This is a genomic window from Colwellia sp. BRX8-5 (assembly GCF_014077325.1).
GTDB lineage: Bacteria > Pseudomonadota > Gammaproteobacteria > Enterobacterales > Alteromonadaceae > Colwellia_A.
Genome location: NZ_JACGVR010000035.1, coordinates 1 through 43,178, shown reverse-complemented (window position 1 = coordinate 43,178; position 43,178 = coordinate 1). Strand labels below are relative to the sequence as shown.

The 43,178-nt window shown below is 38.4% G+C and carries 38 protein-coding genes; 24 read left to right on the top strand and 14 right to left on the bottom strand.

What is annotated here, in order from left to right; translation table 11 throughout:
- Positions 1-245: 245 nt before the first annotated feature.
- Positions 246-2,993 carry an XrtA/PEP-CTERM system TPR-repeat protein PrsT gene (prsT, locus tag H4J62_RS17160; RefSeq protein ID WP_182216026.1) on the top strand — a complete coding sequence of 916 codons (2,748 nt, stop codon included), beginning with the start codon at positions 246-248 and terminating at the stop codon, positions 2,991-2,993.
- 113 nt (positions 2,994-3,106) lie between these two features.
- On the opposite strand, the gene H4J62_RS17155 is transcribed toward prsT, so the two are convergent.
- Positions 3,107-3,913, bottom strand: coding sequence for a PEP-CTERM/exosortase system-associated acyltransferase (locus H4J62_RS17155; protein ID WP_182216028.1), 807 nt, complete (start codon positions 3,911-3,913; stop codon positions 3,107-3,109).
- A gap of 112 nt (positions 3,914-4,025) precedes the next feature.
- Positions 4,026-4,850 carry a patatin-like phospholipase family protein gene (locus H4J62_RS17150; RefSeq protein WP_182216030.1) on the bottom strand — a complete coding sequence of 275 codons (825 nt, stop codon included), beginning with the start codon at positions 4,848-4,850 and terminating at the stop codon, positions 4,026-4,028.
- 152 nt (positions 4,851-5,002) lie between these two features.
- Between H4J62_RS17150 and H4J62_RS17145 the strand changes: the two genes are divergently transcribed.
- Positions 5,003-5,782, top strand: a complete 780-nt coding sequence (locus H4J62_RS17145) for a serine protease (protein WP_182216032.1) — start codon at positions 5,003-5,005, stop codon at positions 5,780-5,782.
- A 3-nt stretch (positions 5,783-5,785) separates the two neighbouring features.
- On the opposite strand, the gene H4J62_RS17140 is transcribed toward H4J62_RS17145, so the two are convergent.
- The 3 genes from H4J62_RS17140 to gpmI form a co-directional block, all read right to left on the bottom strand.
- Positions 5,786-6,550 (bottom strand): divergent polysaccharide deacetylase family protein, encoded by a 765-nt coding sequence (locus tag H4J62_RS17140; RefSeq protein WP_259364996.1) that lies wholly within the window; start codon positions 6,548-6,550, stop codon positions 5,786-5,788.
- A 209-nt stretch (positions 6,551-6,759) separates the two neighbouring features.
- On the bottom strand, positions 6,760-7,911 hold the full coding sequence (locus tag H4J62_RS17135) for a peptidoglycan DD-metalloendopeptidase family protein (RefSeq protein WP_182216034.1): 1,152 nt from the start codon (positions 7,909-7,911) through the stop codon (positions 6,760-6,762).
- A gap of 28 nt (positions 7,912-7,939) precedes the next feature.
- Positions 7,940-9,481, bottom strand: coding sequence for a 2,3-bisphosphoglycerate-independent phosphoglycerate mutase (gene gpmI / locus H4J62_RS17130; protein WP_182216036.1), 1,542 nt, complete (start codon positions 9,479-9,481; stop codon positions 7,940-7,942).
- A gap of 251 nt (positions 9,482-9,732) precedes the next feature.
- Between gpmI and H4J62_RS17125 the strand changes: the two genes are divergently transcribed.
- Genes H4J62_RS17125 through gpsA form a run of 4 tightly spaced genes read left to right on the top strand, consistent with a single transcriptional unit; the run spans position 9,733 to position 12,067 of the window.
- The gene (locus H4J62_RS17125) at positions 9,733-10,161 is read left to right on the top strand and encodes a rhodanese-like domain-containing protein (protein ID WP_182174070.1); all 429 of its coding nucleotides are present in this window, start codon (positions 9,733-9,735) and stop codon (positions 10,159-10,161) included.
- A 26-nt stretch (positions 10,162-10,187) separates the two neighbouring features.
- Positions 10,188-10,442, top strand: a complete 255-nt coding sequence (gene grxC, locus H4J62_RS17120) for a glutaredoxin 3 (RefSeq protein ID WP_182216038.1) — start codon at positions 10,188-10,190, stop codon at positions 10,440-10,442.
- 43 nt (positions 10,443-10,485) lie between these two features.
- Positions 10,486-11,004, top strand: coding sequence for a protein-export chaperone SecB (secB, locus tag H4J62_RS17115; protein WP_182216040.1), 519 nt, complete (start codon positions 10,486-10,488; stop codon positions 11,002-11,004).
- Positions 11,005-11,059: 55 nt separating this feature from the next.
- Positions 11,060-12,067 (top strand): NAD(P)H-dependent glycerol-3-phosphate dehydrogenase, encoded by a 1,008-nt coding sequence (gpsA, locus tag H4J62_RS17110; RefSeq protein WP_182216042.1) that lies wholly within the window; start codon positions 11,060-11,062, stop codon positions 12,065-12,067.
- A 43-nt stretch (positions 12,068-12,110) separates the two neighbouring features.
- Here gpsA and trmL read toward each other — a convergent pair whose 3' ends face one another.
- Positions 12,111-12,575, bottom strand: coding sequence for a tRNA (uridine(34)/cytosine(34)/5-carboxymethylaminomethyluridine(34)-2'-O)-methyltransferase TrmL (gene trmL / locus H4J62_RS17105; protein WP_070375112.1), 465 nt, complete (start codon positions 12,573-12,575; stop codon positions 12,111-12,113).
- A gap of 95 nt (positions 12,576-12,670) precedes the next feature.
- Between trmL and H4J62_RS17100 the strand changes: the two genes are divergently transcribed.
- Positions 12,671-13,603: a cation diffusion facilitator family transporter gene (locus tag H4J62_RS17100; RefSeq protein WP_259364923.1), complete on the top strand. Its 933-nt coding sequence runs from the start codon at positions 12,671-12,673 to the stop codon at positions 13,601-13,603.
- Between the two features lie 8 nt (positions 13,604-13,611).
- Here H4J62_RS17100 and H4J62_RS17095 read toward each other — a convergent pair whose 3' ends face one another.
- The 3 genes from H4J62_RS17095 to H4J62_RS17085 are packed head-to-tail and all read right to left on the bottom strand — an operon-like array spanning position 13,612 to position 16,829.
- A complete protein-coding gene (locus H4J62_RS17095) occupies positions 13,612-14,652 on the bottom strand; it encodes an alpha/beta fold hydrolase (RefSeq protein ID WP_182216044.1) in 1,041 nt (346 codons plus the stop codon).
- Positions 14,653-14,712: 60 nt separating this feature from the next.
- Positions 14,713-16,116: an ATP-binding protein gene (locus tag H4J62_RS17090; protein ID WP_182216046.1), complete on the bottom strand. Its 1,404-nt coding sequence runs from the start codon at positions 16,114-16,116 to the stop codon at positions 14,713-14,715.
- Positions 16,116-16,829, bottom strand: coding sequence for a response regulator transcription factor (locus tag H4J62_RS17085; RefSeq protein WP_182216048.1), 714 nt, complete (start codon positions 16,827-16,829; stop codon positions 16,116-16,118). Before H4J62_RS17085 ends, H4J62_RS17090 begins: the two co-directional genes overlap by 1 nt.
- Before the next feature lie 241 nt (positions 16,830-17,070).
- On the opposite strand from H4J62_RS17085, the gene H4J62_RS17080 reads away from it, so the two are divergent.
- A complete protein-coding gene (locus H4J62_RS17080) occupies positions 17,071-17,568 on the top strand; it encodes a Spy/CpxP family protein refolding chaperone (protein WP_182216050.1) in 498 nt (165 codons plus the stop codon).
- Between the two features lie 5 nt (positions 17,569-17,573).
- Here the strand turns inward: H4J62_RS17080 and H4J62_RS17075 are convergent, their stop codons facing one another.
- The 4 genes from H4J62_RS17075 to rsgA all read right to left on the bottom strand — a co-directional run bounded on the left by H4J62_RS17075 (position 17,574) and on the right by rsgA (position 22,456).
- Complete coding sequence (locus H4J62_RS17075) at positions 17,574-19,556, bottom strand: M56 family metallopeptidase (protein WP_182216052.1); 1,983 nt, start codon at positions 19,554-19,556, stop codon at positions 17,574-17,576.
- 71 nt (positions 19,557-19,627) lie between these two features.
- The gene (locus tag H4J62_RS17070) at positions 19,628-20,008 is read right to left on the bottom strand and encodes a BlaI/MecI/CopY family transcriptional regulator (protein ID WP_070375106.1); all 381 of its coding nucleotides are present in this window, start codon (positions 20,006-20,008) and stop codon (positions 19,628-19,630) included.
- 508 nt (positions 20,009-20,516) lie between these two features.
- Positions 20,517-21,350, bottom strand: a complete 834-nt coding sequence (asd, locus tag H4J62_RS17065) for an archaetidylserine decarboxylase (RefSeq protein WP_182216110.1) — start codon at positions 21,348-21,350, stop codon at positions 20,517-20,519.
- A 68-nt stretch (positions 21,351-21,418) separates the two neighbouring features.
- Positions 21,419-22,456, bottom strand: coding sequence for a small ribosomal subunit biogenesis GTPase RsgA (rsgA, locus tag H4J62_RS17060; RefSeq protein WP_182216054.1), 1,038 nt, complete (start codon positions 22,454-22,456; stop codon positions 21,419-21,421).
- A gap of 325 nt (positions 22,457-22,781) precedes the next feature.
- Between rsgA and orn the strand changes: the two genes are divergently transcribed.
- From orn to H4J62_RS17035, 5 genes are all read left to right on the top strand, one after another.
- The gene (gene orn / locus H4J62_RS17055) at positions 22,782-23,327 is read left to right on the top strand and encodes an oligoribonuclease (protein ID WP_182216055.1); all 546 of its coding nucleotides are present in this window, start codon (positions 22,782-22,784) and stop codon (positions 23,325-23,327) included.
- A gap of 194 nt (positions 23,328-23,521) precedes the next feature.
- Positions 23,522-24,007, top strand: a complete 486-nt coding sequence (locus tag H4J62_RS17050; protein WP_182216057.1) for a DUF4442 domain-containing protein — start codon at positions 23,522-23,524, stop codon at positions 24,005-24,007.
- Between the two features lie 176 nt (positions 24,008-24,183).
- Positions 24,184-27,537, top strand: a complete 3,354-nt coding sequence (locus H4J62_RS17045; protein WP_182216059.1) for a hypothetical protein — start codon at positions 24,184-24,186, stop codon at positions 27,535-27,537.
- A gap of 221 nt (positions 27,538-27,758) precedes the next feature.
- A complete protein-coding gene (locus H4J62_RS17040) occupies positions 27,759-27,962 on the top strand; it encodes a DUF1289 domain-containing protein (RefSeq protein ID WP_182216061.1) in 204 nt (67 codons plus the stop codon).
- 12 nt (positions 27,963-27,974) lie between these two features.
- A complete protein-coding gene (locus H4J62_RS17035) occupies positions 27,975-29,639 on the top strand; it encodes a response regulator (RefSeq protein ID WP_182216063.1) in 1,665 nt (554 codons plus the stop codon).
- On the opposite strand, the gene queG is transcribed toward H4J62_RS17035, so the two are convergent.
- Positions 29,626-30,786: a tRNA epoxyqueuosine(34) reductase QueG gene (gene queG / locus H4J62_RS17030; protein WP_182216077.1), complete on the bottom strand. Its 1,161-nt coding sequence runs from the start codon at positions 30,784-30,786 to the stop codon at positions 29,626-29,628. The two genes, H4J62_RS17035 and queG, sit on opposite strands and share 14 nt — an antisense overlap.
- Before the next feature lie 44 nt (positions 30,787-30,830).
- Here queG and H4J62_RS17025 point away from each other — a divergent pair, with 44 nt between their 5' ends.
- The 11 genes from H4J62_RS17025 to H4J62_RS16975 all read left to right on the top strand — a co-directional run bounded on the left by H4J62_RS17025 (position 30,831) and on the right by H4J62_RS16975 (position 43,000).
- Positions 30,831-32,453, top strand: a complete 1,623-nt coding sequence (locus H4J62_RS17025) for an NAD(P)H-hydrate dehydratase (protein ID WP_182216079.1) — start codon at positions 30,831-30,833, stop codon at positions 32,451-32,453.
- A 19-nt stretch (positions 32,454-32,472) separates the two neighbouring features.
- On the top strand, positions 32,473-32,946 hold the full coding sequence (tsaE, locus tag H4J62_RS17020; protein WP_404842409.1) for a tRNA (adenosine(37)-N6)-threonylcarbamoyltransferase complex ATPase subunit type 1 TsaE: 474 nt from the start codon (positions 32,473-32,475) through the stop codon (positions 32,944-32,946).
- A gap of 38 nt (positions 32,947-32,984) precedes the next feature.
- Positions 32,985-34,289 (top strand): N-acetylmuramoyl-L-alanine amidase, encoded by a 1,305-nt coding sequence (locus H4J62_RS17015; protein WP_182216088.1) that lies wholly within the window; start codon positions 32,985-32,987, stop codon positions 34,287-34,289.
- A gap of 31 nt (positions 34,290-34,320) precedes the next feature.
- A complete protein-coding gene (mutL, locus tag H4J62_RS17010; protein WP_182216090.1) occupies positions 34,321-36,228 on the top strand; it encodes a DNA mismatch repair endonuclease MutL in 1,908 nt (635 codons plus the stop codon).
- A gap of 4 nt (positions 36,229-36,232) precedes the next feature.
- Positions 36,233-37,198, top strand: coding sequence for a tRNA (adenosine(37)-N6)-dimethylallyltransferase MiaA (miaA, locus tag H4J62_RS17005; RefSeq protein WP_182216112.1), 966 nt, complete (start codon positions 36,233-36,235; stop codon positions 37,196-37,198).
- Positions 37,199-37,300: 102 nt separating this feature from the next.
- Positions 37,301-37,558: an RNA chaperone Hfq gene (gene hfq / locus H4J62_RS17000; RefSeq protein WP_070375096.1), complete on the top strand. Its 258-nt coding sequence runs from the start codon at positions 37,301-37,303 to the stop codon at positions 37,556-37,558.
- 88 nt (positions 37,559-37,646) lie between these two features.
- Positions 37,647-38,954 (top strand): ribosome rescue GTPase HflX, encoded by a 1,308-nt coding sequence (hflX, locus tag H4J62_RS16995; RefSeq protein WP_182216096.1) that lies wholly within the window; start codon positions 37,647-37,649, stop codon positions 38,952-38,954.
- 54 nt (positions 38,955-39,008) lie between these two features.
- A complete protein-coding gene (gene hflK / locus H4J62_RS16990) occupies positions 39,009-40,154 on the top strand; it encodes an FtsH protease activity modulator HflK (protein WP_182216098.1) in 1,146 nt (381 codons plus the stop codon).
- A gap of 3 nt (positions 40,155-40,157) precedes the next feature.
- A complete protein-coding gene (hflC, locus tag H4J62_RS16985; protein ID WP_182216100.1) occupies positions 40,158-41,045 on the top strand; it encodes a protease modulator HflC in 888 nt (295 codons plus the stop codon).
- A gap of 323 nt (positions 41,046-41,368) precedes the next feature.
- A complete protein-coding gene (locus H4J62_RS16980) occupies positions 41,369-41,557 on the top strand; it encodes a DUF2065 domain-containing protein (protein ID WP_182203168.1) in 189 nt (62 codons plus the stop codon).
- Positions 41,558-41,701: 144 nt separating this feature from the next.
- Entirely contained in the window at positions 41,702-43,000 is a 1,299-nt protein-coding gene (locus H4J62_RS16975; protein WP_182216102.1) for an adenylosuccinate synthase, read from the top strand.
- The last annotated feature ends 178 nt before the right edge of the window (positions 43,001-43,178 follow it).

The following is a 43,178-nucleotide window of genomic DNA, read 5'->3' as shown; positions in this document are numbered from 1 at the left end:
TCTGTCGGCAATGCTTCCGCTGATACAATTCGCAAATACATTAAAGAACAAGGATAGTTTATCGATTCATCCCCGCGACTTTCGCTTCGCTCGGATCACGGGGTTTTCTCGACAGGTTCGATAAAAGCATTTGTCATATATATTTACACTGAAGTGTGATTATTTATATTTGATATAAAAAGATGACTTAATGCTTTAGTATCATATGTAAGTATTTAATCCAGCAAAAAGATACAGGAAGTTTAATGAAATTTTTAAAGTCGATAATATGTTTAAGTGTTGTTATGGTTTTATCTGCATGTTCTGACAATGAGTCGGCACAAACCTATATTACCAAAGCAGAGAGCTCAATTTTAGAAAAGCAAAACAACGCGGCAATTATTTCATTAAAAAATGCCCTTAAAATTGATGGTGAAAATTCACATGCGCGATTCTTACTAGGCCGGTTATATTTAAGTGATGGTGATGCCGAAAACGCGGTGAAGGAGTTAGAACGCGCTAATAAATTAAAATATGATATTGATAAAGTTCTCCCTTTACTCGCTCGAGCCTATATATTGACAGAATCTGATGACGATGTTTTAGCGCTTGAAATACACGAAAAGTCTTTATCAATGCCAAATACTCAATACCTCGCCTATAAAACTTTAGCATCATTGAGATCTGGAAAAAATGAGCTTGCCCAGGCAATAGTTGATGAAGCACTTTCTCTATTCGGATCAGATGGCTACAGCCAGTTAGCGAATGCCTATTTAGCCTTCTCAACACAAAATATTGATCATGCAAGTTCACTTGTGAAGCAAATTTTAACGACAACGCCAAACAATGCTGATGCACTTATGTTACAAGGTCAGATTGCGACGGTTGAAAATAACTATGCTTTAGCTGTTGATAGCTTTAAGCAATATCAAGTATTACAACCTAACTCAGGTAAAGTGCAATTTTTTATCGCTGATTCACTCATCAAAAATGGCCAATATGATGAGGCTGAAGCCATTGCCGATGTTATTTTAGCAAGAATTCCGACTCAACCTTTTTTACAATATATTAAGGCGATGGCACGCTTTGAAAATAAAGACTACAAAGCGGCAAACGTTCTTGCTAATCAATCATTAAGTTCAGGGTTTAATTCTTTTAGTTTGAAATTAGTTGCCGGGGCAAGTGCTTTTTATTTGCAAAACTTTGAGCAAAGCCATCTTCATCTGAAAGATTTGATTTCATATTTACCCGCAGAACATCCGGTCAAAAGAATGCTTGCGTTAAGTCAATTACAGTTAGGTTTGATTGATGATATTAGCGAAACACTAAATGGTTACGATTCAATGAATAAAGAAAATGCACAGTTTTTATCTACATTAAGTTATGGGTTATTAGAAGTAGGGGCTTACGAAAAAGCACAAGAAATGGCTAATTATGCCTCTAGTGCAGAGAATATGACGGCTGAAGAAGTTGCAAGAGCCGGTATTTTAAAACTGATGATGAATGATCCTTCTGGCATTGAAAAATTAGAATTAGCTTTACAGCAAGACCCTGAATTGATTTCAGCAGAGCTTGCACTGGCTTTTGCTTCAATTCAGTCTGGAAACTTGGCTAGAGCTACTAAAATTGCAGACAAGTGGTTGGAGTTATACCCAAATAAAGCAGGGGGACATAATCTACAGGCGAGAATCTTATTCAAAAACAATAAATTTGAGGAAGGAAAGGCTGCATTAGAGAAAAGCCTAGCATTAGAGCCTAATAATGTGTACGCATTAACTGAAATTGTAAAGTTGGCTGCTTATCAAAAAGATACCGAGCAAGCTACGTTATTGACAGAGCAGGCACTTAAAGCACATCCGAATAATATTGAAGTACTTCGCCTATACTTTGAGTTTCACAAAAATGAAGAAGGCTTAGAGGTGATTGCTCAGGCTCAAAAAAGTAATGCTGATAATGTAAAACATGGAATGCTATTAGCCGAAGCTCTTATACAGTTAGATCAATTTAGGCAAGCTAGTACGATATTGAATGGTTATCAATTAAGTGGAAGAACGCCAAAACGTTATTGGCAGTTAGTGCTTATGGCTAATGCTAAACAGCCAGATGCTAAAGATGTCTTTTCAATCTTAGATAAGTGGTTTAAGAATAATCCTTATCATATTGAACCTGCTTTTTTATTAGCAAATTATTGGACGAGTAAAAAATTTCCTGACAGAGCATTGGGTGTATTAGATGAAGCCTCTAAAAAGCATCCTAACAATCTAATGATTAATTTGGTGAAAATGCAGGTTTTATTAGATAGTGGTGGAATAGCAGATGCGAAAGATTTGTTTAAATCATTAGAAAAATTTGATGTTAATGAAGATTTAAAAGCAGGAATAGAAGGTAGGATTTTCTTACTGGAAAGAAATTTTATTGATGCAATACCTAAACTTGAGCAGCAGTATAAGGCCAGGCCTACTAGTAATAATGCGACGTTTTTAGCTTTTGCTTTGGAAGGAAATAATCAAAAATCGCAAGCTATTGAGTTGTTAGAGCAGTTTTCTGATAAGGAAAGCATAGACAATAAAATTGATCCTCGCGTTAGCCTGAGTTTAGCAAATATGTATTTAGCTGAACATAAAGACAAAGCTATTATTGAATATGAACGACTTATTAAAGCTAGCCCGAAAAATATTGTGGCCTTAAACAATTTATCATGGCTGTATATGGAAGATAAAAAACATTCACAAGCCCTGAAATATTCGAAACAAGCCTATGCTATTAATTCGACAATACCGAATGTCGTTGATACTTTCGCTCAGGTCTTATTAAAGTTAGATAATAAAGTCGAAGCATTAGCAAAAGCAAAAGAAGCTTATGATTTGTCTAAAGGGAAAGATACTGATATTGCTTTAAACTATGTAGAAACGTTATTAGCAAATAATAATAGAGTAGAAGCCCAACGTATATTGAGCAAAATAACGGTGGTATCAGCGGAGCAAATAGAGAAAAAAAGGAAATTGTCTGAATAGTTGAAGGTTTGTTGTATTAGTAGCGAAAAGAGAAAAAGTACATTTTATTTTCGCTACTTTTACCAGTATTTTCTATGATGTTATTATGAAAAGTAGATATTCGAAATAGTTAATTAAAACTGACTACGGATATCTTTTTGTATTTCTTTATACAAGCTCTTAAAGCCACTTGTTAGGTTTTCTAAAAATATTTCAGCATTAATATAATAAGGAGCGCGTAAGCCATGATATTCAATGGGCTCACCAATTTGTACAAATTTAATGCCAACAAACTTCATACTACGGGCTAAACGTGGCTCCATCATTACATAGGCATGTTTTATACCGGTATCGATAGCTAAAGTGCCAGCAACCATATATAAACCAATCGCAATAAATGGAAAGCAGCGCAGTTCTGATTCAGAATATGAACTTTCACTAATGGCACCGATGGCAGAACCCTTAAAACGATCTGATTTACGACGTCTGAAGTCAGCTTTTACGGCCAAGCGAGAAATCTCACCAATTTCTTCACGTTTGAATCTTTTAGGATCGTAGTCTTTGTTTTGAATCGCGTCATAACAAAACTTTTCAATCGGTAACAATTCATCTTCATTGCTTGAGCGAACTATACGTACGCAACTGGTGTAATTATTGGTTGGTTTGTGCTGAATTAAAGCAAAAATAGAGTGAGAATCAAAATCATCCATTTCCATGCCATCGTCTTTTTGATTTTCGAAGGCTAATTCTTCACAATAAACATTATGACGAATTTTAAATACTTCGTTACGTAGGCTATTAGTAGAGGCGTATTGTGGCTTGAGAAACTTGGTAAAATGCTCAGCAATATTTCCGGCATCATGATTGACCTTAAACGACGCCACTTTTTTTGCGACATCGCCAATGATAGGGGAATTTAATATTAATTTGCTTAGACTCATTTTCTCATCCATTTGTCTTCATGTTATTTCGTGATAGAAGTCATTGCGTCACGAGACATACTATTAATATAACCTAATACCGGAGAAATATTACTATTAACTGTTAAAAAATTTATTTTTTTCCCAGTTTTATCGGTAATACTTCCTCTGCTGTTTTAAAGCCAATATCAAATAAGCTTTGTTTTTGTTCTGTCGTCATGGAAAAGTCAACGGCAGAGTAATTGCCAATATTAACTACTACGGTATTGTGCCAGAAGGCTTCATTAATATATTCGCGCGAGATCGTGGTCATAAAGGTACGAATAAGCAGGGTCACGTACTTATAAATTGGGAAAAAACCTTTAATATTAACTTCGTTATTTTCATGCTCACCCTTAAGGCGAAAACATAAAACCGGTGTCCCATCTTTTGCCCAGTCTCTATGTAGGGCGTCTTCAGATAAAATACTGCCGTCGACCATGACATGTTCGCCAAAAGTCTTAAAACTAAATATTAAGGGAATGGACATCGAGAATCGTACTGCCAGCGATACTTTTACATCAGGGGTGAGCTCTTTGTTGAAAATAACGGGGGTACCTTTAGCGACATCTGTGGCAACAATATGTAAGTTATAATCAAGCTCAGAAAATGTTTTTCCACCGAGTAGGCCATCCATCCATTGTTCAAAACGGTCACCTGAACTTAAACCGCCGTTGCGAATTAATTTTAATAATGAAAATTCTCGGAACTTGTTATAGTTAGTATTTAAAGCGATATCTTTAATTTCCGCTGGGCTTAAGCCAGCTGCAAATAAGCTGCTAACAATACTGCCACCCGAAACCCCTACTAAGTGATTGAAGTCGATGTCATAAGCTTGGAGCGCATGTAAGATGCCAACATGTGCCGGCAGTCGTGTGCCGCCACCAGCGAAGATAGGAACTACTGTTTTTTTTGTCATATTGTTGAACGACCTTAAGAAATAGCTGCCTACAGGGATATAACATATTGTTATGATTATTTTAATTATGAGTAATCATAGCTGTTTTTGCGAGTAAAACGCAGTAAACTTATTGACGATAAATAAGATTTATAATGAATGGAGGGTTTAAGATGCGTTATTTGAAAATAATATTAAGTGTTTATTTAATTTTTTATACCAGCTCAGTACTGGCCGATTTAGCGGATACCGTTGAAAAAATAAAACCGTCAGTAGTGGGTATTGGTGTTCATACGCCATCGGGTCGTCAGCAAAATAGTTTGAACGGCAGTGGCTTTGTTATCGGTAATGGCCGCTATGTGGTCACCAACTTTCACGTTTTACCCAAAGAACTTGATGCAAATATTCTTCAACAGATGGCGGTGTTTACTGGCTCTGGAAAAGCGGCGAAAGTGCGAACTGCTGATATTGTTGCTAGTTCGCAGTTGCACGATATCGCCGTACTAAAAATCCATGGCGCGCCACTGCCCGCGATGCAACTTGCAAGTAAAGCGTTTAGTCGAGAGGGCAGCTATGTTGCTTTTACGGGCTTTCCTATTGGCGCTGTTTTAGGCCTATACCCTGTGACCCACCGCGGTATTATTGCCAGTATTACACCAACGATAATTCCGGTGGATAATGCTCAGCAAATTAGTATTAAGATGTTGAAAATGTTACGTAATCCTTATTTAGTTTATCAACTTGATGCTACCGCTTACCCTGGCAATAGTGGCAGTGCTTTATATGATGTTGATTCAGGAGAAGTGATTGGTATTATTAATAAGGTGTTTGTGCAGGAGTCAAAGGAAGCGGTTATTACTAATCCTAGTGGCATAACATACGCGATTCCGGTTAAATATTTATTAGCCTTACTAAAAAAAGATAACATTGATTATCTTGGTTCTAATCAGTAATTTTTAGTCTTCAGTTATGACGGTCAGATCTTGCAGGATTTTGGGTGAGTCTATTAAGGATGAAACGGGCACTAAGTCAATATCAAGGGCTGCGAGTAACGGTATTAAACGATTGAGTGCTGCGATCGTTTCAGGGTGAGGGTGCGCAATAGCCACCACTGATTTATATTGCTGGGCGTGCTCAATAAGCTGCATAAATTGTTGATCAATATAGTCAGTAGTTAATTCGTTATCTAAAAATATTTGTCGGTGGGTTGTTGGAACGCCTACCTGAAGGGCGATATGTTCTGCTTTGGTTTTGTTGGTAGTAACACTGTCGACAAAAATTAAATCTCGTTCTTTTAAAAAGCGCATGGTCCACATCATTGGATTATAAAGTTTAGTTAGTTTACTCCCCATATGGTTATTGATGCCAATAGCAAAAGGTATTTCAGCGAAAGCAAGTGCTAACTGATGGCGGATTGACTCTTCATTCATTTTAACGGTTAGTGCGCCAGGTCCTAGCTTTTTACCATTTTCTGCTTCCATTGGGATATGCAAAATAATTTCGTTATTTTTATGATAGCCTTCTAAAGCCAGTCTTTTGCCATAAGGCGTATGGGGGAGAATAGCGAAGGTTATTGCGCCGGGTAAGGTTAGCACGGCAGCATCACTTTTTCGGTAACCAATATCGTCAATAATAATGGCAACTTGTGCGTTTTTAGCTGTTGCTAAAGGCGTTATACTTAGTAACGTCAATAGAATAATTAGTTGTGGGAATAAAGGCAAAAGAACTCTTAATTTGGAAAACATCATTATTAACCGAGATTATCAGTAGAAAAAGTTAAAATCGAGGAGAAGTTAACTTTTTATCTTCATGTAAACCAAGCTTTAGGGTTTACTGCCTGACCATCGCTGCGTATTTCGAAATAATTACAGCAGATTGACTGTTTTTATTAGCAGAAAAAATAAGACTCAGTAGGCGCTATATTTTTACTTTATTTAAACCAAGCTTTAGGGTTTACTGCTTGACCATCGCTGCGTATTTCGAAATATAATCCAGATTGACTCTGCCCACCACTTTGTCCAACAAGCGCTATGGGTTCACCGGTTTCTACCCGGTCTCCTACCGACTTTAATAACGCTTGGTTATAGCCATATAGGCTCATATAGCCGGCGCCATGATCTAACACTGTGACTAAACCATAACCTTTTAACCAATCTGAAAATAATACCGTGCCGTTATGAATGGCTTTAACTTGTTTACCAACAGGAGCGGCTAACAAAATACCTTTCCATTTTAAGTAACCTTGTTTACGAGAGCCAAAACTATGGCTAATTTTGCCTTTAACCGGCCAAGAAAGTTTTCTTTTTAGTTTGTTTAGGCCAACTAACTCTGCACTTTGCTGTGCTAATGCTGCGATTCGTTGTAATGCCACCACTAAGTTTTGTTCTTCGGCCACTAATTGAGCTAACAGCTGTTTGCTACCAAGCAGTTCTTTATTTAATGCGCGAATGGTGTTTTTTCGTTCTTGCTTAGTGTTTTGAAATACGATTTTTTGTTCGGCTTGTTGTTGTTTTATAAGGTTTAACTTTTTGGCTTGCTCTTGGTGTTGTGTTGTTACGGCGAGCAAATCACTTAAGACAATCTGAAATTGGTCAATTTCTTTGATGCGAGCATCGTTCAAATATTTATAATAGGTAACGGTACGTTCTACGCTAGCAGGGCTTTGCTGGTTAAGTAATAATTTAATATAGTCGTGATGTCCCGATGTATAAGCGGCTCTTAATTGTTGGGCTAATACTTTTTCTTGCTGTTGTTTCTTGTGCGTTAAGGTTATTTTTTCTTGCGCGAGTTCTTTTAATGTTTGCTGAGTATCTTCAAAATCATCTTGGGTTTTAATCATCGCCTTTACTATTTTAGCGATTGAAATATCGTCATTTCTTAATTGATTTTCTAAAGATGAGCGTTTATTACTCGTTTGTTTAATCGATTTTTCTTGCTCAACTATTTGCTGCTGAACTTTCGACAATGCTTGATTGGTTTTATTGGTCGTATCACCATTATCCGACGACTGTTCAGTGGCGTTCACCGACATCAATACGCAGCTAAGGCTGAATATTGATGCAAATAAAGATATTTTTTTCACGGTAAATTTCATTTTAATAATAATTTTCTTAGATAAACTTCATTAACGAATGACCGGTCATTTGCTTGGGTTGCTCTATATCCATCAGCTGTAATATTGTTGGCGCAATATCACTCAATGCGCCATTTTCTGCTGGTTGAGCGGGTCGGCCAATATAAATTAGCGGCACAGGTTCACAGGTATGCGCTGTGTGTGCTTGCCCTGAATTGTTATCAACCATTTGCTCAGCATTGCCATGGTCAGCGGTAATTAAACATTCACCTCCTGCTTTTTCTAAGGCGGCAACAACACGGCCAATACTGCTATCAACCGCTTCACAAGCGGCTACGGCAGCATCAAACTTTCCAGTATGACCCACCATATCACCATTTGGATAATTACAAACGATAAAGTCGTGTTCACCGCTTTCAATGGCGGCGACTAATTTATCAGTGAGTAACGCTGAATTCATTTCTGGCTGCAAGTCGTAGGTGGCAACTTGTGGAGAAGGTACTAAAATACGCTGTTCGCCAACAAATTCACTTTCTTTACCACCGCTGAAGAAGAAAGTAACGTGCGCATATTTTTCTGTTTCTGAAATACGTAATTGCGTTTTATTGTTTTTCTCTAACCATTCGCCGAGTACGTTCTCAAGTGCCACTTTAGGGAAAGCGATATTGGCTTTTATGTCACCAGCATATTCAGTGAGCATGACAAAGTCAGCAATAGCAGGACACTTCTTACGCTTAAAGCCAGAAAAGTCTTGTTCAGTGAAGCAGCGGGTAAATTGACGGGCACGGTCGGCTCTAAAATTCATAAAAATTAAGGAGTCACCATCATCAATTTCTATGGCTTGGTTGTTCTCGTCTACAATTGCTGAAGCGGCAACAAACTCGTCATTTTCATCGCGGGCATAAGCGGCGGCTAATGCCTCAGTTGCGCTTGAATATTTATACTGCGCTTCACCACTAACCATTAAGTTGTAGGCTAATTCGACACGATCCCAACGTTGGTCACGGTCCATGGCATAATAACGACCAATTACCGAAGCTATCTGGCCACAGCCTAGCTGTTGGAATTTTTCTTGTGCTTTAATCAATGACGCTTCTGCGCTACGTGGTGGTGTATCGCGGCCGTCTAGAAAAGCGTGTAAGTAAATTTTACGGGCACCTTTTTCTTTAGCGAGTTCGAGCATTGAAAAAATATGATCTTCATGGCTATGAACGCCACCGGGTGATAATAAGCCAAAAACATGTACGGCTTTATCATTTTTAACGGCTTGGTCAACCGCATCATTAAGTGCTTTGTTGCTGTTAAATTCTTTATCTTTTATCGATTTGGTAATACGAGTGAAGTCTTGATAAACAATACGACCAGCGCCTAAATTAACGTGACCCACTTCTGAGTTGCCCATTTGTCCGTCAGGTAAACCTACTGCCATGCCTGAGGTACCAATTAACATATGTGGATAGCGAGCATTTAAATCGTCGAGTACCGGCGTTCTAGCATGAAAAATAGCATTAGATTCTGTAGATTCTCGGTATCCCCAACCATCTAAAATCAGTAATACGGTAGGTTTTTTATTTGGCATTTTAGTTTCCATAACGGTGAAATTAGCTAATTATTCACCAGTATACCAAGGCAAATCAAGAATTGCTTGTGTGGTATTAGACAAAACATTTCAAATGAATTGTGTGCTTTTATTCGTTATAGGTCGGTTGTATCAACAAAAAAAACCTTTTCATTGATTTAATCGCTTATCACGTAAAGTTCTTTTTGGGTTTGCTTGGTAATTCTGTATACTATCGTCAACTTTTTATTCAACCAATATTTATTATTTTTATGGATCAATTAATTATTTTTGCTGGTAATCATCCAGTGCTAAGCGCTGCTTGGGCAGCTATTGTCGTTCTTATTATTGTGACGACTATTCGTATTCAAATGTCTCCTATTAAGCAAATATCTACACAGGAACTTACTTTTTTAGTAAACCGTGAAGAAGGTGTCGTAGTTGATATTCGTACCGAAAAAGAATTTAAAGCGAGTCGTATCATCGATTCGAAAAATTTAGTGAAAGAGAAAGTATCAAATAATGATTTTGCTACCCTTGAAAACTATAAAGATAAACCCATCATAGTTGTATGTACCGCAGGAATTACTGCTACCCCGGTTGCTAATCAATTACTCAAAGCAGGCTTTACTAAAGTAAGTTTGTTAAAGGGTGGTATGAATTCTTGGGTCAATGCCGGTTTACCACTGGTTAAAAAATAATAGCTAATAACTAATAAAGGTTTGATATGACAGTTGATATTTATACTAAAGTAACTTGTTTTTACTGTATGCGAGCAAAAGCTTTACTCGAAGAGAAACAAGTAAGCTTTAATGAAATTAAAATCGACAATAATGCAGAATTGCGCAATGCCATGATCAAGCGTAGTGGCGGTGTAACTGTGCCACAAATCTTTATTGGTGATCATTATGTCGGGGGCTGCGATGAACTATTCGCACTTCACGCCGCTAATAAATTAGATGAACTTTTAGCAAAAGATTAAAAGTCATCATTATATAAAATAATAAATACAATAGGAAAAAACTATGTCTGATGAGAACACCAATAACGCTGATGCGCCAGAAGCCGCTACTGAACAAGCCGCACCACAATTTGCTATTCAACGTATTTATACAAAAGATATCTCTTTTGAAACGCCAAATTCTCCTGCTATTTTCCAAAAAGATTGGAAGCCTGAAATTCAATTAGATTTAGATACTAAATCAAATAAATTGGCTGAAGATACTTATGAAGTTGTTCTTTCGGTAACCGTTACCGCTACTGTTGAAGGGCAAACGGCCTTTTTAGCTGAAGTCCAACAAGCTGGTATCTTTTCTATTGGTAATTTACCTGAAGCACAACTTGCTCATACTATTGGTGCATTCTGCCCAACAACATTATTTCCGTATGCACGTGAGTCAGTGGCGAATTTAGTGAGTCGTGGTTCATTTCCACAAATTAATTTAGCACCAGTAAACTTTGAAGCATTATTTGCTTCATATGTTCAACAACGTGCCGCACAAGCACAAACTGAACAGATGCCTGCGAGCAGTGAAACTCACTAATTAACGGTTTTTCTTCAAAATCGGCTAGTAGTAACAATAAAATGGAAGTGATGATATGTCGAAATTAACGGCAAAAATCACGGTTTTGGGGGCAGGGTCTTATGGCTCTGCCCTTGCTATTTGTCTCGCTCGAAATGGTCACAAAACCGTATTATGGGGACGAGATCCTCAACATATTGCGCAAATGCAAGCGTCTCACTCAAATGAGAAATATTTACCGGGTAGTGAGTTTCCACCCTCACTAACAACGACTAACGATCTTGAAAGTGCTGTTCAAGCGAGTGAAAACATTTTAGTGGTTGTACCGAGTCATGCCTTCGGCGAAATGCTCAGCCAAATTAAACCCTACTTATTACCAAAGGCTAAAATAGCTTGGGCAACCAAAGGTTTAGATCATAAAACAGGTCGATTACTGCAAGATGTTGCCCGTGATATTCTGGGGGATGATATTTCATTGGCCGTGCTTTCTGGGCCAACCTTTGCAAAAGAGATGGCGGCTGGCTTACCAACGGCTATTTCATTATCGTCAACTGATGATGATTTTGTCACTGAAATTTCTGATCTATTACATTGTGGCAAAACCTTTCGGGTCTATGCAAATAAAGACTTTATTGGTGTACAACTTGGTGGTGCGGTTAAAAATGTTATCGCTATCGGTGCTGGTATCGCCGACGGTATTGGCTTTGGTGCCAATGCTCGTACTGCGTTAATTACCCGTGGTTTAGTTGAAATGACACGTTTAGGCTGTGCACTTAATGCCGAGGCAAGTACTTTTATGGGGATGGCTGGATTAGGTGATTTAGTCTTAACCTGTACTGATAATCAATCACGTAATCGTCGATTTGGCTTAGCACTTGGCAGCGGCGTTGATGTTGAAAAAGCGATGGCTGATATTGGCCAAGTTGTTGAAGGTTATCGTAATACCAAAGAAGTTTATATGCTAGCACAACGTATGGGCGTAGAAATGCCGATAGTTGAGCAAGTCTATCAGGTACTTTATTGCGGAAAATCAGCAAAGCTAGCCGCTGCTGATTTACTGTCCCGCGACCGTACTGTCGAATAATTTTACACCTTGTTTGGCTCCGTTTATCTTTACTATTGTAAATTTAAACTGAGCCTTCAAAGCCCATTTGTCGCCAAGCTTCAAAAATAAGCACTGCGGTGGCATTCGATAAATTCATACTCCGGCTGTCTTTTAGCATGGGGATACGAATTTTATCTTCATCGGGTATTTGCTGTCTTACTTCTTCTGGCAAACCACTGGTCTCTGAGCCAAAAAGTAAATAATCCCCAGGTTTAAAGGCAATATCACCATAGTAATTGGTTGTTTTAGTGGTCACCGCTAAAACTCGCTCAGGTTGTTCACTTTCGATAAAAGCTTGATAATCTTTATGGCGCTTAATGGCGGCAAACTCATGGTAATCTAAACCCGCGCGGCGAAGCTTTTTATCGTCTAGGTCAAAGCCAAAGGGTTCAATAAGGTGTAACCTAAAGCCTGTATTCGCACAGAGGCGGATAATATTACCGGTATTCGGTGGAATTTGTGGCTGAAACAAAACGACGTCTAACATAAAAATGTACTTAAATTCGAAGATGATAAGGTATTATACCAAACGAATTACTATATTGTACAAATTAGCGCTTAAGTAGCAAGCATGGAAAAGTAATGACTATGAGTGAAGCTTTATCAAAAAAAAATGATTACAGTTTTTGGGTAAGAGTAGCTGCTTTCGCTGCTACTGGAACGGCCTTATTACTTTTTCTTTTGAAACTGTATGCTTGGGTGGTAACAGATGCTAGCTCAATGCTGGCTTCGGCCACCGATTCGATGTTGGATTTATTTGCTTCGTTGATGAATGTGGTTATTCTTCATTATGCATTGGCACCCGCCGATGAAAAGCACAAATTTGGTCACGGTAAAGCCGAGAGTTTAGCGGGTTTAGTACAAGCCGCTTTTGTGACCGGTTCTGCGTTGTTATTGATCTTTCATGGCTTTGACCGAATTCTTCACCCCAAACTGGTTGTTAAAACAGAAATAGGCATAGTGGTGACGATTATAGCTATCGTGATGACACTGTTATTAGTGGTGTTGCAACGTTTTGTGATTGCCAAAACCCGTTCCGTTGCCATCAGTGCCGATGCCTTGCATTACCAGTCAGATTTATTATTAAACCTGGGCGTATTAGCGGCGTTGATTTTAAGCAGTGGCTACTCTCTATATGCAGATGGCATCTTTACTTGTCTTGTTGGAGTGTTGCTATTGAGTGGCGCTTTAAAAATTATTTACTTAAGTGTGCACAACTTAATGGATCATGAACTGAGTGAAGAAGAGCAGACTGAAATTACCGCTATTGTCATTGCTCATGATTCGACCTTAGGTGTTCATGACTTGAGAACCCGACAATCAGGCCCGCAGCGCTTTATTCAATTTCATTTAGAGCTCGATGACCGACTGTCTTTACTGGAAGCTCACGATATTGGTGAAGCGATAGAAAAAGAAATTGAAGCGAAATTCTCGCCTTGCGAAGTGTTTATTCATCATGATCCCACTTCAGTGGTAGCCATTAAAACGGTTAATGTAGACCAAGAACCGCAATAGAAATAACATTAAGTTGAATGTGTATCAAACCACTGCAGTGCTTTTTTTAAGGTGGGGCTGCGGTACTGGTCTTGCTCAAACATAAGCTCGTGCCGCGCATTGTCGACAGTGAAAGGTTTGCCTTCAGGGCAAGACTGTTGGTGGTATTGGTGCAATTGCTGGCAGAAAGTGTTTTGCGCTTTATTACAAACGATAGTGTCGTTACCTGCCTGCATGACTAAGATAGGTGTAGTCAATTTAGCTAAATCTGCAAAAATATTTTTCTTAGCGATAATGGCTTCTTTGAGCCAATGAGTGGTGACGCCGCCCAATTGTATTTCTTTATTTTTCTGATAAAGTTCCACAAAAACTTGGTAGCGAACAGTCGATTGACTAAGCTCATTTTTAGCAAAAGGTGTATCGTTAAAGGCCGTTTGTCCAATAAAAAAATTAGCTTCAGTAGCTAAGTAAGCGTTAAAAAAATCACCTAAATAAATAATCCCTTTGGCAAGCCAGTTAGCGATATTGCCGTAGTTAACTGCAATCATTGGCGAGGTTAACACCGCAGATTTTGCTGACAGTGGGTATAACTGCATCATGCGCACAGCAATGGCTCCCCCCATCGAATGTGCTAATAAATGGGGTTTTTTAGCGGGCGTTTTACTGGCATTATTTGTGGCACTTTCTAAAACAACCTCATCAATAAATTTTTTAAGATCTTCGGCGTAGTCATCAAATTTTTTTACATAGCCTTTTTGGCTATCATTCAACAAACGTTGTGACAAACCTTGACCACGGTGGTCGACGATAAATATATTATAACCTTGCTGATATAAGTCAAAGGCGAGCTCTTGATACTTTAGATAGCTTTCAGACCGTCCGGTAACCAGTACAAGATTTTCTTGATTTTTGGAGTGAGTAAAGGTTGCGTAATTTATTCTTATTTTATCGACGCCACTAAAAGATGAAAAATAACCTAGCTGCCAAAACTGTTTTATTTCAGTTGATAAGCGAGCACTAAGCTCACTTTCTTTGCCATAGTCATTACAATTGATTTTCGCTAAAGCCATGTTGTTTAATCCTAAGGTCGCATGACATTAGCGGTGATAATTCACTTATGCTCATCAGTTTTATGTCAGTGTTGTGCTTATCGGCAAAGTAATGGTTACAGATAAGCCACCAGAGTCGTTGTTTTTAGCACTTATCTCACCATTATGTGCTAATACTGCTTGCTGCGCTATCGCTAAGCCTAAGCCGGTGCCACCCGTGTTTCTATCTCGGGCTTCATCGACACGATAAAAAGGCTGAAAAAGTTTTTCGATGGTACCTTGAGGAACGCCATTACCGCTATCGCTAATGATAATCTTGATACTGTCTTGTTGATTGAGAATAACACTCGCCATAGAAATGACCACTTCACTGTGCTTTGGGCTATATTTAATGGCATTAATAATGACATTACTAAAAGCACTGCTTAATAAATTTTGATCTCCGGGTAGATCCAAAGAGAAAAAGTGCTTCATAGTAATTAAGATATGTTTTTCGTCAGCAAGGTACTGGCAGTCTTGGCAGATATCGGCTAATAATTCATCGAGATGAACGGTTTGCAAATTAATTTTTTGAAAGGTGTTTTCTAATCGAGAAAGAGAAAGCACATCGCTTATCATTTCATTTAAACGGCTAACTTCTAGTTCACAGCGCGCGAGATGCTTTTTTTGCAGCTCGGGTTTGTTAATCGCTTGCTGAGCTAGGCCAACCGCAAGTTGTAAGCGAGTCATCGGCGAACGAAGCTCATGAGAAACATCGGCTAATAAACGCTGATTAGCGGTTAGATTTAATGATAACTTGTCGGCCATAGTATTAAAGCTGGTGGCAAGTGAACCCAGTTCGTCTTTTCTTTTATTGGCATGTTCGATACGGGCATCAAGCTGACCGTTACCAATATCGGTTGCCGCACGTCGTATTGCCAATATTGGCTTAATTAATGTTCGTGCTAATAACCAGGCTAATAGAGCACTGACCGCAATGGGGATGGCAAGTTTCAACCAATTGGGCAGTTGCATAATAAAAGAATCAAAATGTCGAGACTGACCTTTAATGGCTAAATATAGTTCGACGGGTTGATTATCTAAAATGATATTTTTAGGGCCGGTAATACGAGATCTCGGAAATTGAATCGAGGTGATGGCTGAAAAGCGATTTTTTTCTAGGTAGCTAACCAAGTCTTTTAAAAAACGGCTACTATCGGTGGTGAGCTGACCACTATCAATATTTCTGATAATAATAGCTTCATTAGGTGATTTTCCTCGATATCGCAAAAGTCCATCGGCTGAAGTATTATTCCTTTCAATATGTTTAGCGATACGGTTCAATTTTTTGAGGTCACCATGGTGCGCAGGCAAAACAATACTGTTCTGTGCTAACTGCGCTGAGATAAATCGTGTTGCTATAATAGAGCTTAAGGCGAACAGCCAAAACCATAAAAATATCTTAAAGCCAATCGATGAAAATGACTGTCTAATTTTATTGAGCATTAGTCATTTATCCCCGTGCTCTCTCCTGTGAGGAAGATATAACCCGCGCCGCGAATGGTTTTTAATTTATCACTTGCAGAAAACTCGAGTAACTTACGACGAATATTACTGATGTGCATGTCGATACTGCGATCAAAAGCACTCAGTTTACGTTTCAAAATTTGTTCTGATATTTCATTTTTACTGACGATTTGACTGGCATTATTCATCAGCAAAGCCAATATTTGAAATTCGGTACCGGTTAATTCAACTAACTGTTGATGGCAAAAAGCCTGACGAGTGCTATGTTCAAGCCTGACCTCATTAATTTGCTGATGGCTGATAGTACTTTCATTGGACTTAACTATTTTAATACGTCGTAAAATAGCTTTAATGCGTGCCAGTAATTCACGATGCTGAAAAGGTTTCGCTAAATAGTCATCGGCGCCTAGCTCTAAGCCTAATATTCTGTCGTCGTTATCACCTTTAGCTGTTAACATTAAAATTGGCGTTTTATGCTGGCCACCTAAGGCTTTTAATACTTCAAAGCCATTTAGTTTTGGCATCATAACATCAAGTAATATCAGTGAGAATTTTTCATCATAAGCACGTGCCAGACCACTAACACCATCATGACAGGCTTCTAATTCAAATCCTTCATACGAGAGATACTCAGTTAATAACTCAGTGAGTTCTTTGTCGTCATCGATGATTAATATTTTCTGTTTGCTCATGAGGTTTTGTTATCTTTTGTTAGTGTCGGTATTTGGCGTATCTTAATATTAACTTAACTGTTATTAGAAAACTGACTTTGTTGTTGCCTTTACAAAAACTTTACACTGCCTTGCGTTTCTTTGCGTTGCAAGGTTTATAGTTACCTCACTTAGATGAATGAATCGATTCACCGGGCTCGCTCAGTAATTGATTGATTAACTTATTCGATATTATTATCAATTTAACCCAGAGGTAAATCTTATGAAAAGTAAACTATCAGTTTTATTAGCAAGTGCAGTATTAACCTTATCCTTAGCAAGTACCGCAGCGTTGGCCATTAATAACGGCGATGGCGTTAACAATGACCGTCATGATGCCAAGCATACCGGTAACCATCAGCACAAATCAAAGCGTGGCATGAAAAGTGACTTTAAAAGAATGGCGAAGTATCTAGCGCTTACTGATGAACAACGTGAGCAGGCAAAGGTGATAAATAAAACGGCAAAAACAAGTGGTTTAGTATTGAAAGAGAGCATGCAAGGTTTTCATCAACAACGTAAAGCGTTACTGATGGAAGAGCACTTTAATGAACAAGCTTTTGTTGATTTACAAAGTCAATACCAAGATATTATTGCACAAAAAGCCTTAATTAAAGCAAAGAAAGAACACAGTTTTATGATGATATTAACGGAGGCACAAAAAGAAAAAATGCAGTCACATCAAAAGCATGATGGGAGAAGAAAGCATCTTGCTGAGTAATCTTATTATCTAGCAATACTGAAAGAAAATATTTTAGACATGGTGCTTTCTACCGGTTGGTCATTATAACTTGCCGGGGTGAAACGCCATTTTTCTAATGATGAACGAATAGTATTACGAAAATAACTGACTCTGCCTTCACCATCGTATTGAATATCACGTACATAGCCATTTTTATCTATGGTGAATGTAACTTCTACATCTGTTTCAATACCTTTTCGCTTAGCATTGGCAGGGTATTTCGGGTATGTTGATGTCAGTAATTGCGCGGGTGCGTGTTCTGGCATGTAGTTAGTTGTCGATTCACTTGTCGAGGAAAGTACTTGCTCTATCATCTGTGAACGACGAGTTGTTGGTAGCGCTAAGTGCGAATTTATGGCTAATGGCTGCTTAGTCAAATCAGCTATTTGTGCAGCGTATGGGTTTTTTAATAATGAAGCTTTTTTGGTTGAGTCAGTGCGCTCAAAGGCTAATTCTGCTGGCGATTTACCCATAGTAACCGTTTGACTTAATGCCAATTGAGCTAAAGATTTGTTTACCTTTACTTGAGTACTAGGCTGTTCAGCTTGATTTTTTTGAACAGCCAAAGATTCAGTAAAATTACTTAAAGGTTCAGATTTAGCCTTTTTAAGCCCGACTAATTTATTGTTTACGACTGTCGCTAAGGTATCGACAGTATTCTTTTCTTGGGGATTGTTGGCATTACCCGTGTTTTTAGTACTGTCGTTGTTCTCAAAATAAGCTTGTGCGACTACGAGCTCAGCATTTACTGGATTTTTATTGGTATTTTTAGGAAAAAATGGCGCTATCATCTTTGCGGGTAGTTTGTTTTCTAAGGCATTACTTTCATTGCCTCGGTGTAATAATTGCTGCGCCAAAGAAGGTAACGCTATTTCATCGCCACTATCTGTGTATGTTTTGAAGTCATCATCGGCGCTGCGGTATAAAGGAATGGTATCAGTGCCTATATCTAAGCTAGGAATTTGGATGTATTTTTTACTGCCCACAGCAATAATTGAGAAAATAATGACGATAGACGCTAACCATTTTCCTGAGTGAGTCGTTGTTGAGCAGTGTTGGTCGTGGTCAACTAAACGCAGAACGCGTTGCTTTAAATCACCACCCGATGCCGCCATTGCCATAGCGGGAATAGAATGATGACGGTGGCTGTCACATATTGAAGCGGTATCTGCCAGAGTGTGCGCATAAGCAACAGGGTTACCACAATGCTGCACAGCAATATCATCACTACAATATTCACGCTCATTACGCATTTGCTTTGACACCCAACGCACAGCGGGGTGGAAGAATAAAAAGATTTCTACCAAGGTCTGAATGAAGTTAACTAGATAGTCATGTCGACGAATATGTGCCAGTTCGTGCAATATCAACATATCAAGTTGTGCGGGTGTTAAACCTGTCAACATAGTAACGGGAACAAGTACTATCGGCTTTAACCAACCTATTGCCATAGGCACATCATTTTTAAGTGAGATTAATAGTCGAGGTGAACAGGTTAATTTTACTTGTTCAACTAAGTGCTGAAATCTGGCTTCAAGTTCAGCATTTGCCGGCGAGGTGCCTATTTTTGGTAGTTGGTTAACATTATATAATTCGATGAACAGCTTTAGCGCTAAGGCAAAGCTTATTGTTACCCATGTTAATGATAAATAGGGTAAGAATTCAACCGCATTGGAGTACCAAACAGCAGTGTTTTGGGCGTCATTATTTATGATGTCGCCCAGCAAGATGCTGTTATTTAATAAAGGACCAAATTGTGGAAAGTCAGCTTGAGAGATAATATAGAAAGTGAAAAAAGGCAGTAATAAATTAGCTACCATAGCCAATGACGCCATCGCATAACGCCATTGTGGTTTTTTATAAGAAGTAAACGTTAATGCCAACTTTAGCGCAAGCGCAACGAAAATCCCTTGCCAAAGAAAATGGATAAGGGTTAACGATAAATTGTATAAAAATGGACTACTCATTAAATTAATCTGACATTATCCTTCCATGTTATAGCACTTTTTAGATTGTACTATAACAAGTGTAGCAGTTTTTACTTTTCTAGCTCATTAAGTAATTGACGAATGTCGGCAATTTCTTCTTTACTGGTTGATTCATCTAAAGCTCGCATCACTAATTTTGACGTTGAGCCACCAAAAGCCTTTGAAGCTAGGTCTTTTAATAATGAAGATTGTGTAAAGGTTTCACTATTTGATGGTGCATAGACATGGGCACGATTACTTTCGTCTCGAATGACCAAGGTTTTTTCATGCATAATTTGTAAAATCTTCAAAACAGTGGTGTAACCTGTCTTTTGCGTTTTACTGACAACATCATGTACCTGACGAACTGTTGCTGGACCGACTTTCCAGAGAACATTAAGCAAAGTTAACTCTGCTTCTGTAGGCTTGATATTTGTATTATCTCGAGCCATCTAAAATCCTTAATACTATGAATAATTATAAGTTATATACGAATGCAATCGTATCTTGTGTTGATAAAATGAGCAACACCTTTTGTTGTTAGTGGCTTTGTTTTAAAATATCACTATGATAACAAAGGTTTTTAAATTGAATTTATTTTTTATTTGCTCAAGGTTTAATGTAGTACGAGCGAGGTAGTTAGTAAAAATGGTAGCGATTTTTAGTGTGATATTAATTAAATATCGACCGGTGATTTTCGATGGTGTTTGGCTAAGCGCCGTGATTACAGGGTGCCGTGAACTTATCGGGAATCGTGATAATTCCGATCTAGAAAAGACATTAAAGAGAGTGGTTAGCGATGTTATTAATCACGAAGGCATATTCGCCCCAGACTTATTGCCCTGATTGCTGGTCTTACTGAACGTCAAGCTCCATAACATTTACTAAAATCTAGCAAAAAGCCAATAGCGTATTTCAGGAAAATTCACTACTGGCTCTTTAATGAGCAATAACTTTTGGTTAATCAGCGTTAACAATATTGGCGTAGAGTTCACCTAAACGGGTCACTGTACCTGGATGAGCATCAACATCAAACTCGATCATGCCAGGACCAAACGTTGACACTACCGTAGAGCCAAGTTTAAAACGTCCCATTTCATCACCTTTTTCAAAAGTGATCGCATCAGCGCCGTCAGCCGGGTAACTTTCTCTGAAAATTCCCTTGGCTCTAGGTGAAGTAATCGTACCTGCCCAGGTTGTTTCTATACTGGCAACTATGGTTGCGCCAACAAGGACCATAGCTAAAGGTCCTGATTTTGTATCAAAGATAGCGACAACACGTTCGTTACGAGAAAATAAGTTAGGCACGTTATTAGCGGTTAATGGGTTAACAGAAAATAAATCACCGGGTACAAAGATCATTTCGCGTAATGTTGCTGCCATCGGCATATGAATACGATGATAATCTTTTGGTGCTAAATAAATACAAGAAAACTTTCCGCCTTGAAAAGGCTTTGCGGTGTTATATGAACCACCCAGCAAGGTTTCCAATGAATAATCAAAACCTTTTGCTTGTATTAAACGTCCGTCTTCAATATCGCCTTGCTGACTAATAGCACCGTCAACGGGATAGCAGAGGGTTGTTTCATTGTTATCAATAGGGCGCGCACCATCTTCAAGTTCGCGGGTAAAAAAATCGTTGAAGGTGGTAAAGTCTTCGGCATTCTTAAGCTTTGCTTCTGACATATTAATGCCGTAATGCTTGATAAATGCTTCAATGGCTTTTGTGGTTACTCGGCCACATTCTGCAGCGGCAAATTTTCCAGCTAAACGCGAAATCAAATGTTTAGGCATAATGTATTGAAGGGTGATTTTTAATTTATTTAAAAGCACTGAATTTCCTTTATATTATTAATATTAATTTAGTCGTTAAAACGAGAGGTTAATTTATTATCGCCTAAACTGGCTAAAATTCGTTGAAAGCTCGCTAAACGTTTTGGATGTATTTTCATTTCTTCACCGGCGGCTATTAATGCACAACCAGGATCATTTTGGTGTTTACAATCTCTAAATCGGCAACCACCCAAGTAATCTTCAAATTCAATAAAGCCACCATAAACTTCTGCTGGCGTTAAATGCCATAAGCCAAACTCTCGAATACCGGGTGAATCAATTAAATCACCACCTTGTTCAAAATGGTATAAGCGAGCAACTGTTGTTGTGTGTTGACCTAGACCAGAGTTCTCAGAAACTATTTTTGTCATTAAACCCAGTTCAGGCATCAAGGTGTTAGTAAGTGTTGACTTACCCACGCCAGATTGACCTACAAAGATACTGGTATGTTCGCTAAGTTGTTTCTTAAGCTCTTCTATACCGTGTTGAGATTCATTACTGACATAAATCACCTGATAACCAATCTCACGATAAATATCGAGATGTTGCTCAATTTCAGCTTTACTGGCTTTATCAAGTAAATCAGTTTTATTGAGTAAGATAACGGGGGTGATACCTGTTTGCTCTGCCGCCACTAAATACCGGTCGATAATATCAGGGTTAAAGGCAGGTAACACCGAAGAGACAATTAATATTTGTGTGATATTTGCCGCTATGGGTTTTACACCGTCATAAACATCTGGACGACTTAATACTGACGTTCGCTCATGAACCGCTTCAATGACTCCTGAAATACTGTGTTGTGTTTCTTTACCTCTGCGCCATAAAACTTTATCACCACAGACCAAAGATTTAACACCGCGGCGTATATTACAACGTATGCAATCACCATTTTCTGCTTCTACATCGGCATGCTGGCCAAAGCGACTGAGAATAGTCCCGTTTTCAGGCTCTCCCAACTCAGTATCTTGCCATTGCACTTGCTCTGGTTTATTACGCAGTTTTTTAGCTTGATTATCTTTAATGCGCCTTGTCTGACCTTTAGTCAGTTTTTTTAGCTTAGACATGGAGTTTTATCATGATAATTATGGAGTTTCACTCGTCTTTTAAAAGGGTAATGCGACAAAAAGTTTTAATCACAGTTCATTGTCACGTATTATACTGACTAAATCACCATTCATCTAATATACTTGTAATAGTAATATCAGTCTCACTTAGTTTGTTACCTTGCTGTGGCGAAGAAAACAAATGAAGATAAGGCGCTTGATTGAATAATCGTGAGCTATTACGATTAAGAGCAACTTAGCCTTGGCGTACTTTAGGGGGCACAAGTGGGTGATAACTTAATGATATTGGTATCAGTAAAACAGTTGGCATTTTTAAGGAAGCGGCATGACAGGTAACGAGACAAATTTAATTTGGTTAGATTTAGAAATGACAGGCCTAGAACCCAATACAGATGTGATTTTAGAGATTGCCAGCATAGTGACTGACAGTCAGTTAAATATTTTAGCTCAAGGACCTGTTTTTGCTATTCACCAAAGTGATGAGGTGTTAGACAATATGAGTCAGTGGTGTATCGAACACCATGGTCAATCAGGCTTAACTACACGTTGTCGTGAAAGTGTTAGTACGCTAGCCGATGCTACCGAGGCGACGATTAAGTTTGTTAAACAATATGTGCCAAAAGGTAAGTCACCGATGTGTGGTAATAGCATTGGACAGGACAGACGCTTTATTAATAAATATATGCCTGATTTTGAAGATTACTTTCATTACCGGAATATAGACGTTAGCACCGTTAAAGAATTAGCGCGTCGCTGGAAACCTGAAGTGTTAGATAAAGTGGTAAAAACGGGTGCTCATTTAGCGCTTGATGATATTTTAGAGTCAATTGCTGAAATGAAAGTTTATCAAGAACATTTCTTTAAACTATAGCGCTCAGTAATAATGTATAAATCAAAGCGCTTAGGGCGCTTTTTTTATGCACGTTTTTAACTGGACACTCACTATAAGTTTGTCACGCGCCTTTATCTGGACACTCACTATAAGTTTGCCACAGGGTAAAAAAACTTGAAGGTCAGACCAGTTTACGCGACACTTAATTAAAATTAACAGCAGGCAAATAAATTATGACGAACAAATTTGGAAAAATAATCAGTAAAGTTAATAGAATGCCGCGCTTTATGCGCTCTTTTTTACTGACTAAAATTTTCTGTTCGACAGTAAAGTATGCTGGTACTTCATCAATAAAGTTGATTTCTGTTTCTCATACCAAAGCGGTATTATCGTTAGAAAACAAAAAGAAAGTACAAAACCATATTGGTGGTGTTCATGCCATTGCTGCGGCATTATTGGCAGAGTCGGCGACGGGTATCGTTTTTGGGATGAATGTTCCCGACACTTGTGTACCGCTATTGAAAAGTATGACATTTCATTTTCAAAGGCGAATGCAGGGAAATTTGTCTGCGGTAGCTGTATTAAGCCTCGCTGACATTGAACAAATAGAAAATTCGGATAAAGGCAGTTTGATGGTCAGTGTCGAGATTACCGATGAATCTGATCAACAGCCTATTGTTTGTGAAATGGAGTGGGCTTGGGTAACCAAAAGACGTTAAGTTTGATAAGATAAAAAGAACCTGTAAACGCGCTGATTGATTTGACCTTAGTCGGCTATGAGGCGCGTTATTTTTAAAACAGCTTACTCATATCGTTATTAAAAACCGTTGATTCTTAGTGACAATTCCTTACACTGTATTTTTAACTAAATTTACCGTTGAAGGTATTGATCAATATGGACGCTACTCGTTACTTTTTTCAGCAATTATCAGGACGATTTTTTCGGATTGCTTTACTTTCATTTATTCTTTTTAGCGCCTTAACTGCTCTGTTAGTTCTTCGTGATAATCAAGTGACCTCGTTAGTAGAGAACGAGCTGCCATCGTTAGCGAATAAGCATAAACAACAACAACAAATTTTAATCACTTATCTAGCCTTAGAAAATTTAACTAAACGTATTGATGCCAAAAATTTATCTGCTGACTATGAGATCGCCCAACAGCAAATTAATAAAATATCTTTACTGGTAAAAAATAATAAAGCTCAGCTTGATTTGATGTATGTTGGCCATAAAGAATTTTCAGGTGTTATTGATAAACTTAGTGAAAATCATCAGAGAAACACTCAACTTAAGCAAAATACCATTATTCAACTGCAGTTAATTAATGATCAATTAACGGTTGAGATTAAGGAAAAACAGCGACAAAAAAGTCTGCTGTTACAGCAACTCAATTCAGATAAATACACTGATAAAGTCACCGCAACCCGCGCTAAGGCCTATGTAAAGCAAATTGCAGAATTGAGTGACTTACAACCATTACAACAAACCATTATCCGTGCACTATTAGCCTTTCAACAATTGAATTTACAGTCTTCTATTTTAGATTTTGATGATGTTAGTACCGAGCTAAAGCAAGTATTAACGAGCTTTCTCCCAGAAGAAAGCACGGTTAGCCAACAGGGTGAGTTATTAACGCTACAACTTAATACTTTAGAGCAATTATTATTTTCACAACAGAATTCGGTAGCCAAGTGGCGCAGTCATTTACGGTTATCTCGTTTATATGTCGAATTTATTGAGCAACAACAACAAAAATTACAGCTGTTAGTGCTTGAATCTATACCACCAGGACCTTTATCTGCAGATAAAAAATTACGATTAATCGATTGGTTACCTACTGAGATAAATGATTTTTTAGAAAAGCAAAACGTTAATGTTAACAATCAAGATCTACAAGCAACTGTGCTTAGTGTGATCGCACTACTATTTGTGCTGTTATTGTCGATGCTATTTAAAAGTAAAAGCAAAATAAAAAAATATGGCCAAGAGAGTGTGCAATTATTTAGGCTGTTCATTGAAAAAAGAACAAAGGATAGTGATGAAAAACTGACCCCCAACGGTTTTAATTCAATGGAAAATAAAGAAATTGCCGAACAGCTTGAAACCGCGCTCGAAACAATGATTAACCCTGAGCACAGTGAGCAAGAGTATCAGCAACAGCTTAGTGAGCAGCAAGCCGCTATTGACAATATAAATCAACAAAATGAAGAAATTAAAAAATTAAAAGCGTCCCTACAGCAATTCGCATTAACCCATAATACGCAAATTTTAGAGCGACAATCACAAGACAATGAAAACACCACAAAGTTAACCAATATGGTGGTGCGCAGTATGTTGCAAAGCCAAAGTGTTTCTATTGGTGCTGGTGTAACTTCGGTACAAGTTTATCGACAACTCGCGCGTATTTTTGATTGCTGTCAACAACATAAAATTCGCAGTGAATTTTTATCTGCGGTCAAACCTATGACGCTAAGCGATGTTGCTTTGCACAACGAAATTGACGCGGCATTACTTAATATTATTGCCGATGCCCATTTACAGCGTAATAAAATTTATTACCAACAAGATCCACAATTGTTAACTGCTGCGAAAGTTGACGTACGCTTATTTCACCGGCTGTTAAGTGGCCTATGCCGATTACTACTTGCTGATTTATTTAAAGCTAATTTACATATTAGTACCCTTGTTATCGATAAAAATGAAGGCCAGCAAATTGTTCGTTTTGATTTTTCTGTGACCAGCAAAAAAACAATCGCAAAGCTACCCGAGGCCCTCGAGTGCTTATTATTAGACGAGCGCCTTGAGTCAGCAAAAACCAATACAAACGATACCCTTGATTACTTATGCTTACTGTTTGATTCACTTAACGTCACAGATAAAAATGTGCAGTTACAAGAAAAGGGTTACCAGTTCTGCTTTACTCTGCCGATAGGTTTTGCTGATGTAGCACAAGAGATATCGGTAGAGCGTATTAATTTAAAGCAAGCCAATATTTTGTTGTTATCAAGTGATGCCGACATTTGCAGTATTACAGAAAAAGCGATCACTTCAGCTAATGGCATAATAACTACCTTAGCCGATCCTGAACAAGTTATTGAACAACTGAGTACCGCGCAGTTAATTGATAAAAGCATTGATGTCGTTATGTTGGCCAGTGACCTTTATGTAAAATCAGTTGAAAAAATACAGCAACAGATATCAAGTTTATCGATAGATATTCGGCCAAAGCTTTTTGTTATGCAAGCCTATCTTAATGCGCCTTTAGAGCGATATGGCTTGTTTGAACAGACAGAAACGCCATTGCAAATACTCACACTTCAGCAAAGCTTAGCTGATTTTTTAACGACAGAACAAACGACTAACCATCAACTTTCTGCCAGTGTGTTTAATAAACATCAGTATTTATCGACCCAAGTTGAAGTGCTTTTTGCGGTAGAAAATCCAAGTAAACAGTTAACTTTGCTGCGTATTTTACAATGGTTAGGATTACAGGTAAAAATTGTCTGTCAGCCTAAAACAATGACTCAATTGTGGAGCTCTGGAAGATACTTATTGTTATTTACCGAATTTGAACAATCACCTTTTATTAAAATGTCTGCTGGAAAAAGTGTACGCCGTGACATTTTTACTTTTAATCAAAGTAATTTCTCCGTTGAAGACTCACCAAAATTGGCAGATAAGTGGGCTGTTTCTATTTTACCTGCTTTGCATGATGTCGATGCTTTGGTGCTACTTTTACAGCCTTGGTTGAAAGCAAAGCCAACTAAAGTGGTTGCTATTAATACAGTAAAAGCACAAAGTAATAAGACTAAAGAGCATAATAATATTGACGCTGAACTGTTAAAAACAACTGAAAAGCTTGATAACGTATTATCGAACTTAGATTTAACACCCGCTGCGAAAACAAATCAACCTGAACCTTTTAACCTTGAACACTATGCAAAAAATCAGGGCTCTGCAGAATTGGCAATGTTGATGCTAGATGACTACCTTGCTGATATTGATGACGCGATGAAAAAATTATCAACGGCACTAGCGGTACATAATTACCCATTAGCGATGAGTCTAACGAGTAGCATGTTTACAACCAGTAAAATATTAACCGCTAACGACTTTATTGATATTAGCCAGCAGCTATTATTTAGTCTTACGTCAAATACGGTCATAGAACATCAACAAGTTATGTCGTTATTTAGTCAATTAAGCGAACAGCAACGCCTGTTAAATGAGTTTGCTGAGGCAATATAATATGACTACTGGGATACTAGTTAAATGAGTTTTAAAATTGAAAAAGAAATAGACGTTGCTAGCCCTTGTGTTGGAATTTTTTTAAATGCTTGGTTAATGTGTTTACAGGGATACTAGTTAAATGAGTTTTAAAGCTGAAAAAGAAATAGATGTTGCTAGTCCTTGTGTAAGATACTGCTGTTTAAATGCTTGGTTAATGTGTTTACAGGGATACTAGTTAAATGAGTTTTAAAATTGAAAAAGAAATGGATGTTGCTAGTCCTTGTGTTAGAAATTGCTGTTTAAATGCCGATGATATCTGCCTTGGTTGTTTCCGCCATATTGATGAGATTTTGGCGTGGACAAGCTATAAAAGTAAAGAAAAAATAACGGTAATTAACAACTGTCAACAAAGACGAATAGTGATTCAAAAGAAGCACGATTAAGGTAAAAGTTAAATGGAAATTACTGAAGAAAGTGAATTAGACGATTTTTCACAACTTACCGTGCTGATAATAGACGATAACCGATTAGTTCATGACACCTTAAAAAGAGGATTGTATGATATCGGCATTAATCACGTAAAATGTGCAGAAAGTGCTTATTACGGTATAAGGTTATGTGAAACAACACGTTTTCATATTGTTATTTGCTCATTCAATGTAAATAGTGATAAAGACGGTTTTCATTTACTCGAAGAATTAAAATTCAGAGGTCATGTTAATAAAACCACGGTTCTTATTTTTCTCAGTACTGAAACGAATGAGTCTCTTGTTAATTCAATTGTCGAATTACAGCCCGATGACTTTTGGGTAAAACCACTCGCCCCTAAAACAGTGCAACAACGCTTAATCCATACCTTGCAAACTAAAAAGCAATTATTCAACATGTATCGAGCGACTGATACTAAGAGTTTTTCGAAAGTTATATATTTTGCTGACCGTCATCTTGTTAATCAAAGTTTACACCAATATCACCCCAATATATTGCGGATGAAAGGTGAGGCTTACTTAAGTCTTTTAGAATTTGAAACGGCAGAATCTTTTTTTAAAAGCCTATTGAAAACCTATACCTACGCTTGGGTTTATTTAGGCTATGTAAAGTCTTTGTTAAAGCAAGGGCGTATAAACGAAATTAATGAACTGATTGAAAAGTTAATTAATAAGCCCGCTACTCGATTTGGGGCTCATGATATGCTGGCGCAATATTATATTGAGCATGAGCAATATGAAAAAGCCTACGATGAGATAAAAAAAGCAACTGCGTTGTCGCCACGAAATATTGAACGTAATAAAAAATCATGGGATTTAGCACGACTCAATCATGACCATGAAGGACAATATATAGCGACACGAAATATCGCCCAGCAAGCGAAAAACTCTATTCATGATTCACCCGAATTGCTCTTAAATGTTATTCGTTCAGGCATTGATTTAGCGGCGGCTATTACTGACGAACGATCCTTTAAAGTTTTGCAGCAAACAGACAAGCATATTAAGCAACTTCAAAATGATTATAGCGACGCAAATGAGTTTAAACAGCAGTTATTAGTGATCCAAGCACGGTTATACATTGTTCGTGAACAAAAAGAGAAGGCCACTAAACTTGTTGAAAACCATGTTAATTTTATTGCGTCACCGCAAATTGAAGACAACCTAGATAAAGTGAAAGTCTTTCACGAATTGGGTATGCGCGAAGAAGCGCTAACAATGTTAGAGATTATTGGTAAACAAGTCTCAGGTGATTCATTAACGAGCCAAGTGATCAATAAATATATTGAGCAAGAAAGTCTTGAGCGTGCTGAAATTAATTTTTCACCCAAACAACTGAACGATATGGCGATTGAACATTTCGAAAAAAATCGTTTACAGCCCGCGCTTAAGGCTATTCAGCAAGCTCTAAGATTAACACCTCATAATATTAAATTAACGATGCGTATGTTAAAAATATTGGTGGTGATTAAACAAAGTAATGAATTTGATGAAAGTCACCAAAAACTGGGCGATGATGCGTTTGCTTTACTCTTGTCTGCGAACATTAAAGGCAGCGGTGTTGAGTCTATAGAGCAGTTAAAAATAAAGTGGCAGCAAGCTGAATCAGCCGAGTCTGCTAAGCATCTCTAGGTAAACCTTTTTCAACACTGCGGATCAAGCGCTCGGTTAATCGTTGATTTTTTATTGGAAAGTCACTTTGCTGTTCTGCAGCGATTCGCTTATTGTCTTGTTGATGCAATGCCCAATTAATATGTTCAGCAACCATAGGCTCTGCGGTTGCTAACTTATTATTTAACGCGTTAACATTTTCTGCACTATATGGCGCATTACCGATTGCAACGGAAATATTTCGTTGCCAGCTATTAAAACCAATACGGCGAATAGGAGACCCCTCTGTTTTATTGAGAAAGGTCGCTTCATCCCAGCTAAATACGGTTAATAATTCAACATTATCAAGGTTTTGGCGAGGGGAGAAATCGCCTTCGTGACTGATGTTAGCAAATTTATTCCATGGGCAAATGAGTTGGCAATCATCACAGCCATAAATTCTGTTGCCAATTAACGGCCTAAACTCTTCTGGAATTGCGTCACGCAATTCGATGGTTAAATAGGATATACAACGGCGAGCGTCTACAACATAAGGAGCCACTATCGCTTGGGTTGGGCAAATTTTAATACAAGAAACACAACTACCACATTCATTGGCTGTTTTATCATCAGTTGGTAACGGAATATCAACCAATAGTTCACCAAGGAAAAACCATGAGCCGGCACTTTTGTTAATTAATAGCGAATGTTTACCGACCCAGCCTAACCCCGCTTTTTCTGCTAAAGGTCGCTCTAAGATAGGTGCTGAGTCAACAAATGGGCGAAAGTTGAAGGTTTCACAGTACTCACTAATTTTATCACCGAGTTGTTTTAGACGTTTGCGCATTAATTTATGATAGTCACGCCCCAAGGCATAGCGGCTGATATAAGCATGGTCTTTCTTTTTGAGCGTACGGGCAAATTTTGCTTCGGGGGGTAAATAATCCATGCGTACACTGATCACTCGCGTTGTTCCTTCAACAAGCTCTTGGGCCCTAGCGCGCATTAAACCATGCTTTTGCATGTAATCCATTTCACCGTGATAATTATTTTCTAGCCACGTTGTTAAGGCTTGTTCATGACTTGATAAGTCAATATCACTGAAACCTATTTGCGAAAAGCCTAATTCTTGACCCCAAAGCTTGATTTTTTCAGCTAATTCTTGATAGTTCATATTAGGTGTTGTCATAGTTAACATGTCATCGCAGTACAATTTGGTAAAGGGAGATAGAAATGGAAATAAAACTGTTGAGTGCAAGCTTACCACAAGCTGCTTTTTCCGCGAAGCAAGTGTTAGCTAATGAAGCAAAAGTTGCAGCTATAGAAAATATTGAAATGTATTCATTGATGAAAAATGCAGGTCAGGCTGTTTTTCAGCATATCAAGCAAAAATATCTTCAAAATGAAAATGATATAGGTCAAAAAATAGCTAGCCAAAAGCTGTTAGTTATTTGTGGAAAAGGTAATAACGGTGGTGATGGGTTTGTGATTGCACGTTTAGCTGTGCAAGCTGGTTTTCAGGTTTCTGTGCTACTAACGGCAAAACCAGAAGAATTATCCGGCGATGCCTTACGTGCTTACCAAGCTTACATCAATGTTAATAAAGTTGAAAATGGCTTGATTATATTTGATCAAAAAACGGCTAATGTTGAAATGGTAGCGAATTTTCAAGGTAAGTTAATTATTGATGCACTATTTGGTATTGGTTTTAAAGGACGCCTACCAGAAACTCTAGTGACATTAGTTACTTCTATTAACCAGCATTTGGCAAAAGTGATTAGTGTTGATGTGCCTTCAGGTTTATGTGCAACTACAGGTGTTGTTGAAAATACGGCAATCATTGCTAACAGTACTGTAACTTTTATTGCTCTAAAGTGCGGTTTAGTGACGGGACAAGCCATTAACCATGTTGGGGAAATCTATTTTGCTGATTTAGCATTAGGTCAAGCATTTACAGAGCAAGTGAATACCAATATCACGGTTTTCGGCAACGAAGTTTTTGCTGCTTTACCTAAACGCAAAGCAAGCAGTCATAAAGGAAATATTGGATTATTACTGGCTGTTGGGGGCGGAGAAGGTTTTGCTGGTGCGATACGTTTGTCGGCAGAGGCGTCATTGCGCAGTGGTGCTGCATTAGTGAGTATTTGTTGTCATAAAAATAATCGAGCATTAGTCTTTAATGGCCGCCCAGAATTAATGTTAGCGCCTAGTTGCGCAGAACAACTTGTGGGATCAATGACATTAAGTAAAGCTAAGGCTTATGTGCTTGGCCCTGGTTTGGGTCAAAATGTGTGGAGTCAGGCATTATTTGATTTAGTACTGGCTCAAAAAAAATTATGTGTAATTGACGCCGATGGTTTGAGTTTGTTGGCGCAAGCTTACCAACAAAATTTATTAACGGATAAAATTAAAAGTAACTGTTGGGTTTTAACGCCACATCCCGGTGAGGCTGCAGCGCTGTTAAATTGTACTGTGACAGAAATAGAGCGAGATCGTTTTAGCGCCGTAAAAAAAATAGCCCAACAATATCAATGCGTGAGCGTATTGAAAGGTGCAGGGAGTTTGATAAGTGATGGTCAACAGGTTTGGGTGAACACAACGGGTAATTCAGGCATGGCAAGCGGAGGCATGGGCGATGTGTTATCAGGTATTATTGCGGCATTGCTAATGCAAAAAAGCTCGTCAGAAAAAGGGGAGGAACTGCAAGAGCGAACTGATTTTGCAAAGCTTACAGCCTTGGCCGTTTATATTCATGGTAAGGCTGCTGACATTATTGCGCAAAAGCATGGAAAAATTGGTATGCTAGCAAGTGACCTATTGCCAGTTATACGGCAGCTTATAAATAATAAATTTTAGAAAATAATTGATGAAAGAAATGCTTACAAACAAAAACTACTTTTTAGCTGATGAATCAGCAACTATAGCTATGGGTAATAAATTAGCTGATATTGTAAAAAAAGAACTAAAACAAGGTATTGTTGTATATCTTTACGGTGATTTAGGTGCGGGAAAAACCACCTTAACTCGAGGTTTTGTGCAAGGTATGGGGCATGTTGGCCACGTAAAAAGCCCAACCTATACTCTCGTTGAACCTTATGAATTACATGACTGGTTAGTTTATCATTTTGATTTATATCGCTTGTCAGATCCTGAAGAACTAGAATATATGGGCATTCGAGATTATTTTGCAGATAACTGCTGTTGCTTTATTGAGTGGCCAGAAAAGGGGCTAGGTATGATCAAGGCACCTGATTTGCGTATCGACTTAGCGTATAGTGAAGAGCAAAGAACCATCAACATACAAGCAAAGACCCCTTTGGGTGAGCTCGTAGTAAATGCGCTTAGTTAATGTGCGCTAATAGACGCAAAAGGAAAGGGCAGCAGTAAATGAATATTCGATCGTTATTATTAGCTATGTTATTAACCGTTAGTGTTTTCTTTGAAGCGCATGGTAATAGCATCGATGGCGTTCGTGTCTGGCCAGCCCCGGAAAATACCCGTATTGTTTTTGATCTCAGTGAACAGCCTGATTATAAGTATTTCAGTTTACAGAATCCTCAGCGTTTAGTCATAGATTTTAACAACAGTAAGAATCATGTTTCGTTTAAGAATATCCTTAAAAAGGATAAACGCATAAAACTGATCCGCACCAGTAAATCGCGTATTAAAGGCACAACACGTTTAGTATTAGAATTAGCGGATAATTACTCTTTGGCTGTTTTTCCGCTTGCACCAGCTGGACAATACGGTAACCGTTTAGTGATTGATTTATTCGATGAAGAGAAAATTAGCCAAGGCGACCATACCCCCAAAAATGATCATCGAGATATTCTTATTGCCATTGATGCTGGCCACGGTGGTGAGGATCCTGGTTCTATAGGGGGTAAAGGCAGCTATGAAAAACGTGTTACGTTAGCGATTGCTAAAAAACTTGCTACCTATATTAATAATGAAAAAGGCATGAAAGCGGTTATGGTGCGCGATGGAGACTATTATGTTTCGGTCGGTCGACGTAGTGAAATAGCCAGAAAAAACCAAGTGGATTTTTTAGTGTCAATCCATGCCGATGCCTTTAGAACACCTCAACCTAACGGAGCCTCAGTCTGGATTGTATCGCACAAACGGGTTGAGTCAGAAATGGCCAAATGGCTGCGTAACCGCTCGAACAACTCCGAGCTTTTAGGTGGTGGCGGTGGTGTTATTAAAAATACCCGCGATGATAACTTGGCAAAAACCTTAGCAGATATGAATAAAGAGCATTCGCAGGGTGTCAGTATTAGCATGGCGAATAGCGTACTAAAACAACTGAAAAAAATTACTAAAATGCACAAGAAAGTTCCCCAACATGGTAATTTTGGTGTGTTAAAATCTTCAGATATCCCTTCGATTTTAGTTGAAACAGGTTTTATTTCTAACCATAGAGAAGAACAGAATTTAAACTCTAGTGCTCATCAGCGCAAGCTCGCTAAAGGTATTTTTAAAGGTATTAAAGACCATTTTATGATTCAACCGCCGATGGGCAGTTATTATGCCTCTATCGAAACACGACAACATAAAATTACTCGCGGTGAATCTTTATCTGTGGTTGCACAACGCTATAGTGTTTCAGTACGAGAATTAAAAATGGCAAATAGTTTAACCTCGAATACCGTTCGCATAGGTCAAACCTTAACCATACCTCGCGCCGATTAATTTATTATAAATAGTTAACAGATCAAAATTTATGACCATAGAAATCCTTCCAGCACGCCTAGCTAACCAAATTGCTGCCGGTGAAGTCGTAGAACGTCCTTCATCAGTGGTGAAAGAGTTAGTTGAAAACAGCTTAGATGCTGGCGCAACGACCATTAAAATAGACATTGAAAAAGGTGGCGCTAAACGTATTCGTATTAGTGATAATGGCTCGGGTATTGTTAAAGATGAACTAACGTTAGCGCTAAGTCGTCATGCGACCAGTAAAATTAAAGATTTAAATGATTTAGAAGGTATTTGTAGTTTAGGGTTTCGTGGCGAAGCACTGGCAAGTATTAGCTCAGTCTCTCGTTTAACGTTGACGTCAAAACCTGCTGAGCAAGAATCAGCTTGGCAAGCCATTGCCGAAGGGCGAGATATGGCAGTAGCCTTACAACCCGCTGCACATCCTAATGGCACGACCATTGATGTTGTCGACTTGTTTTTTAATACCCCCGCGAGACGAAAATTCCTTCGTACTGAAAAAACAGAGTTCACTCATATTGAAGAGGTTATTAAGCGTATCGCTTTGGCGCGCTTTGATGTTAGTTTTATTTTGTCACATAATCAGAAAGTGATTAAGCATTTTAAATCAGTCAATAATAAAAGCTTATACGCAAAACGGGTAGCACAAATTTGTGGTCAAAAGTTTATTGAGCATTCACTGGAAATAGACTGCCAGCATGGCGACTTACAATTATCAGGTTGGGTAGGGCTACCAAGCTTTGCCCGTAACCAAAATGATTTATGCTTTAGTTATGTGAATGGCCGTATGATGCGAGACAAGTTAATTAATCACGCCATTCGTCAAGCTTATAGTCATCTGTTACCTGCGGATACTTACCCAGCTTTTGTGCTGTTTCTGGTGCTTGATGTCCGAGAAGTTGATGTAAATGTTCACCCAGCAAAACATGAAGTACGGTTTCATCAAGGGCGTTATATTCATGATTTTATTTATTCGGTTTGTCATAACGCGTTAAGCGAAAATGCTAATATTGGCTTATTGCCTGAATCAGAAGATCAACCCTCGGCTACTTTACCACTTCAGCCTGAAAGCCGTACGGTAAATTATAGACAAGACAATCAGCTTGAGTCACATGAAACCGGGCAGCAATTAACGCGTGATTATATTAAGCCATTGACGAAAGTTACCGATGTTCAAAGCGAACCCTATCAAGGTAGCAATCCAGGTAGTCAAAAAAATTATTCATCTTATACGCACAGTAATAACCAAGTGAGCAGAAATGCTGCGCAAGCTTATCAAACATTGATGACGCCTTTGTCTGGTGGAAAGTCAGATGAAGACAGTGCCGCTCTGCCAATACACGAGGTGAATGAAAATGAGCACTTAGTGTTAACCAAGATTATTGATGAAAAATATGCGGTGATAACGTTAGACAATGAACTACGTTTATTGGCATTAAACAAAATAGAGCAAGCGGTTAAATTCTTCGAAGTAAAAAACAGATGGCAGCATAATTTTGTTAGTCAGCCGTTACTATTGCCGATTAAGATATCGTTAACGCAAGCACAAGTCACTTTTGTTGAAGCGCAGACTGATGCACTGAAAAAAATAGGTATTGTCGCGAGTGTTTTATCTAAGAGCAGCATACAAGTACGAGAGTTTCCGGCCTTGTTAAGAAATAAAGATGTAAATTTAAGTGTTAATAAGCTCTTAACTCTTTTGTGTTTAGAAGATGGACAAGAATTAACAAATAGTGATTGGCAACAAGCCTTTGCAAGTTTATTATCCGCTGATTCTTACGATAACCAACAAGCTAAAAGCCTACTCCGTTTGAGTCAGCAACAATTAAATCCTACCTTTGAGCAGCAGCTACGCTTGAATTCGGTATTGATAGACCTCACATCATCAATAAGAATGTTAACGAATGCTACTTAAATTGATGCCTGACGCTTTATCAACAAACAATATTGACAGTAAAAACCGTAAATTACCGCCAGTCATTTGTTTGATGGGGCCTACTGCATCAGGTAAAACAGCGTTAGCAATGGCATTACATGATGCCTTGCCATGCGATATTATCAGTGTTGATTCTGCGCTTGTTTATCGTGATATGGACATTGGTACTGCAAAACCAACAGCAGAAGAATTAGCAAAGTATCCGCATCGATTAATTAATCTAATTGATGCCAGTGAGAGTTACTCTGCCGCTGATTTTTGTCGTGACGCTTTACTAGAAATTGAGAAAATTAGGGCGAATAACCGCATACCTTTATTGGTTGGCGGTACTATGATGTATTTTAAAAGCCTGATTGATGGTATTTCGCCTCTGCCGGCGGCCGATGTAAAAATTCGCCAAGGTATAGCCGACGAAGCTGAACAATTTGGCTGGGAGAACATTCATCAACAACTTGCTAGCGTAGACCCGGTTTCTGCCGAACGTATTCACAAAAATGATCCGCAACGATTAATGCGGGCATTAGAAGTTTACCGCCTAACGGGCAAAAGTATGACCGACTTAACGAAAGTTAAGGGTGAACGACTCAGTGGTGATGTTTTACAATTTGCTATCTCACCGAAAGAGCGTAAAGATTTACATGCTCGTATTGCGCTTAGGTTTGAACAGATGATTGAACAAGATTTTGAATCAGAAGTTGTTAAGTTAAAACAGCGTGACGATTTGCATGAAAATTTACCCGCTATTCGTTGTGTTGGTTATCGACAGATGTGGGAATATTTAGATGGTGAAGTCGACCATGATGAAATGGTTTTCAAAGGCATTTGTGCGACGCGACAACTTGCTAAACGACAGTTAACTTGGTTGAGAAATTGGCCAAATTTACAATGGTTGCATATGGAAGACGAAAATAATTTAAAACTAATTATGTCTTCAGTAAGCAAACTTTAAACCTTGATGTATAATAAAAACAGTTGCATAGTAAGTAACTAGTTTTCTAGAGAAAAAACTCTTACATACATTTATTAAAAATAACAAAAAAGGGGCCAAACAATGGCAAAGGGGCAATCTTTACAAGACCCATTTTTGAATGCTTTACGACGTGATCGCATTCCGGTAGCAATATATTTAGTTAATGGCATTAAACTACAAGGACAAGTAGAGTCCTTTGATCAATTTGTTATTTTACTTAAAAATACAGTGAGTCAAATGGTCTATAAACACGCCATTTCTACTGTTGTTCCTTCACGGGCAGTTTCTACGATGCCAGCACCACAAACTGGTGATTATAGTCAGGAACAGCAAGATTAATGATTTCGTTGAGTTTGGTTGTACACCAAATATTACGTGTCCAAAAGTTTCTTTTGGTTTAACTATTTAGTTTATAGGTAATACTCAATTGTTTGATCGTTATCAAGCAGGTGAACAAGCTATTCTTGTTCACCTCGATTTCCCTGATGAAAATGCGCGCGAAGACTTACAAGAATTTGAAATGCTTGTTAGCTCTGCGGGCGTTAACGCGCTTGCAATTGTTACAGGTAAACGTACTACACCTCATACTAAATTCTTTGTTGGTAGTGGTAAAGCTGAAGAAGTTGCCGAGGCGGTAAAGTTACATCAAGCCAATGTGGTACTTTTTAATCATGCACTTTCTCCTTCACAAGAAAAAAATATTGAAGCATTGTGTGAGTGCCGCGTTGTTGACCGAACAACACTCATCCTAGATATTTTTGCCCAGCGCGCTCGAACACATGAAGGTAAGATGCAAGTAGAACTTGCGCAATTACGTCATATGAGTACGCGTTTGATCCGTGGCTGGACACACCTTGAAAGGCAAAAAGGTGGTATTGGCCTCCGCGGGCCTGGTGAAACTCAGTTAGAAACTGATCGTCGTTTACTTCGCGACCGTATGGTAAATATTCGTAAACGGTTAGAACGTGTTGAAAAGCAACGCCAGCAAGGTAGAAGAGCAAGAACACGCGCTGAAATACCGACAATTTCTTTAGTGGGTTATACCAACGCAGGTAAATCGACGCTGTTTAATATTATTACTCAGGCAGACGTTTACGCAGCAGATCAATTATTTGCAACCTTAGATCCCACATTACGAAAAATTGAAATTGAGGATGTTGGCCGAGCAATTTTAGCTGACACCGTTGGCTTTATTCGTCATTTACCTCATGATTTAGTCGCCGCTTTTAAAGCAACATTGACTGAAACCCGTGAAGCTGAACTATTATTGCATGTCATTGATATTTCAGATGATAGGCGAACTGAAAATATTGAACAAGTTGAAACGGTTTTAAAAGAGATCGAAGCGGGCGATGTTCCGCAATTATTAATTTGTAACAAAATAGATGCTTTGGAAGATATTGAACCACGCATTGACAGAGACGATACAGGTCTACCTATACGAGTATGGTTATCTGCACAAAAAGGCATAGGGATTGAATTACTTTTTCAAGCGCTAGCTGAACGACTCGGCAAGAAAATAGTCAAGCATAACTTATGCTTACCTCCTAGCGAAGGTAAACTACGTGGTGTGTTTTATCAATTAAATTCTATTGTTGATGAACGGTATGACGAAGATGGAAATTGTTTATTGAAAATTAAATTACCTGCAAGAGAGTGGGATAGATTAATTAAACAGAGTGAAGCTGATATAGAAGGCTTTATTGAACGTAAACAGACTGATATATTACCGTAATGGGTAAATAGTAGTTTTAGCACTTATTTAAATTTATAGTTAGTGGAGAAGACCATGGCGTGGAATGAACCGGGGAATAATGATAAAGACCCCTGGAAAAAGAAAGATGATAAGAATCAAGGCCCACCAGATTTAGACGATTTACTAAAAGATATTGGTAATAAGTTTGGCGGTATTTTTGGGGGAAAATCATCAAAAGATGGCAGCAAGAAAGGCGCATCAAATGTTGGTATCGCTATTGCGCTAATCGTGGGTATTCTTGTTTATGCTTTTAGTGGTTTCTACACCATTAAAGAAGCTGAAAAAGGTATCGTATTACGTTTCGGGCAATACGATGGCACAGTTGAACCAGGTTTACGCTGGAAATGGACATTCGCCGAACGTATTATTCCTGTTGATATGCAAACAACACGCGACTTACCTGCATCCGGTTTTATGCTAACCAAAGATGAGAACGTGGTACGTGTTGAAATGCAGATACAGTATCGTGTTGTTGATGCCCGTGATTATATTTTCAGTGTTACTAATGCTGACGACAGTTTAAGCCAGTCACTAGACAGTGCTTTACGCTTCGTTATTGGTGACTCTAAAATGGATGATATTTTAACAAGTGGCCGTGAAAAAGTGCGTCAAGATGTCTGGAAAGAATTAGATGACATTATTGCCCCGTATAATCTTGGTTTAATTGTTGTCGATGTTAACTTTAAAGATGCTCGTCCTCCTGAAGAAGTCAAAGATGCTTTTGACGATGCTATTTCAGCACAAGAAGATGAAGTTCGTTTTTTACGTGAAGCCGAAGCATATGCCCGTGGTATTGAACCAAGAGCACGTGGGCGAGTGAAACGTATGGAACAAGAGGCCATCGCTTATAAACAACAAACGGTATTAGATGCCGAAGGTGAAGTTGCTAAATTCAATAAATTACTTCCAGAATACCTTGCTGCTCCAGAAGTTACTCGCCAGCGTATGTATTTATCAACAATGGAAAATGTTTATGCCAATACCAGTAAGGTTATGGTTGATGTTGAAGGTGGCAATAACATGATGTATTTACCATTAGATAAAATGATGCAAAATCAGTCTTCTGGCCAACGTACTTTACCTGAGAGTCAAACGCGAGCGACGCAATCGATTAATACCCAAAGTACTGCGCCTGATTTATCAGGTCGTGCAGACAGATTTAACGAAGGGAGAAATTAAGCAATGAAAAACTTTATTATTGCCCTAATTGTATTATTCTCAGTATTAACCGTCTCTTCTGTTTTCATTGTTTTTGAAGGACAACGTGGTATCGTTTTTCAGTTTACAAAAATTAAACGTGATGCTAATTCAGGTGAAATGCTTGTTTATGAACCGGGTTTACACTTTAAAATACCCTTTATTAACAACGTTCGCAGACTTGATGCTCGTATTCAAACGCTCGATGAAGCGCCTGATCGCTTTGTAACATCTGAGAAAAAAGATTTAATGGTCGACTCATTTGTTAAGTGGCGTATTGTTGACTTTTCAACGTTCTACTTACGTACTTCTGGCTCAGTAGAAAATGCTCGTGCGTTATTGAAACAAAAAGTAAATAATGGTTTACGTACTGAGTTTGGTACGCGCACCATTAAAGAAATTGTTTCAGGTGACCGTGACGGCATTATGGCTAAAGCGTTAGCAAGTGCCTCAAGTAGTCGTGAAGACTTAGGTATTGAAGTTATTGATGTACGTATTAAAGCGATTAACTTACCCGCTGAAGTCAGTGCTTCTATCTATGACCGTATGCGAGCAGAGCGAACAGCTGTAGCAAAAGAGCATCGTTCTAAAGGTCAAGAGCAAGCGGAAATCATCCGTGCTACGATAGATTCTAAAGTAACAGTTATGTTAGCGACAGCACAAAAAGAAGCACAAGAAATGCGTGGTGAAGGCGATGCGTTAGCGGCTAAAGTTTATGCTGATTCATATGGACAAGATCCTGAGTTTTTCAGTTTTTACCGTAGCCTTGAAGCATATGAAAAAAGTTTTAGTAGTAAAAGTGATATCTTGGTGGTTAAACCCGATAGTGATTTCTTTAACTACTTAAAAGAAGGCGCTACAATTAAAAAGTAAGCTACTTTTTTGATAAAAAAGCCATGACTTGTCATGGCTTTTTCGTATCTGCTAGTTACCTATAGAAGTTATTGAGGAGTAATAACATGGTAGAGACACTATTAACGGCATTTGCTTTGGTACTGATTATTTTGGTACTGATTTCTGATGGACTCATTCCTGTACTTTTCGTATCGACTAGTTACCTATAGAAGCAATTGAGGAGTAATAACATGGTAGAGACACTATTAACGGCATTTGCTTTGGTACTGATTACTGATGGACTCATTCCTGTACTTTTCGTATCGACTAGTTACCTATAGAAGCAATTGAGGAGTAATAACATGGTAGAGACACTATTAACGGCATTTGCTTTGGTATTGATTATTGAGGGGCTTATTCCTGCACTTTTTCCAAATAAGTGGCGCGACACTATGGAAAAGTTAGCGCAACAATCAAGCTTATCTATTCGTAATATTGGCATTAGCTTACTCGTCGTAGGCACATTTATTTTATGGTTACTGAGTTATTAGACTAAAGAATGACATAAAAGTTTTTCATAACCCCTTTAGTTAATTGAATATTTTTAAATTGCATTAAAAATCATCATTTATTACTTGGACTACTATTTGATTTTTGATAAAATCCCCGCCTAATTTTTTATCGAAATTGAAAACATGGGCAAAAACGTCGTAGTTCTAGGCACCCAATGGGGTGACGAAGGTAAGGGTAAGATTGTTGATTTACTCACAGATAAAGCTAAGTACGTCGTACGTTATCAAGGAGGCCATAATGCAGGTCATACTTTGGTAATAGACGGTGAAAAAACCGTACTTCATTTAATTCCATCGGGCGTATTACGTGACAATGTGAAATGTTTAATCGGCAACGGCGTAGTTTTATGCCCGAAAGCCTTGATGACAGAAATCGCAATGTTAGAAGCCAAAGGCGTTCCTGTACGTGAACGTTTACTTATTAGTGACGCTTGTCCGTTAATTCTTCCTTATCATAATGCTCTAGATGCTGCGCGAGAAATCGCTCGCGGTAATAAGCCTATTGGTACGACAGGGCGTGGTATTGGTCCAGCTTATGAAGACAAAGTTGCTCGCCGTGGTTTACGTGTTGGCGATTTAGTTTGTGCTGAGTCATTTGCGATTAAATTAAAAGAAATTGTTGATTACCATAATTTCTCTTTAGAGCATTACTACAAAGTTGCACCCGTTTGTTATGACACTGTGCTTGCTGATGCTTTATCAGTTCGTGACGTTATCCTTAAAATGGTTGCCGATGTCGCTGAAATTCTTGATCAAGCCCGTAAAAACGGCGAATCAATTATGTTTGAAGGTGCTCAAGGGACTTTACTTGATATTGATCACGGTACTTATCCTTATGTAACTTCTTCAAACACTACTGCAGGTGGCGTTGCTACCGGTTGTGGTTTTGGACCTCGTCATTTAGATTATATTCTAGGTATTACTAAAGCATACACGACACGTGTTGGCTCTGGTCCTTTCCCTACAGAATTAGATGACGAAATCGGTGAACATTTAGGTACTGTAGGCCATGAATTTGGCGCGACTACTGGACGTGAACGTCGATGTGGTTGGTTTGACGCGGTTGCTATGCACCGTGCCATTCAAGTTAACAGCGTAACAGGATTTTGTTTAACTAAACTTGATGTTTTAGACGGTTTAAAAACCCTTAAAATATGTACAGGTTACCGCACTGAAGCTGGCGACATTATTACTGTACCGCCTACAGCTGCTGAAGGTTATGACAGAATTACACCTGTTTATGAAGAAATGCCAGGTTGGTCTGAAGTTACTGTTGGCGCAACTTCTCGTGACGCTTTACCTGCTAATGCGATCGCTTACATTAAGCGTATTGAAGAATTAACAGGTGTACCGGTTGATATTATTTCAACAGGTCCAGATCGTAATGAAACCATTATTTTAGTAAACCCGTTTGCTGAGTAATTAGAGCGAATAATTTTTTTCTAAAATAAGACGAATAAAACCACCCCTGAGGTTAATGCCGATCAGTTAAGCAATTTATAGCTTGATTAATTTGCTAATGAGATCAAAATCCAGTGATTGATATCACTGGATTTTTTTTATGCAACTTTCTACCGCGCTTTCTTTAGTTAATTCAAAT

Coding starts and splice junctions, on each gene's coding strand:
- H4J62_RS17035 (WP_182216063.1), top strand. CDS start 27,975: ATGGAAATTACTGAAGAAAGTGAATTAGACGATTTTTCACAACTTACC.
- H4J62_RS17095 (WP_182216044.1), bottom strand. CDS start 14,652: ATGGCTTTAGCGAAAATCAATTGTAATGACTATGGCAAAGAAAGTGAG.
- H4J62_RS17070 (WP_070375106.1), bottom strand. CDS start 20,008: ATGGCTCGAGATAATACAAATATCAAGCCTACAGAAGCAGAGTTAACT.
- rsgA (WP_182216054.1), bottom strand. CDS start 22,456: ATGTCTAAGCTAAAAAAACTGACTAAAGGTCAGACAAGGCGCATTAAA.
- miaA (WP_182216112.1), top strand. CDS start 36,233: ATGCCTGACGCTTTATCAACAAACAATATTGACAGTAAAAACCGTAAA.
- secB (WP_182216040.1), top strand. CDS start 10,486: ATGTCTGATGAGAACACCAATAACGCTGATGCGCCAGAAGCCGCTACT.
- trmL (WP_070375112.1), bottom strand. CDS start 12,575: ATGTTAGACGTCGTTTTGTTTCAGCCACAAATTCCACCGAATACCGGT.
- H4J62_RS17125 (WP_182174070.1), top strand. CDS start 9,733: ATGGATCAATTAATTATTTTTGCTGGTAATCATCCAGTGCTAAGCGCT.
- H4J62_RS17150 (WP_182216030.1), bottom strand. CDS start 4,850: ATGACAAAAAAAACAGTAGTTCCTATCTTCGCTGGTGGCGGCACACGA.
- grxC (WP_182216038.1), top strand. CDS start 10,188: ATGACAGTTGATATTTATACTAAAGTAACTTGTTTTTACTGTATGCGA.
- prsT (WP_182216026.1), top strand. CDS start 246: ATGAAATTTTTAAAGTCGATAATATGTTTAAGTGTTGTTATGGTTTTA.
- H4J62_RS17155 (WP_182216028.1), bottom strand. CDS start 3,913: ATGAGTCTAAGCAAATTAATATTAAATTCCCCTATCATTGGCGATGTC.
- tsaE (WP_404842409.1), top strand. CDS start 32,473: ATGCTTACAAACAAAAACTACTTTTTAGCTGATGAATCAGCAACTATA.
- queG (WP_182216077.1), bottom strand. CDS start 30,786: ATGACAACACCTAATATGAACTATCAAGAATTAGCTGAAAAAATCAAG.
- asd (WP_182216110.1), bottom strand. CDS start 21,350: ATGCCTAAACATTTGATTTCGCGTTTAGCTGGAAAATTTGCCGCTGCA.
- orn (WP_182216055.1), top strand. CDS start 22,782: ATGACAGGTAACGAGACAAATTTAATTTGGTTAGATTTAGAAATGACA.
- H4J62_RS17145 (WP_182216032.1), top strand. CDS start 5,003: ATGCGTTATTTGAAAATAATATTAAGTGTTTATTTAATTTTTTATACC.
- H4J62_RS17100 (WP_259364923.1), top strand. CDS start 12,671: ATGACTATGAGTGAAGCTTTATCAAAAAAAAATGATTACAGTTTTTGG.
- gpmI (WP_182216036.1), bottom strand. CDS start 9,481: ATGCCAAATAAAAAACCTACCGTATTACTGATTTTAGATGGTTGGGGA.
- hflK (WP_182216098.1), top strand. CDS start 39,009: ATGGCGTGGAATGAACCGGGGAATAATGATAAAGACCCCTGGAAAAAG.
- H4J62_RS17080 (WP_182216050.1), top strand. CDS start 17,071: ATGAAAAGTAAACTATCAGTTTTATTAGCAAGTGCAGTATTAACCTTA.
- H4J62_RS17075 (WP_182216052.1), bottom strand. CDS start 19,556: ATGAGTAGTCCATTTTTATACAATTTATCGTTAACCCTTATCCATTTT.
- hfq (WP_070375096.1), top strand. CDS start 37,301: ATGGCAAAGGGGCAATCTTTACAAGACCCATTTTTGAATGCTTTACGA.
- gpsA (WP_182216042.1), top strand. CDS start 11,060: ATGTCGAAATTAACGGCAAAAATCACGGTTTTGGGGGCAGGGTCTTAT.
- H4J62_RS17050 (WP_182216057.1), top strand. CDS start 23,522: ATGACGAACAAATTTGGAAAAATAATCAGTAAAGTTAATAGAATGCCG.
- H4J62_RS17045 (WP_182216059.1), top strand. CDS start 24,184: ATGGACGCTACTCGTTACTTTTTTCAGCAATTATCAGGACGATTTTTT.
- H4J62_RS16980 (WP_182203168.1), top strand. CDS start 41,369: ATGGTAGAGACACTATTAACGGCATTTGCTTTGGTATTGATTATTGAG.
- hflC (WP_182216100.1), top strand. CDS start 40,158: ATGAAAAACTTTATTATTGCCCTAATTGTATTATTCTCAGTATTAACC.
- H4J62_RS17090 (WP_182216046.1), bottom strand. CDS start 16,116: ATGCTCAATAAAATTAGACAGTCATTTTCATCGATTGGCTTTAAGATA.
- mutL (WP_182216090.1), top strand. CDS start 34,321: ATGACCATAGAAATCCTTCCAGCACGCCTAGCTAACCAAATTGCTGCC.
- H4J62_RS17085 (WP_182216048.1), bottom strand. CDS start 16,829: ATGAGCAAACAGAAAATATTAATCATCGATGACGACAAAGAACTCACT.
- H4J62_RS17015 (WP_182216088.1), top strand. CDS start 32,985: ATGAATATTCGATCGTTATTATTAGCTATGTTATTAACCGTTAGTGTT.
- H4J62_RS17040 (WP_182216061.1), top strand. CDS start 27,759: ATGAGTTTTAAAATTGAAAAAGAAATGGATGTTGCTAGTCCTTGTGTT.
- H4J62_RS17025 (WP_182216079.1), top strand. CDS start 30,831: ATGGAAATAAAACTGTTGAGTGCAAGCTTACCACAAGCTGCTTTTTCC.
- H4J62_RS16975 (WP_182216102.1), top strand. CDS start 41,702: ATGGGCAAAAACGTCGTAGTTCTAGGCACCCAATGGGGTGACGAAGGT.